Source organism: Ruegeria sp. SATB045, assembly GCF_059613525.1.
In genome coordinates this window covers 55,755-100,505 of record NZ_JBXWSR010000001.1, presented here as the reverse complement: position 1 = coordinate 100,505, position 44,751 = coordinate 55,755, and the positions used below count along the sequence as shown (strand labels likewise).

Genomic DNA, 44,751 nt, shown 5'->3' with positions numbered 1-44,751 from the left:
AAGTCCGTTAGTGAGACCGCACTGCGGCTTGGCTACGCAGACCCCACTGCGTTTTCGAGGGCCTTCCGAAAATGGTCCGGAATGTCGCCTTCGGATTTTAAGAAAACGGTAAAAGAACTGGGCTGAAAAACCGGCGCCAGTGCGGTCGCATGCTGCTCGCCGTCGTTTCTTCGGGCATAGGATGAGAACACTAGCCGAATAAATCCCAAGTTGCACGCACGTTGTGAAAATCTGGTCGAGCGCCAGCAACACCATTCACTCATGTCCGGTTCTGCTAAAAGCTAGAATTGCAAAGTCTTGGGTTGAATGTCCGGTTTGGGCTGGAAGCGGCCATCCGAAAACCTTCCCCGGCAATAAGGCGATGGCGCTAAACAAGCAAAGAATGAGACCCGAAGATATAGAACCTCGAACTAAGAAAGTTGAAGATTAATGCGCCCAGAGTTTTGGGCCAAAAATGCAAATCTTTGGGCGAAATGCAAAGCTAAGGGCGCACCTACAACTGCTTTAGAAATCCAGATTTTCCACGCTCAAGGCATTTTGCTGGATGAATTCGCGGCGCGGTTCGACCACATCGCCCATCAGTTTGGTGAACAGATCATCCGCTTCAACCATGTCATCCACACGCACCTGTAATAGGGTACGCGCATCCGGGTCGAGCGTTGTTTCCCACAGCTGATCGGGGTTCATTTCGCCCAGACCCTTGTAGCGTTGTAGCGATAGGCCCTTTTCACCCTCTTCCAGAATGGCGCGCAGCAGGTCCAGCGGGCCGTGGATCGCCTGCATCCGGTCGCGACGTACCAGCGTGGCGGGGGTGTTGTAGACCTCTTGCAGGCTTTGGGTGAAGCTGCCGGTTTTGCGGGCCTCGCCCGAGCGTAGCATGGGGCCGTCCAGAGTGCGGACCTCTTCCACGCCGCGCAGGATGCGGGCCAGACGAATGCCGTGATCCTGTGTGATCCGGCCCTGCCAGCCGCGCTCGTATTCCAGCGCGATCAGGTCGAGGCGGGCGGCGACCTTGTCGGCAACGCCTTGCAGGTCGGCATCGACCGCACCCGGCACAAAGGCCCCCGCAACAGCGGCCTGTTCCAGAATGTGGCGCGGGTAATGCGTTGGGAAGGCGTCCAGAACGCGTTTCAATTGACGTGCTTCGTCCACCACACGGGTCAGGTCCTGCCCGATGATTTCCTCACCCGAGCCCAGTTTCAACACTGCGCCCTCGACACCTTGATTGATCAGGTAGTCGTCCAACGCCGCTTGGTCTTTCAGATAAACCTCTGACTTCCCACGCGAAACTTTATAGAGCGGTGGCTGCGCGATATAAAGGTATCCACCTTCGATCAGCTCCGGCATCTGGCGATAGAAGAATGTCAGCAGCAGAGTCCGAATGTGCGCGCCGTCCACATCGGCGTCGGTCATGATGACGATCTTGTGGTAGCGCAGCTTTTCGATATTGAACTCATCACGGCCAATGCCGGTGCCAAGCGCCATCACCAGATTGCCGATCTCTTGAGAGGACAGCATCCGGTCAAACCGCGCGCGTTCCACGTTCAGGATTTTCCCACGCAGGGGTAGAACCGCCTGCGTCAAACGATCCCGTCCCGTCTGCGCAGACCCACCGGCCGAGTCCCCCTCGACCAGAAACACTTCGGTCTTGGACGGGTCTTTCTCGGAACAGTCTTTCAGCTTCCCGGCCAGATAGTTCACATCCATCGCCGTCTTACGACGGGTCAGTTCACGGGCTTTGCGCGCCGCCTCACGGGCCAGCGCAGCCTCGATGATCTTGCCGACGATCCCTTTGGCCTCGTTCGGGTTTTCCTCGAACCACTCGGCCAGCTTTTCGTTCATCAGGCCTTCGACCGCCGGGCGCACTTCGGACGACACCAGTTTGTCCTTGGTCTGGGATGAGAATTTCGGGTCGGGCACTTTGACCGATAATACACAAGTCAGACCTTCGCGCGCATCATCGCCGGTAAAGCTGACCTTTTCCTTTTTCGCGATCCCGCTGGACTGCGCATAATTGTTGATGGTCCGGGTCAGCGCGCCCCGGAAACCGGCCACGTGCGTGCCGCCATCGCGCTGCGGGATGTTGTTGGTGAAGGGCAGCACCGTCTCATGATAGCTGTCATTCCACCACATGGCGATTTCCACGCCGATATCGTCGCGCTCACCCTTGATGTAGATCGGTTCGGGCATCGCGGGCGTCTTCGAACGATCGAGGTATTTGACGAATTCCTTAACACCACCCTCATAGAACAGTTCGGTCTCCAGCCGCTCAGCCGGGCGCTCGTCGATCAGAATAATCCGCACGCCCGAGTTCAGGAAGGCCAGCTCGCGCAGGCGCTTTTCCAGCGTATCGAACGAATATTCGAGGTTCGAGAACGTGTCGGTCGAGGCCAGAAACCGCACCTCGGTCCCGGTCCGGTCGCCGCATTCCTGAACCACCTTCAGGTGTTCCGCCGTCTCGCCACCTTCAAAGCGCGCAACGTGCTCCTTGCCATTGCGCCAGACGCGCAGTTCCAGCCAATCTGAAAGGGCGTTCACAACCGAAACACCCACGCCGTGCAGACCGCCCGACACCTTGTACGAGTTGCTGTCGAACTTACCGCCCGCGTGCAGCTGGGTCATGATGACCTCGGCGGCGGACACACCCTCTTCGGGGTGGATATCCACCGGAATACCGCGCCCGTTATCGCTGACCGAGACACTGGAATCGGCGTGGATTTTCACGGTCACATGGTCGGCGTGACCGGCCAGCGCCTCATCAATTCCGTTGTCCACGACCTCATACACCATGTGGTGCAGACCCGAGCCATCATCCGTATCACCGATATACATACCGGGACGTTTGCGGACAGCCTCTAAGCCTTTGAGAACCTTTATAGAATCAGCGCCATATTCCTGTGGTGCCTGTGCGTCTTCGGACATGCGGTTAGTACCTATATTATTTTGGTAACTTATACGTTTTCTGGTGGGGAATGTCACGCCATCCCCCAACATTTTGTGCTGTCACGGGTTGTTTTCAGCTAATCAAAGCCGATCCAGATCTGCAGCTATGTCCTCGGCAATTTCAGCCGCATTAACATCCCTGCGTTCGGCCGACAAACGCAGGCCCAGAATGTCCGACTGATAGCGCGCGGCAAGACGGTCAGGGTCATGGTCTGGCCCGATCTCTCCGGCCTGTTGCGCGCGCCGAAAGAGAGTGGCGAAACTCGCCTTCATATCGGCCATGTGGCACCCGGCCTTATCGGCCAGATCATGTCCTTTGGATTGCAGCTCGGCATAGGTTTTGGCCAGCATACAGGCCCGCGCGGGCATCTCGCGCTCGTCGATCACCACATGGGGTTGCGCCTTCAGCGCCCGCAGCGGACCCATTTCATCCGCCATCGCCATCAGACGCGCCACGCCGTCCTGCGCGTACCGCTCCAGTGTCAGCGCATAAAGAGCGTCCTTGGAGCCAAACGCCGCATAGAAACTGCCGGGCTTCAGATTCAGCGCGCTTTCGAGATCCTTCAACGAAGTTCCCGCCCAGCCTTGCTGCCAGAACAAGTCCCGAGCCTGCGCAATCAGAGCATCGCGGTCATATGAAGGTTTGCGGGGCATTGCAGTCACCAATTCTTGAGCGTCCGCTCAAATATATACTTGAGTGATCGCTCAAGAAAGCCTAAATGTGATTCACATCGCCAGAAACAGGAGCTTTGACATGGCAAACTTCCCCTCTCATGACCTCGAATCCGCCCCCGAAGGGTCCAAACCGCTGCTGGAAAAGTCGCAAGCCGCATTTGGACGCCTGCCCGGCCTTCACAAGGTCATGGCCGAAAGCCCGCAGCACCTTGAAGCCTATCAGCTTCTGCATGGCCTGTTCCTGCAGACCGATTTCGACAATGACGAAAAGACCGTCGTCTGGCAGACCATCAACGTTGCAAACGAATGCCACTACTGCGTGCCCGCCCATACCGGAATCGCCAAGATGATGAAAATCTCGGACGACATCACCGAGGCTCTGCGCAACGAAACACCCTTGCCCTCACCCAAGCTTGAGGCGCTGCGCACCTTCACCCTGCAAGTGATGGAAAGCCGTGGCAATCCGACCGAAGAACAGCTTCAGGCCTTCTTTGACGCGGGCTATTCGCATCGCGCGGTTCTGGACGTGGTGCTGGGTCTGGCCCAGAAAACCATGTCGAACTACGTCAACCACATGGCCCATACCCCCGTCGACGAGGTGATGCGCGGCTTCCTGTGGGAACGTAAAGTCAGCGAACCCGCCTAAGCGATGACCGAGCCCTCGCCGCTGTCAGTGACGATCAGCGTCTGGGCCCGGTCCCCTAATTCGCAAAACAGCTCAGGCCCGGTGCCCGTCATCCAGGCCTGAGCACCCAGCGCGCAAATCTCATCATAAAGCGCGGCCCGCCGTCCGGCATCCAGATGGGCGGCCACCTCATCCAGCAACACAATCGGCGGAGCGCCCACCATCCCCGCCAGTGCCCGCGCATTCGACAGAATCAGGGACACCAACAACGCCTTTTGCTCTCCGGTCGAGCAATCCTTGGCCGGAACGCCCTTGGCTGCAAACACGCCGTACAGGTCAGACCGATGCGGCCCCAGCAAGGTCCGGCCCGCCGCCAGATCGCGAAACCGGCTTTCATTCAACGCCTCGCGCAGATCATCGGCCGTGTCGGGCATCGCGCCCTCAGATTGCATCAGCTCCAGATCAGCGGACGGAAACGCGGTTTCGGCCTGCTCCTGCGCCGCGCGCAAGTGTTCCAAGGCCGCCAGACGCGCCACGTGGATGCGGTGCCCGGTCTCGGCCATCTGTCCCTCAAGCGCGGCATACCAATGGGCATCGCGCACCTGCTCTTTCAGCAGGCGGTTGCGTTCGCGCATCGCCTTTTCATAGGTCAGCGAGGCCTTGGCATGCGCGGGATCAAAACTCAGCGCGATACGGTCCAGAAACCGCCGCCGCCCCTCGGCCCCTTCGATCCACAGCCGGTCCATCGACGGGATCAGCCAGACCACCCGCGCCAGCTTGCCCAGATCAATCTGACTGGCCGCCTTGCCATCAATCCGAACCTGCCGCGCGGCGCCGCCTTCGGACCATGTCTCGATCTCGTAATTCTGCCCCTGCGCGTTCAGCAGGCCTGACAGTTTCCACCCCAGCGCCTCGGGGCGGCGGGTCATCTCAGCCGCACTGGCCCGACGCATGCCGCGACCGGGCGAGAACAGAGACACCGCTTCCAGAATGTTGGTCTTCCCGGCCCCGTTCGGCCCATGGACCGCCACCGGCCGCCCATCCAGAGACAAACGCGCCAGCTTATGAGACCGAAAATGCGAGACCGTAAGCTCGGTCAGGGCCAATCCCATGACCCCTCCCTTCTTCTGTTCAAAAATACCTCCGCCGGAGGCATCGCGCGCCAGCGCGATCAGACGCGCATCGGCATGACCACATAAACCGCGCTTTGGTCATTGCCCTCGCGCATCAGGGTTGGATCACCGGCCGAATTGAACAGGAACACCGCATTTTCACGATCCACCTGAGACGCAATCTCCAGCAGGTATTTCGCGTTGAACCCGATCTCCAGCCGCTCATCGCCATAAGCCACGGCCAGTTCTTCCTCAGCCGCACCGCTATCGGGCGCATTGACTGACAAAATCAGTTTATCCGCATCCAACTGCAACTTCACCGCGCGCGAGCGTTCGGAAGAGACGGTCGCGACCCGGTCCACAGCCTGAGCGAACTCGGCGGCATCCACTTCCAGCTGGCGGGTGTTGCCCTGCGGAATAACGCGGGTGTAGTCGGGGAAGGTGCCGTCGATCACCTTGGAAGTCAGCGTGATATCGGGCGTGGCAAAGCGCACTTTGGTTTCGCTGACCGACACGGCGATATCCATCTCGTCATCGTCCAGCAGCTTGCGCAGCTCACCCACGGTTTTGCGGGGCACGATCACGCCCGGCATATCTGCCGCGCCGTCGGGCAGATCCGCGTCGATGCGCGCCAGACGGTGCCCATCCGTGGCCACGCAGCGCAGCACTTTGCCGCCCTCGAACCCATCGGCCACATGCATATAGACGCCGTTTAGATAATAGCGCGTCTCTTCGGTCGAGATCGCGAATTTCGACTTGTCGAACAGCCGACGCAGCAGTGCAGCCGAGGCTGTAAAGTTCGACTGATACTCCGAGGACGCCATCACCGGAAAATCCTCTTTCGGCAGCGTCGCCAGCGAGAAGTTCGACCGCCCTGCCTCAACCGTCAGACGGCCCGCCGCACTGTCGGCGGTCAGCGTCACCAAAGCCCCATCGGGCAGCTTGCGCACGATTTCATGCAAGGTGGTAGCGGCCACGGTGGTCGCACCGGCCCGTTCGACCTGTGCAGGGGCCTTATCGACCACCTCGATATCCAGATCGGTGGCGCGGAACATGGCTTGATCGCCTTCGGCCTCGATCAGCACGTTGGCAAGGATAGGAATGGTGTTGCGACGTTCCACAACGGATTGGGCCTGAGAAACGGCCTTGAGAAGGGTGCCGCGTTCGATGCTGATCTTCATACCCTCAATTCCTCTGACTTGCGTGCCGAAATGGGCGGGACTGGCACGTTAGCGGTTCCACCCTGAGGCACAAGGATTTTTTATGGATTTCTGAGTCGGATTGTCCAAGGCGTCAAGGGCCGCGTGGCCACGTGGGCACAGTTCATGGCCGATCGTGGAGATTTTCGCACAAGAAAACGCCCCGGGCGTGAGGATCCGGGGCGTTTTGATGTTCATGCCGATGTAACCTACGCTTCGAGTGACCGGCGCAGCATTTCCACGTCTTCGGCGATCTGGCCGTCGGTGGTTTTCAGCTCTTCGATGCGCTTCACACCATGCATAACGGTGGTGTGGTCACGCCCGCCAAAGCGACGACCGATCTCAGGCAGAGACCGGCTGGTCAGCTGTTTACACAGATACATCGCGACCTGACGCGGACGAGCATAAGACCGCAGGCGCTTGGGGCCAATAATATCGCTCAGACGGATATTGTAGTAATCCGAAACCTTACGCTGAATTTCCTCGACGGTGATTTTGCGCTCGGACGCGCGCAGTACGTCGGCCAGGCAATCCTGCGTCAGCTCCATGTCGATCTCACGCCCTACGAGCGAGCCAAAGGCAAACAGACGAGTCAGCGCGCCTTCCAACACCCGCACATTGGTCGAGATACGGTGGGCCAGAAACTCCAGCACGCCATCAGCGATCTGCAGATCGGGATAGGTGGTGCTGTAATGCTGAACCTTGTTCTGCAAAATGCCCAGACGCAGCTCATAGTCGGTGGGGTGCAGGTCAACGACCAGACCACATTGCAGACGCGACTTCACGCGGTCTTCCAGATCCTTGATCTCACCCGGAGCGCGGTCAGCAGAGATAATGATCTGTTTGTTCTGATCCACCAACGCATTGAACGTATGAAAGAACTCCTCCTGCGTGGAATCCTTGCCCGCGATGAACTGAACGTCATCGACCATCAGCACATCGACCGAACGGAACAGATGTTTGAAATCCATCATTCGACGTTCACGCAGCGCCTGTACGAACCGATACATGAACTGTTCCGCCGACAGGTACAGAACATGCAACTCGGGGCGTTTGGTTTTCAGTTCCCATGCAATCGCATGCATCAGGTGCGTCTTACCCAGGCCGACACCCCCATACAGAACCAGCGGGTTGAAAGTTACAGGCCCACCTTCCGAGACACGGCGCGCCGCAGCATGCGCCAACTCGTTGGGTTTACCGACCACGAAGCTGTCAAAGGTGAATCGGGCATCCAAAGGCGCCGCTTGCAGTGATTCCAGCGCCTCGCTTGATCCCACGGACATTCGAGGTTCCGGTGTTTGTGCGATCTCTACCGAATTGGTTTCAGCAACATTCGCTGGCCGTGCGGTCGAATTGGCGGCAACCCGAAAGGCCAGTCGCTGGACGGTTTCTCCCGCAGTGTTCATCTCATACAGGATGAGATCTGCAAAATTCTGGCTCACGTAATTGCCCATGAAATTGGTCGGCACCGAGAAAACAGCGACACCGTCCTGGACCTCTTGGAACTGCAGAGGTTCAATCCATGTGGTGTAATTGTTCTTTCCGATCGCCTTGAGCAGTTTGTTTTGCAGTAGTCCCCATTTCTCTTGTGTCATTCAGCGCCTCACGCATCCCATTCTTTATTGGCCTGTCGGCCTTATTTCTATGTCCGGTCCCCCGGTATGCGCGTTCACTCGGACAAAGGGCTCCCACCCACCGAATCAAATAGATTCGGTGCTTTCGTCCTTGACGGCTTGCATAACCAGAAGATCAGATGCCCCACAGCAGGGCATCCCTTTTTCAGGTTGCGCAACGCAATCTCAATTTTCGACAGGGCTGGAATCCTGGCCGTGCCAAGTCCCACAGCAGATCAGCAAATCGGTTGTCCCCGAGTTACCAACATTCGCCTCCAGATCATCCTGATGCCCGTCAGTCTGACCAAAGAAACAGCCTGTCCCCCCAAGCGAGTGAATCGCTGACTTAGTGGTAACAAGAGGTCGGCAGTCGCTTCAACGAAACTCTGATATTGACTCGGGTCTGAGCGCGAAAGAATCTCTCGGTTTCGTGAGGACGCGGTATTCTGGCAACAGCACAAAGGGCGCCGCACTGCGCGACGCCCCTTAAATAGTTCAGTCTTTCTTACGTGACCTAGGGTCACCAAAGATCAAATCGCGACTCAGCCCAACGCTTTGACGCGGGCCGACAGACGCGACATTTTACGCGATGCGGTGTTTTTGTGGAAAACGCCTTTGGTGACGCCGCGCATCAGTTCGGGCTGGGCAGCGCGCAGAGCTGCGGTTGCCGCATCTTTGTCGCCTGATGCGATCGCTTCTTCAACCTTGCGCAGATAAGTGCGGATGCGCGAACGACGTGCTTTGTTGATTGCGAAACGCTTTTCGTTCTGACGTGCGCGTTTCTTTGCCTGGGGCGAGTTAGCCATGTGTCTCTGACCTTTGTTCGGTACGGTTTTATCGAAAGCGCGCCACGGAAAATCCGCACCGGATCAGAAATCACGAGTGTGAGTCGGGCCAAGCGGGCCGCACGCGCATGTATAGCGGCGTGTACTATCCAAGTTGCAGGGGTTTGCCAAGCAGATTCTTGGCCGCGCACAGCAGGTATGAAACAGGCGGGCATACGCCCGCCTTTCCCCACCTTGATGGCTTACTTGTCGCGGAACTGCGCCGCGCGCTTTTCCAGAAAGGCTGCCATTCCCTCTTTCTGGTCTTCCGTGGCGAACATCGAGTGAAAGACACGGCGTTCAAACAACAACCCTTCGCTTAGCGACACTTCGTAGCTGCGGTTCACCGCCTCTTTCGCGGCAATCGCGCTCAGCTGCGATTTCTCGGCGATCTTTTGGGCTGCGGCCATTGCCTCTTCCAACAGTTTTTTGGCGGGCACGACGCGGCTGACAAGCCCGGCACGCTCTGCCTCTTCTGCGTCCATGAAGCGGCCGGTTAGGTTCATATCCATCGACTTGGACTTGCCCACAAAGCGGGTCAGGCGCTGGCTGCCGCCAAGGCCCGCAATAACGCCAAGATTGATTTCGGGCTGCCCGAACTTTGCGGTATCTGCCGCGATGATGAAATCGCAGATCATCGCCAATTCGCAACCGCCACCCAGCGCATAGCCCGCAACAGCCGCGATTACAGGCTTGCGGATGTCACTGACCCGGTCGTTGATATCCGCGAAAAGGTTCGTGGTGTAGACTTCCACAAAACTCATCTCGGACATTTCCTTGATGTCCGCGCCAGCGGCAAAAGCCTTGTCCGAGCCCGTAATGACGATGCAGCGCACCTTGTCATTCTTGTCGGCGTCTTCCAGCGCTTCGCACAATTCAGCAATCAACTGGCTGTTCAACGCATTCATTGCGTCCGGCCTGTTGAGTTTCACAAGCGCGACGTGGTCTTCGATTTCGACGATGATCGTCTCAAAAGCCATGAGGTGTAAGCTTCCGGTTGTTCCGTTCAGATACGATTCATTATCACGCGCAAAAGCTGGATCAAGTTATCTTTGGCATTGCGCGCAATAGAAGGATGAGCGACCGGACTGAGTGATTCTTTTTATGGCAGCACCGCAACCTTCGGTGCGGCAGGGTTCGCCTTCGCGGCCATAAACGTCAAAGCTGTGCTGAAAATATCCAAGTTCTCCATCAGCTTGACGGAAATCGCGCAAGGATGACCCCCCGGCCCGGATAGCGTCTTGCAGAACCTGCCGAATGATCGGAACAAGGGCCGCAACTCGGTGCACCGAAATCTGCCCGGCTTTGCGACGTGGCGACACACCGGCGCGATAAAGCGCCTCACACACGTAGATATTCCCCAATCCGGCAACGATTCCCTGATCCAGAAGCGCTGATTTGACCGGCGTGTTTTTGCCTTTGAACGCATCAACCAAGTGCTGTTCGTGGAAGTCATTGCCCAAGGGTTCCGGCCCCAGAACCGATAGCAACTTGTGGTCCTCGGCCGTTGCAGTGGGCAGCAGATCCATCGCACCGAACCGGCGCGGGTCATTAAATGTCACCCGTGCGCCATTGGCCATGTGAAATACAACATGATCGTGCTTTTCCGGCATGGGATGATCGTGAACAAATTGTCCAAGCGGGTCTCCGGAAACTGTCATACGCCCGGACATGCCAAGATGGATCAACAGGGTTTCGCCACTTCCAAGATCAGCCAGAATGTACTTTGAACGCCGCCGCAACCTGTCCACGCGCTGGCCTGTCAAGCGTTCGGCCATTCGATCCGGAAAAGGCCAGCGCAGGTCCGGGCGGTTCACGTCCGCCCGTACGATCACCACGCCTTCCATCGCGGGGCTCAGCCCACGGCGGACCGTTTCGACTTCGGGAAGTTCCGGCATGTGCTCTCCTGATTTGCTGCCAGCGCTTGTTCCAGCGCCTGCACCATTTCATCATGTCCGGTAACATATTTCAGAATACGCGCTGTCTTCCCATCTGAAAAACGCAGCACGTAGTTCCCATTGTGCCTCAATCTGATCTGGCAGAGCTTATTCAGGTCATAGGTCCGACGCTGAAACAGCGGACTCATGGTCGTCAGCTCGGCCCCATCGATCGAAGTTGAATTGGCCAGATGATAGATCAATGTGTAGATCACCAACCCAACAAGTCCCAGCTTGATCAGCACCGCAGTTTCAGCATCCTTGACGGGGATGAAGATCTCGTTCGGAGCCAGCTCGGGCCTGATGAACCCGATAAAGAACAAAATGGCCAACACCAAAATCGTAACAACGATAACGCCCGGCGTCGTGCGAAATGTCATGCGGGTCAGAGAGCGTTGTGCAGGTCTTTCGCTGCCGGCGCGCAGCATTGATTCTTCCAATATATCCTTGGGGAAATGACGTGCTGCGGCGTCCATCTTGTCACCGAACCCTTTCGCCCGATGGAATCGCATAAAAGTTTGAAAAACGGCACGAACGCGCCAGATAATAAAGGCAAATGACAGGACCACGCCTGATACGGCCACTAAACTCGAATAATTCGACATTTGAATCTAACTTCTTCTAAAACTATCTGCATCTTACACCGCGACTAAGGAAAATATGTGGCACGCCGGATGGTTCCGTGCACCTGCTACCTTTTCGCGCGATTGTCTTCCCCGCCGCGCGGCCTATAAGGATGAGCAACACAGACAAAGGCGTCTTACATGTCCGACTCCAACGACAAAACCACACATTTTGGATTCGAAACCGTGCCCGAGGCGGAAAAAGCGGGCCGCGTGCAGGGCGTTTTCAACTCGGTCGCGTCAAAATACGACGTGATGAATGATGTCATGTCGATGGGCATCCACAGGGTCTGGAAAGACGCGATGATGGACTGGCTGGCCCCGCGCCCCGGTCAACGGCTGCTGGACGTGGCAGGTGGGACCGGAGACATCTCGTTCCGTTTCCTCAAGCGCGCGGGGCATGGCCACGCCACCGTTCTGGACCTGACAGAGCCTATGCTGGTCGAAGGCCGCCAACGCGCCGAGGCTGATCGGATGGCCGACAGCTTGAACTGGGTGGTGGGCGACGCGATGTCCCTGCCCTTCGAGGATAACACCTTTGACGTCTACACGATCTCGTTCGGCATCCGGAATGTGACCCGCCCGCAAGAGGCGTTGAACGAAGCCTATCGCGTGCTGAAGCCCGGCGGCCGCTTGATGGTGCTGGAATTCAGCCAACTGCCCAATGACGGACTGCAAAAGCTCTATGATCTCTACAGTTTCAACGTCATCCCGCGCATGGGCAAGCTGATCGCAAATGATTACGACAGCTATCAGTATCTGGTGGAGTCAATCCGCAAATTCCCTGATCAGGAGACGTTCCTGAACATGGTTCGCATCGCCGGGTTCGAAAACGCCAAATACCGCAATCTCAGCATGGGTATCGCCGCGCTGCATTCCGGCTGGAAAATCTGAATGCGCGGCCCTCACAACATCATCCGCCTGATCCGCACAGGCGCCACTCTGGAACGCACGGGTGCCATGAACGTGGTTCTGGACGCATTCGAGGCTCCGCGCGCGCTGCGGTTTGTAGCACATGCCCTGGGCAAACCGTTTCAATGGCTGGGCTACAAGGGCGATCCCGACATGCCGCCCGCCACCCGCGCCCTGACGGCGCTCGGGCCGGCCTATATCAAATTCGGTCAGGTGCTTTCGACCCGTCCCGATGTTGTCGGGAACGAACTGGCGGAACAGCTGCGGGTGTTGCAGGACAAACTGCCGCCCTTCCCCAAGGCGGAGGCAATGGCCGAGGTCGAAAAGGAACTGGGCCAGCCCGTGTCTGAAATTTTCGACGAATTCAGCGACCCGATCGCCGCCGCCTCCATCGCGCAGGTCCACAAGGCGAAACTGTCCAGCACCGGCGAAGACGTCGCCGTCAAAGTCCTGCGCCCCGGCATCGAGCGTGCCTTCCGCAAGGATGTGGATGCGTTCTATTTCGCCGCCCGCATCGTACAGCTGTGCGCCCCCGGTGCCCGCCGCCTGCGCCCGATGGAGGTGGTCGAACATTTCGACGGCGTCGTGCGCGGTGAACTGGACCTGCGCCTTGAAAGTGCCGCAGCCTCGGAATACGCCGCCAACACCAAGGATGACGAAGGCTTCTGGTTGCCGCCGGTGGTGTGGTCCCTGTCCGCGCGCCGGGTGATGACGCTCAGCTGGGCCGACGGCATTGCTCTGGGCGACAATGACGCGCTGGATGCAGCCAGCCACAACCGCCGCGATCTGGGCGAGCGTGTCCTGCGCCTGTTCCTACTGCACGCGCTGCGCGATGGCTTTTTTCACGCCGATATGCACCAGGGCAACCTCAAGGTCGCCGCCAATGGGGATATCATCGCCTATGATTACGGCATCATGGGCCACATCGACGAATACACCCGCCGGGTATACGCAGAGATCCTCTTTGGCTTCATTCGACGCGACTATAAGCGCGTGGCCGAGGTACATTTCGAGGCCGGCTATGTCCCCGCCAACCAGGACGTCGACGAATTCGCCCGCGCCCTGCGCGCTGTCGGAGAACCGATCTTCGGCATGGACGCCACCCATATCTCGATGGGCCGCCTGCTGAATTACCTGTTCGAAGTGACCGAACGCTTCGGTATGGAAACCCGGACCGAGCTGATCCTTCTGCAACGCACAATGGTTGTGGTTGAAGGCGTCGCGCGGTCACTGGACCCGCATATCAATATCTGGGAAGTCGCCCGCCCCGTGGTCGAGGATTACATCAAGAAATCCATTGGCCCGCGCGCGGCCCTGCGCGATTTCGGCAAAACCGCAATGGTCTTGGCTCGTTTCGGCCCCCGTCTACCCGCTCTGGTCGAAAACGCGCTGATCGCGCAAACCCAGAAAGACGAGCCTAAAGGTTCACGCCTGTGGTCTGTCGCACTGCCCATAACCCTCGGCGCAGCCGCAGGCGCGGGTCTTGTCCTGATCCTAACGGCGCTCAGCTAGACCTGATCCGCCTCTTCATCTGGCTAAAAATATCTTCGGGGGGAATCGTGCCATAGGCGCGATGGGGGGCAGACAGCCCCCCACCAACATCTCAACTCAGAGACGCTCAAAGGCAATCGCGATACCCTGACCACCGCCGATGCACATGGTGACCAAACCTTTGGATCCACCAACCCGCTCCAGCTCGTACAGAGCTTTCAGCGTGATGATCGCCCCGGTTGCCCCAACAGGGTGACCCAACGCAATCGCGCCACCATTCGGATTCACCTTGGCAGCGTCCAGACCCAGCTCTTTGTTCACGGCCAGCGCCTGCGAGGCAAAGGCTTCGTTGCTTTCGATCACATCGAAATCTTCGACCGACAGACCAGTGCGGGCCAACAGGTTTTGCACCGCTGGCACCGGACCAATGCCCATCACCTCGGGGCGCACTCCGGCGTGGCCGTACCCCAGAATACGCGCCCTGGGCTTCAAACCCGCCTTTTCAGCCGCGTCAGCCGTGGCCAGAACCATCGCCGCCGCACCGTCATTGATGCCCGACGCATTGCCTGCTGTCACCCGACCATCCTTCTTGAACGCGGGGCGCAGACCGGCCAGTGCTTCGATCGAGGTCGCCTTGGGATGCTCGTCGACCATGAAATCGACCATGTCGCGCTTGACCTTGACCTGAACCGGCGTGATCTGGCTTTGGAAATATCCGGCCTTAATCGCAGCAGCGGCGCGGGTCTGGCTGGTCAGGGCGAACTCATCCATCTGCTCGCGCGTGACTTGGTGCTCATCCGCGACGTTCTCAGCCGTGACACCCATATGACCGGTGCCAAAGGGGCAGTTCAGCGCACCCAGCATCATGTCCAGCGATTTGATATCGCCCATCTTTGCACCCCAGCGCGCCTGCTGCAGGATGTAGGGGCTGCGCGACATGCTCTCAGCACCACCGGCCACGGCAAATTCGGCATCGCCCAGCATCAGCGACTGCACCGCCGACACAATCGCCTGCGCTCCCGAACCACACAGACGGTTCACGTTCATCGCGGGGGTTTCAACTGGGATACCCGCCTGTTTCGCCGCCGCACGCGACAGGTACATGTCGCGCGGCTCGGTGTTGATCACATGGCCGAACACGACGTTGCCGATCTGAGCCCCCTCAACACCCGACTTCTCCATCGCGGCTTCGGTCACAACGGTCGCCAGGTCAATCGGCGCGGTCGAGGCCAGCGCCCCGCCAAATGTCCCAACAGCCGTGCGGGCCCCATCCAGAATGACGATATCTTTCATGTCTCTTCTCCCAATTGGATTTGGCGGCACTATGCATCTGTGCCGTCAGGCTGTCCCATGGGACGTCCCGTCACAAGCAGAATTGACAACCCATCGCGAAAAGCGCATCAGATTCCGCCATGACGGAAAACACAGACGATATCCTGACACGCCTGCCCGCCCGCCTGAAAGAGGCCCGCCGCGCCAAGGGCCTGTCTCTGGAAGCCGTGGCCAATCTGAGCGGCGTGTCCCGATCCATGGTCAGCCAGATCGAACGCGGCGAAAGCAGCCCCACCATCTCGACGCTGTGGAACCTGACCCGCGCGCTGCAGGTGGATTTCGCGGGGTTGCTGGATGCCGGGCAAACCTCGGACCATATCGAAGTTCTGCGCAAGGCCGAGGTGCCCAGCATCGACAATATGGGCCAAAACTGCCGTATCCGTATTCTATCTCCGCCCGAAGAGGCTGGCGGGCATGAAGTTTATGACATCGCTTTTGACACTGACGGTGCTTTGAACAGCCAACCTCATGCACGGGGCGCGCAGGAACAGCTGACCGTTCTGGATGGTGCAGTGCGCATAACCTCGGGCACCGCTACCCGTGACCTGCAGCAAGGAGATACCGCCTGCTACGCGGCGGATGTCACGCATTCGATTGCTGCCGACGGTCCCGCCCGCGTCTTTTTGATTGTCAAAAACGCCTAATCTCAGAAAAATCCGACTTCACGGATTTTTTTCTCAAATACTGTAATTCCCCCATTTGGGAATCTTTTCCGTTATGTTAGACGTGCGACTCACAGTAACGGAGACCGCCATGGCAGATGCATTCCTGACTCACATCTCGGATACCCTTGCGCAGATCGAATCCGAGGGTCTGTATAAACGCGAACGCATGATCACCTCGCCTCAGGGCGGTGAAATTACGGTGGGCGACCGGCAGGTCATCAACCTGTGCGCCAACAACTATCTGGGTCTGGCCGATCATCCGGCCCTGATCGACGCGGCCATCGGCGCGATGGAGCCCAAAGGGTTCGGCATGGCCTCGGTCCGGTTCATCTGCGGCACGCAGGATATTCATCGCGAGTTGGAGCAGAAGCTGGCGCAATTCCTCAACAAGGATGACGCGATCCTGTTTGCCGCCTGTTTTGACGCCAATGGCGGGCTGTTCGAGCCGCTGCTGGGCCCCGAGGACGCTATTATCTCGGACAGCTTGAACCATGCCTCGATCATCGATGGCGTGCGGCTGTGCAAAGCGAAACGTTACCGCTATGCCAATAATGACATGAGAGAACTGGAAGAGACGCTGAAACACGCCCGCAACGAGGGCGCGCGCCATGTCATGATCGCGACAGACGGCGTGTTCTCCATGGACGGCTATCTGGCGAACCTGCCCGAAATCACACGGCTGGCCAAGGAATACGACGCCATTGTCATGGTGGATGACTGCCACTCGACCGGCTTCATGGGGCCAAACGGGGCGGGTACGCCGGATCATTTCGGTGTCGAGGTGGATATTCTGACGGGAACCTTGGGCAAGGCACTTGGGGGGGCAATCGGCGGTTATATCGCCGGGCCGCAGCCAGTGATCGACCTGCTGCGGCAGCGGGCGCGGCCCTATCTGTTCTCGAACTCGCTGCCGCCGTCGATTGTCGCAGCCGGGCTTGAGGCCATTCGCCTTGTCGAAGAAGGTGCGGACCTGCGTACTCGGCTGTTTGAAAACGCAAATTACTGGCGGGAAGGTCTGGAAAAACTGGGCTTTGACCTGCTGCCCGGCGAACACCCGATCATCCCGGTGATGCTGGGTGAGGCGACGCTGGCGCAGGAGATGGCCAACAGGCTGTTTGACGAGGGTGTCTATGTCTCGGGCTTTTTCTTCCCGGTTGTCCCTCGCGGGCAGGCGCGGATCAGAACCCAGATGAATGCAGCGTTGACCCGCGACGAGTTGGACCGCGCCTTGGCTGCGTTTGGCAAGGTCGGCAAGGAATTGGGAGTGATTTCGTGATCCTGCCCTCAGTAATCGACGCGATTGGGAATACCCCGCTTGTAGACCTGTCGCGGGTTTGTCAGCACCTAGGTCTAGATGGCCGCATTCTGGCCAAGCTGGATTACCTGTTGCCGGGGTTCTCGAAAAAGGACCGCGCCGCAAGGTCAATCATCGAACTGGCCCGCGCAGATGGCACCCTATCAACGGGGCAGACGGTCGTTGAGCTGACCTCGGGCAACATGGGCACCGGGTTGGCGATTGTCTGCGGTATTCTGGGGCATCCTTTTGTTGCGGTGATGAGCGCGGGAAACTCGGTCGAGCGGGCGCGGATGATGCGCGCCCTTGGGGCAGAAGTTGTGATCGTGCCGCAAGCCGAGGGCAGCAAACCCGGCGAGGTTTCGGGCGCGGATTTGGCGTTGGTGGACGAGGCCGCGCAACGCATCACGGCCGAGCGTAACGCCTTCCGGGCCGATCAATTCGGCCATTCCGGCAATCCCAAATCCCACGCAACCGGCACTGGACCCGAAATCTGGGAGCAATCCGGCGGCACCGTCACGGCCTTTTGCGATTTTGCGGGCTCTGGCGGTACTCTGGCCGGGGCCGCCGCCTATCTGACGCCGCATGGCGTACGCTGCTATGCCGTGGAACCCGAAGGCGCACGGGCCATCGCTGGCGAAGCCATCACCAACCCCGATCACCCAATTCAGGGTGGCGGATACGCAATGGGTGATCTGGTTCATCTGAACGGCACCTCTTTGGCAGGGCATCTGTCCGTGTCAGGCGACGCGGCGCGGGATGGGGCGCGGTTACTGGCCCGAACCGAAGGCATTTTCGCGGGCTACTCGGCAGGTGCGAACCTCGCCGGCGCGATCCAGCTGCTGCGCGGCCCGGAAAAGGGCGGCTGCGTTGCGATTGTGATGTGTGACAGCGGGTTGAAATACCTGTCGACCGATTTGTGGGAGTAATCCGATGCGACCCAACACCATGAAAGCGCTTGAGAAATCCAAACCCGAAGAGGGGCTGTGGATGGTACAGGCCCCGGTACCCGAGATCGGCCCGGATGAAGTTCTGATCCGCATCAACAAGACTGGCATCTGCGGCACCGACATTCATATCTGGAACTGGGATGAATGGGCCTCGGCCACGGTGCCGGTTCCTATGATCACTGGCCATGAATTCGCCGGTGAGATCGTGGAATTGGGGCGCAACGTGACCGGTCTGGCAGTCGGTCAAAGATGCTCGGGCGAGGGGCATCTGATCACCAACGACAGTCGCCAAAGCCGCGCGGGCAAGTTCCATCTGGACCCCGGCACGCGCGGAATTGGCGTGAACGAACAGGGTGCCTTTGCCCAATACCTGAAGCTGCCCGCCTTTAACGTGGTGCCGCTGCCCGACGATATCCCGGATGAGATCGGGGCCATCCTCGATCCGTTGGGCAATGCCGTTCACACCGCGCTCAGCTTTGATTTGCTGGGCGAGGATGTTCTGATCACCGGCGCTGGCCCCATCGGCATAATGGCGGCAGCCGTGGCCCGCCATGCCGGTGCACGCCATGTGGTGATCACCGATATCAATCCCGACCGCCTGAAACTGGCCGAGCATGTGGTTCCGCCCGTGCGGAGCGTCGATGTCTCGAATGAAGACCTGCAAGATGTCATCGCGGATCTTGGTATGACGCAGGGGTTCGATGTGGGCCTGGAAATGTCCGGTTCGCAAGCCGCGCTGGACCAGATGGTCGAGGCACTGGTGATGGGCGGCAAGATCGCTCTGCTGGGGATTCCGCCCGGAAAATCCCCTGTGGACTGGTCGCGCATCGTGTTCAAAGCGATCACCATCAAGGGCGTCTATGGCCGTGAGATGTTCGAGACCTGGTACAAGATGATCGCCATGCTGCAGAACGGTCTGGATGTCAGCCGGGTGATTACGCACCAAATGAAAGTCGACGACTTTGCCGACGGCTTCGCCGCGATGAAATCCGGCCAATCGGGCAAGGTGGTGCTAGACTGGACCTGACGCGCTGGATAGTTGCAAAATGACGCCTTAGACAGGTGCGAAATACCGCATCAAGGGGGCGTCATGAGCGACAAGACTGACAGATATCTGGAACGTGGGATCGAAGCATCCCTTGTGACCGATTTCACCCAGACGCACCGCAAGAGCTATGGTGACTTCCTTCAGCTCAAGACGCTGTTGAACCTGCAGAAAACCTTTCAAGACCCGGCCCAACCCGATGAGATGCTTTTCATCATCATCCATCAGGTCAGCGAGTTGTGGCTGAAGCTGATGCACCACCAACTGGTCGAGGTGCGCCACTTTCTGCAACAGGACGACTTCGGCCCGGCAATGAAAAACCTTGACCGGGTGAAGGCAATCCAGCGGCAGTTGATCGCCGCGTGGGAAACCCTGCTGACCATGACCCCGGCCGATTACATGACCTTCCGGCAGGCCCTTGGCAGCTCATCGGGGTTCCAAAGCTATGGCTACCGACAGATCGAGTTCATTCTGGGCAACAAGGACGCCGCGACCCTGAAAGTGCACGCACATGACCCCGAAGTGATGCAGATGCTGACCGCCGCGCTGACCAAACCTTCGCTCTATGACGAAGTGCTGCAGATGATGGCGCGGCAGGGATTTGATGTTCCCGATGACCTGCTGAACCGCGACTATGCGCAGCCCTATTCAGGAGATCTGCGTGTTGTGAAACTGTGGGTGCAAGTGTTCCGCAACACGGACAAGCACTGGGATCTGTATGCGCTGGCCGAAAAACTGATGGATGTGGAATCGCTGTTCCAGCGCTGGCGCTTTGACCATGTCACCGCGGTCGAGCGTGTAATTGGAAACCAACCCGGCACTGGCGGGTCCAGCGGCGTGTCCTTCCTGCGCAAAGCCTTGGATTTGCGGTTCTTTCATGATCTCTACGATGTGCGCACCGAATTGATGTATGCGGATCAGGAGTAGCCCATGCTGTACCGAGGTTTCACCCAGGCCGAACTGGATCAGGAATACTCTCCCCGGTCGATGATCGGCGGCGACTTGACACCCTATCTGAACAGTTACGCCGCGCTCAGTGCGCAGTACCGGGCGCAGATGGATGTGATCGGCAACGTTTCATACGGGGACAGTACCGCACAGGTTCTGGATTTCTTCCCCGCGAAAGGCGCAGGTGCGCCACTGCATGTGTTCATCCACGGAGGATACTGGCAAGCCCTAAGTCAGCGCGAATCGGCAATGATGGCCCCTGCGTTGGTTGAAGCCGAGTACTCCTTTGCGACTCTCAATTACACACTGGCCCCAGATGCGCGGATCGTTGACATGATCGACGAGTGCCGAAACGCCCTGCTTTGGTTAGCCGCCAACGCGCCTGACTTGGGGTTTGATCCGTCACGAGTCACCCTGTCCGGCCACAGTGCAGGGGCGCAACTGGCGAGTATGGTCATGGCGACCTCAGCCGATGCGCTGGCCCGCGCGGGGCTGCGGGTGCGCGACGTGATCCTGATCAGCGGCGTCTATGATCTGGAACCGATCAGTCTAACGCCTGTGAACGAACCCTTACAACTGACGCCAGTTGAGGTGCACGACCTGTCGCCCATCCGACACCTCCCGGCCCCCGGCCCCCGCTATCGCGTGACCGTGGGTGAGCGCGACACACCCGAATTCATCCGTCAAAGCCGAGACTATGCCGAGTTGCTTCGAAAGGCCGGGCATTCGGTCAGCTTCGATCTGCAAAACGGGGTGCAGCATTTTGACATCATCATGCATCCGGCGACGTTCTTGGCAGCACCGCGTTAGGGATACGGTCGGGGTTTGGGATAAATTCGGTAACTATCTGCCTTGCCCTGACGTGCTGATCACGGCTGTTTTCCCTATTGCGACGCTGTTGGGTCTTTCATACCGATCGTTATATTCAACGACGACCGTGCCCAAGGGGTCTGGATGCCATCCGTTTCACTGATCACATCCGTGCGCACCTCTTCGAACATCTGTTCCAAAGGCCGGCCCGAGGTTCTGATGGCACGCGCAATCGCGGCGGTGTAAGGGCTGTTTGTTCCGGTCCCGTCCAAGGCAACTTCGCCGGGCCCTGTCGCATACGCGATCAGATTGTTGGTGCGCGCAGTCATACGTGCAAGCCCGTCACCTACATCCAGATTCACGTCCGCTTTGCCACCAAATGGATTGTCGCGACAGGCATCCAAAATCATAACGCTAACCGCCTGTGGTGTATGAATGCGGTCCAGAACCCATTCTGCCGGAACAGCTTGACCTGCAATGTCGGCCTCGGACCGAATGTTTACATCAAGGGGAAGAAGATAGTTGAAACCATCACTGCGTACGCCGTGCCCCGCGAAGTAGAACACAGCCAGCGCCTCGGAACCCGCCGCACGTACCTTGCTGGCAAACGTATCAACTTCACCCGTCATCTCATCAAGGCTCCCATCCGTCAGCGTCGTGACCTCAAATCCTGCGCCCCGTAACTCATCGCTCATCAGGCGCGCATCGTTCACAGGATTATCAAGCGCCGGGACACTTGTGTAACCGGCATTGCCGATCACCAAAGCAAACCGTTCGTGCGCAGCAGACGGCCCAACGGACAGCGCGATGAAGAAGAGGAATACCGCAAGAAAACGCATCAATTGAATCTCCGAGTTATATCAAACCAAAGACGTCAACCGATCTCTTCCCGGCCGATAGCAGTTGCACGTTCTCGGTCTTTACGCGTAACAAATCAGACCCAGGCATCCAGTGTCTATATGTTTAGGACAACTATGCCTCGCCCTGTCGAATTCAGGTGAGTGTTGATTGGAACGAGACCAAGGATGCTTTGCTTGAGTGCACTAAATGTACCCAGAAAGCCCCGAATTTCGTCGCTGTAACCCCCCAAAAGAAAAACAGCGGCCCAAAGGACCGCTGTTTTCTGATTTCTTTACCGTAGCGGATCAATCTAGCGTCCGCGTGACCTCTTCGCGCTCGAAGATTTCGATCACGTCGCCCGCGCGGATATCGTCGTAGTTTTCGAACGCCATACCGCATTCCTGACCCGACTGAACCTCGGCCACTTCGTCTTTGAAGCGCTTGAGCGTCTTCAGCGTGCCTTCGTGAATCACCACGTTGTCGCGCAGCAGGCGGACGCCCGCGGAACGACGGGCCACACCCTCGGTGACCAGACAGCCAGCAACCTTGCCGACGCCGGTGACCTTGAAGACTTCGCGGATCTCGGCATAACCGATGAACTTTTCGCGGATCTCGGCGCTCAGCAGGCCCGAGGCTGCCGCTTTCACGTCATCCACGAGGTCATAGATCACCGAGTAATAGCGGATTTCCACACCCTTCTGGTTCGCAGTGTTCCGCGCCGAGGCGTTCGCACGGACGTTGAAGCCGAGGATAGGTGCACCGGATGCTTCGGCAAGGCCGACATCAGTCTCGGTAATCGCACCAACGCCAGAATGCAGCACGCGCACGCGTACCTCATCGTTGCCGATTTTCTCCATCGCCTGAACGATGGCCTCAGCCGAGCCCTGAACGTCTGCTTTCATCAGAATTGGCAGTTCGTTGACGTTCTCGTCTTCCTTGGCCTTCTGCATCAGCTGCTCAAGGGTCGTTGCAGCGCCAGCGGCAGCACGTTTGTCCTTGGCGGCCTGTTCGCGGTATTCGGCGATCTCACGGGCTTGTGCTTCGGTCTCGGTCACGTTCAGAACGTCGCCCGCTTCGGGTGTGCCGTTCAGACCCAGAACCTCGACCGGAACCGAGGGGCCAGCTTCCTTCACGCGGTCGCCCTTGTCGTTGATCAGCGCACGGACCTTACCGTATTGCTCACCCACAACGAAGATATCGCCCTGACGCAGCGTGCCGGTCTGAACCAGAACGGTGGCGACGGGGCCACGGCCCACGTCCAGCTGCGCCTCGATCACGGCACCTTGGGCGGCGCGGTCGGGGTTGGCTTTCAGCTCCAGAATCTCGGATTGCAGCGCGATGGCCTCCAGCAGCTCATCCAGACCCTGACCGGTGATAGCAGAGACTTCAACGTCCTGAACCTCACCTGACATTTTCTCGACGATCACTTCATGCTGCAGCAGATCGGTACGCACCTTGTCCGGATTCGCATCTGGCTTGTCGACCTTGTTGATCGCCACGATCATCGGCACGCCGGCCGCTTTGGCGTGGTTGATCGCCTCGATCGTCTGGGGCATCACGGCGTCATCCGCCGCAACCACCAGAACCACGATATCCGTGACCTGAGCACCGCGCGAGCGCATCGATGTAAACGCTGCGTGGCCCGGAGTGTCCAGGAAGGTCAGCGTGGTGCCGCCTTCGGTTTTCACCTGATAGGCGCCGATATGCTGGGTAATGCCCCCGGCCTCACCGGCAACAACGCGCGCGTCGCGGATTGCGTCCAACAGCGAGGTCTTACCGTGGTCAACGTGACCCATGATGGTGATGACCGGCGGACGCGGCTGCAGATCGTCTTCGCTGTCTTCGACCTCTTTGATGACGTCTTCCACGTCTGAGTCCGAAACACGTGTGACCTTGTGGCCAAATTCTTCGATGATCAGTTCCGCAGTGTCAGCGTCGATGGTCTGGTTCTGCGTGACCATCATGCCCATCTGCATCAGCGATTTGACAACGTCAGCCACACGCTCGGCCATACGGTTGGCCAGTTCCGAGACCATGATCGCCTCGGGCAACTGAACGTCGCGGATCACCTTTTCACGTTCAACCGAACCACCCATGGCTTTCTGACGCGCGCGCTCTTGCTTGCGCTTCATCGCAGCCATCGAGCGTTGGCGGTTGCCCTCGCCACCAGTGGCCTGACCCAGTGTCAGCTTGCCCGAACGGCGGTTGTCGTCGCGGCCTTTGCCACGACCACGCTGATCACGCTCGCGGTCCTGCTTGCGCGGAGCAGCCGCAGGCGCAGGCTTGCTGGCCGGGCTGCGGGCCGCTTTAGGCTCTTCCGGGGCCGGGGCGGCAGCCGCGCGTTTGGCAGCTTCTTCTGCCTCTTTGCGCTTGCGCTCTTCCTCTTCGGCCTTGGCGCGGGCTTTCTCTTCGGCCTCGCGCTGTTCGCGTTCCTTGGCTTCCTGCTCGGCACGGCGACGGGCGCGTTCTTCTTCACGCGCTCTTTCAGCAGCCTCGCGGGCGGCGGCCTCTTCGGCCTCGCGCGCCTTGGCGGCCTGCAGCGCCTTCATCCGGCGTGCCATTTCGGCGTCGGAGATCCCGGCAGGACGGCGCGACGGATCGCCCGAGGGCGTTGCTCCGCCACCCGGCTTTCCGGCACCCGGCTTGGGGACCACCACGCGTTTGCGTTTGGTTTCCACCACGACATTCTTGGTGCGTCCGTGGCTGAAACTCTGTTTCACATTTCCGGGGCGTGCCCCGCCACGAAGACCCAATGTCTTTTTGCCGTCACTATCGCTCATAAAGCTTCTTACCCTTCCGTGCGGCCCTTGCCGCCGTCATCCGTTTCGCGCAAGCCACGCAGGCGCTGCGCTTCCTCTACAACACGTTTGGCGAGTCCGCCAGAGGCCAGCGCCGCATGAATCACGGTTTGGCGCCCAAATGCCGCCCCCAACTCGTGCGCTGTCAGCCATCCGATGTATTTTCCGAAGTGCGGCGTGCTGAGTTTCGACTTGCCGCGCCCCGATCCATCGCTGGCCTGAATCAGTACCTGAGCCTCTTCCCGGTCCAGCCACGTCTTGACCTTTTCATACCCAGCGACCGCGTCACCGGACTTGCGCGCCAGGCTAATCAACTCGATCACCCGCCGCGCGACTTGCTTTTCAACCTCATCCGCCAAGTCCGTTTGCGCAGTCGCCTGCGTCTTGAACCCGCGCGAGAACAGCTTTTTGCCAACGGCCTTGTCCAGCGCGGCGCGATCCGCCGCCACATAGACCCCGCGCCCCGGCAATTTCGCCGCAACATCGGCAAAGACCTGACCGTCCGGACCCATTACAAAGCGGATCAGTCCATATTTGGGCTGAACCTCGCCCGTGGCGATGCACTTGCGTTCGGGTCCGTCCGACCGATCCTTATGGACGCCACCGCGACCCATGTCAGCAACCCCGAGGCCCTGAGATCAGGCCTCGGCCTCCTCTTCGACTTCGGCTTCTTCGTCCGCCTGCTCCAGCTCGGCCGGATCAACCCAGCCCAGCATGATGCGTGCCGTCATGACCAAATCCTGTGCCTCTTCCAGCGTCACGCCGAAAGGCTCAAGTACACCATCATCCTTGATACGCTCGCCGTCGACTGTGGTCCAGCCACCGGCCAGTTCCCAGTCGGCGCAGGTGGCGAAGTCTTCCAGCGTCTTCACGTCATCCTTGGCCAGCGCCTCTACCATCTGGGGTGTGAGGCCTTCGAATTCAATAAGGCTGTCCTCAGCGCCAAGCGCGCGAGCGGCATCCAGGGCCGCCTTGGCCTGTGCTTCCAGGAATTCACGCGCGCGGGTCTGCAATTCCTGCGCGGTGCCTTCATCGACGCCGTCGATCACCAGCAGCTCGTCGATCTCGACATAGGCGACCTCTTCAAGGTTCGTAAAGCCTTCGGAAACCAGCAATTGCGCGAAGAATTCATCCAGATCCAGCGTCTCCATGAACAGCTGGGTGCGGGCTTCGAATTCCTTCTGGCGACGTGCCGATTCTTCGGCCTCGGTCATGATGTCGATGTCCAGATTGGTCAGCTGGCTGGCCAGACGCACGTTCTGTCCGCGGCGGCCGATTGCCAGCGAGAGCTGCTCCTCAGGCACCACAACTTCGATTTTACCGGCTTCTTCGTCCAGAACCACCTTAGAAACTTCGGCAGGCTGAAGCGCGTTCACAAGGAAGGTCGGCTGATCTTCGTTCCACGGGATGATGTCGATCTTTTCACCCTGCAGCTCGTTCACAACCGCCTGCACACGGCTGCCGCGCATACCAACGCAGGCACCCACAGGGTCGATCGAGCCGTCATAAGAGATCACGGCGATCTTGGCGCGCGAACCGGGGTCGCGGGCCACGGCCTTAACCTCGATGATGCCGTCATAAATCTCCGGCACTTCCATCTTGAACAGCTCGGCCATGAATTCCGGTGCGGTGCGCGACAGGAATATCTGGTGACCACGAACCTCGCGGCGAACCTCTTTGATGTAGGCGCGCACGCGGTCGTTGGGGCGATAGCTTTCGCGGCCGATCTTGTCATTGCGGCGCAGAACAGCCTCGGCACCGCCTAAATCGACGATGACATTGCCAAATTCTTCGCGCTTGACCGCACCGTTGATGATGGTGCCTGCGCGATCCTTGAACTCTTCGTACTGACGATCACGTTCCGCTTCGCGGACCTTCTGCAGGATCACCTGCTTGGCCGATTGCGCCGCGATCCGGCCCATTTCGACCGGCGGCACTTCTTCGACGAAAACGTCACCGACCTCAGGGTTTTCCATATACTGCTTGGCCTGCTCGACGGTGAACTCGGCCTGATAGTTCTCAAGCTCTTCATCCTCAACCACGGTGCGGACGCGGGTAAAGGTCGCCTTGCCGGTCTTGCGGTCGATGGACACGCGGATGTCCATCTCGGCGCCGTAGCGGCTCTTGGCGGCACGGGCGAGCGATTCTTCCATCGCTTCGACAACCAGACCGGGGTCGATCATCTTTTCGCGGGCCACGGCCTCGGCGGTCTGCAGCAGCTCCAGCTGGTTGGCTGAGGTGATTGCCATCAGTTCGTCTCCTCTTCGGACCCTTCGGTCTCAATCTCGTCGAAAGCGTTTTCGTTCAGGGCACCGGCGTCTTTGCGCTGGCGCAGCATTTCCTTGATCAGGTCATCGGTCAAAACCAGCTTGGCGTCGCTCAACCAGTCGAATTGCAGACCGATTGTGATCGTCTCAGACCCTTCGGGGATGTTGATCAGAACCTCATCCCCTTCGATCCCGGCCAATTCGCCCTTAAAGCGGCGACGGCCGTCGATCAGCTCGGCGGTTTCGATCTTGGCCTCATAGCCTTCGAACATCTCAAAATCCTTGAGACGGGTCAGAGGCCGGTCGATACCGGGGCTCGACACCTCAAGCGTATAGGCGTCCAGAATCGGGTCCTCGACATCCAGCGAAGCGCTGACGGCGTTGGAAATCTCGGCGCAGTCATCCACTTCGATGCCGCCATCGGGCTTATCGGCCATGATCTGCAGCGTGGTGGTCTTGCCGCTCATCAGGCGGATACGGACAAGCTCATACCCCAGATCCTCGATCACGGGGGTGATGATCTCGGCCAGTCGCCGGTCGATGGCTGCTTTGGCTATTAGGTCGTTTGTCATTCAGGTCTCTACCCTTCAATCGGGCACAAAAAAACGGGCGCGCGGCCCGTCGTATTTTCCGGTGGAGCCTTGGACCAGAAGTCCAACGCGCCGCTGTTGCAACTGCATATACGCAGGAGTTGCCGAGTCTGCAACCCCCGGCGTGAAACGTGATCAGGTCAGGCCAGCCACCACCGTTCTGCAATGCGCCCATCGTCCAGCGCACGCCCCCCGATCTGGCGCGGCATTCCCACCTGTCCGGCCACGGCCAGCGCCATGTCGTCCTGACTGGGGTGGTACCGCAGGCCGCGCTGATCCTTCAGGTCATCGCTGTCGGGCAGCGCCGCCACGTCCACATAACCGTCACGCAACGCCTCGGCCCGAACTTTGGCGTCAGGGATCACAATAACCTCAAGCGCATCGGCCCAACCGGCCTGTCCGTCCTTATAGTGGTCCGACACCCGGCGGCCAAGAAAATGCCGATCATCCTCGGCCCGTTCCACCCGGTAGCATCCTGTGCCATTGGCGGTGCGCAAAGGCGTCACGCCCTGCCCATCGCGCGTGATGACGAACCGCGTATCGGCCAACAGGAAAGGCAGGCCGGGATTCGCCTCGGCCAGCTCCAGCCGCACCGAATTCGGCGTCAGAGCTTCGGCCCGTCCGACCTGTTGCAGCACCGACACCACATCCGCCACATTCAGCGCCGCACCGTCATGAAATGCCACATCAGCCCGCAGATCAAAGCTCCAGACCCGCGCATCCGCATCCGTGTGCCACCCGGTCGCCAATTCGCCGCGCAGGGTGCCATCGGGCGCAATCTCGGTCAGGGTATCAAAGACGGCCCCGCGCGCCACCTGTTCCAAACTGTCATCGCGCGGTACGGACAGTCGCAGCGTCCCGCCCTTTTTGGGCGTATCCGCCAGCGAGGCCCCTGTGGCCGCCAGCAATGCCGCCGCAGCACCCGAGGCGAATAAAGCACGACGGTCCATCCGGGTCATGCGATGCCCTCCGCTACACGGTCCATGATCCGCACCAGCTCGGCGCTGATGCCGGGTTCGGACAAGGCATGACCTGCTTGGCGCACCATCTTGAGCTCGGCATTGGGCCAGCGTTCGGCCAAAGACCAAGCGGCCTGCGGCGGGCAGATCATGTCATAGCGCCCCTGCACGATATGGCCGGGGATATGGGCGATCCGATCCATCTGATCCAGAATCTGCCCGTCTTTCTCAAGGAAAGCCCCATGGGTGAAATAGTGATTCTCAAGCCGCGCAAAGGCGCGCGCGTATTCTCCGGGGCTTTCGCCGGTGGACCCGTGCGAATGAATCGACGCCAGCGCATTTTCCCACGCCGACCAAGCCCGCGCATACAGGATTTCCGTCGCACGATCGCCCGAGAATAGGCGTTTGTGATAGGCACCTATAGTGTCCGACAACTCATCCTCGGTCAACAGAGCGGTGAATTTCGCCCATTGCTCGGGCCAGAACTTGCCCGCGCCGCCGCCATAGAACCAATCCAGCTCGGCCTGCGTCGCCAGAAACACACCGCGCAGCACCAGCCGGTTCACCCGGTCCGGATGCGCCTGCGCATAGACCAACGCCAGCGTCGCGCCCCAGCTGCCGCCAAACACCGTCCAGTCGTCGATATCCAGCAACGTCCGCAGACGCTCGATGTCATCCACCAGATCCCACGTCGTGTTGTCCACCACCGAGGCATGCGGCCGCGACCGCCCGCACCCGCGCTGATCAAACAGAATCACCCGAAACACACGCGGATCGAAATAGCGCCGCATCGCCGGGCTACACCCGCCACCGGGGCCGCCATGCAGGATCACAACTGGCAGCCCTTCGGGATTGCCGCATTGCTCCATATAAATACGGTGCCCGTCGCCCACATCGACCATCCGCTGATCGAACGGGTCGATCGGCGGGTACAGATATTGAACTGCGCGCTTTTGGTCCGGGTACTTATCCATTAGGGCCCTATATAGTCTTTAAACGTAAAAGAGCACACGGAGACAGGAATGCAAGCGCATCCGAACACGGTGGACCCGTCCGAGATCGCAAAATTCGAGGCGATGGCCGCAGAATGGTGGGACCCCCATGGGAAATTCAAACCCTTGCACATGCTCAATCCGTGCCGTCTGGACTATATCACACAGCAGATTGCGGGTGAATTTGACCGCGATCTGACGGCTACGAAACCTTTCGAGGGCCTGCGCCTGCTTGATATCGGTTGCGGCGGCGGGCTGCTGAGCGAACCGATGGCGCGTCTGGGCGCGACGGTCGTGGGCGCAGACGCCGCCGAGCGCAATCTACCCGTCGCCCGCATTCATGCCGAGCAGTCGGGGCTTGAGATCGATTATCGCCACACCACCGCCGAGGACATGGCCGCTGCGGGCGAGCAATTCGACGTGGTGCTGAATATGGAGGTGGTCGAACACGTGGCCGACCCTCTGGGTTATCTCACCGCAACACAACAGTTGCTGAAACCCGGCGGGTTGCAGGTATGTTCGACCATAAACCGCAACCCAAAATCCTATGCGATGGCCATCTTCGGGGCCGAAGTCGTCATGCGCTGGCTGCCGCGCGGCACGCATGAGTGGAACAAGTTCATCACCCCCGATGAGCTGTTCGACCTGCTGCGCCAAGCCGGGCTGGAGCCAGTGGACCGCAAGGGGTTCGTCTTCAACCCTATCCTGTGGAGCTGGTCGATCTCGGACCGCGATCTAAGCGTGAATTTTGTGACGGCGAGTGTGAAGCCGGGGTGAGGCTACTCCCCCTCCAACTGCAACCTCAAATCCCGCAGAACAGGCAACGTGCTGCGCACCCGCTCCAACCCTAACTCTCCGACCACGCGGTTGATTAGCGGCGCAATCGAGGAAATCGCCTGATCGCGGGCGCGGCGACCGGCTGGGCTGATGGCGACCATCTTGCGGCGAGCGTCGTCCCAGTCGGGGCGGATGTGGATGTATCCGGCCCATTCCAACTTGGCCAAAGTGTTGGTCATCGCCCCACGCGTCACATGGAAGGTGCTGGCCAGTTGCGCCGGTGTGCGTTCATCGCCGACAAACACCAGATGGTTCAGCACCGAGAAATGCGAGATTTCCATGCCCTTGGGCAGCACCCGGCTTAGTCGGTTGCGCAATAGCTGGTCGGCGGTCAGGATCTCGCTGAACAGCGTGACCGCAAGGGCATTGGTGTCGTCCGTCATTGGGTCCGGCTCTGGATCAGGGGCCGTCAAAAGCCCGCAGGTGCGTCAATGAGGGCACGCGGCGGCGCGCCTCTGTCACAGAACTATCATCCAAATCGAAAATGTGAATGCCCGGATCGGTGCCTGCGTCGATGACGACCTCTCCCCATGGGGCCACAACCATGCTGTGACCGTGGGTGTGGCGGGTCTTGCCACGGGTTTTCGGATGCGCGCCGGTTTGCGCCGGGGCCAGTACCCAGGCTCCGTTTTCAATCGCCCGTGCGCGCAGCAGCGATTCCCAGTGCGCCTTGCCGGTGACCGGCGAAAATGCCGCCGGAACGGTCAGAATCCGCGCCCCGCTCTGCGCCAAGGCGGCAAACAGATGCGGAAAGCGTATGTCGTAGCAGATGGCCATGCCGACCTTGCCGAAATCGGTCTGCGCAATCACCGCCCGGTCGCCGGGGCGGTAGTTTTTCGATTCGCGGAAGGTCTCGGAGTCTGAGACCTGCACGTCGAACATATGGATCTTGTCATAGCGCGCCACGATCTGCCCTTGCGGGTCGATCATGTAGGATCGGTTGGCAAAGCGCCCATCGGCGTCATGCATCTTGATCCCAAGCGAGCCGATCAGCAGCCAAACGCCCAGCGCGGCGGCCTGATCGCGCAGGCCCGCCAGCGTCTGGTCGTCTTCCTCGTGCTGCAGAACCTCGCGCTGGCGCGTGGTGGAATTAGACACACAATTCGTCACCTCGGGCGTCAGAATGAACTGCGCGCCCTGCCCGGCAGCCTCGGCCATCAGGGCGCGCACCATGTTCAGATTATAAGACGGATCATCCGACGAGGTGATCTGCAGCAGCGCAGTCTTCATGCCGCCAGCAGACGGTCCAGCTTGCCCTGACGGTCCAGCTCGTACAGGTCATCGCAGCCACCCACGTGCTGGGTGCCTATGAAGATTTGCGGCACGGTGCGTTTGCCGCCCGCACGTTTGATCATCTCGGGCTTGCGCTTGGGGTGCATCAGAACGTCGACCTCTTTGAACTCGACGCCTTTCTGTTTCAGCAGGCGTTTGGCGGCGTGGCAGAAGCCGCACAGAGGCGATGTGTAAATCTCAACCGGTTTCATAAGTCGTCCCTTCGGGTTTCGCGTAATCCTGCGCGAATTAGGTATCCTTGGCAACGCGCGCTAGGGTCAACACGAAAATATGATTTGCGCCCGACGCAAGACAGACTCGCGCACAAGCCGCCAGCGTCGCGCCCGAGGTCATCACGTCATCCATCAACAGCACATCCCGCCCGTGCATCCGGTTTAAGCGTTTGGGATGCGGCGCAATAGCGTTTTCCAGCGTCTCGGCCCGCTGCGCGGCGGTTCTTCCATCCAGAACCGGGGTTTTGATGCATCGGATCAGCAGGTCAGGGCAGACCTCAAGCCTCGTGTGCCGCCCCAGATGCTGCGCCAGCAGGGCCGACTGGTTATAGCGCCGTTTCAACAATCGGGACCAATGCAGAGGTACCGGGGCCAGCAACATATCGTCGCGGAACAAATCTCGACCCGCCTGCGCCATCCACCGCGCCGCCGGACGTGCCAATTCCGGCCTGTCGCCATGTTTCAACGCAAGGATCAGCCCCCGTGCCTTACCATCATACAACAGCGCCGAGCGTCCGTCCTGCCATGGTCGGGGCGTTTTCATACAGTCGTCGCATTCAATACGGTGGCCATCTGCCTCACCAGGCAGAGGCATTCCGCAGCTTTCGCAGACCACCCCTCCGATAAAGGGCGTGTCGCGCCAACAGGGGCCGCAGAGGCCGAAATCGGACTCGGTCAGCTCTCCACACCCCATGCAGCGGGGTGGATAGATCATCTGAAGGGCGGTTTGAATCCGCGGCCAGATGCGATACTTGCGCCCTATGAAACTGCCTGCTTCCAACGCACCCTCTCTGTTCGACCGCAAGGCCCTGACCCTGCATCGCGCCCGCGCGCGGGACGAGGCGCTGTTCTTGCACCGCGCCGCCGTGGACGAGGTTCAGGATCGACTCAGCATGGTTAACAAAACCTTTACGGCTCCGGCTGTGGTGACGCCCTTCGCCCATGTCTGGCGAGATGTGATGCCAAAAGCGCAGATCGTGGCGGATGATGAGGTGCTGAACCTGACCCCTGGCGCGCATGATCTGGTGATCCACGCGTTGGCGCTGCACTGGGCCAACGACCCTGTCGGCCAACTCATTCAATGCCACCGGGCCCTGCAGCCTGACGGGCTGTTGCTGGTGGTCTGTCTGGGCGGAGAAACCCTGCACGAACTGCGCGCAGCATTGGGTCAGGCCGAGATCGAAATCTCTGGCGGGCTCAGCCCACGTATCGCACCGATGGGCGAACTGCGTGATCTGGGCGGCTTGCTGCAACGGGCCGGGCTGGCCTTGCCGGTGGCAGATACGGCGCGACTGACGGCGGAATACCGCGACCTGCGCCACCTGATGCAGGACCTGCGCGCCATGGGCGAGACCAACAGCCTAACCGACCGCATCAAACGCCCCACTCGGCGGCAGGTCTTTGACCGCGCCCAGCAGATATACGCCGATCACTTTGCAACGCCCGAAGGGCGGCTGAACACCACCTATGAACTGATTTGCCTGACCGGCTGGTCCCCTGATGACAGTCAGCAAAAGCCCCTGCGCCCTGGATCGGCCCAAACCCGCCTTGCTGAAGCGCTGGGCACAAAAGAGGGCAAACTGACCGATTGACGACTGGACAAATCCGTTTATCTCAGCCCAGTACAAAGAAATTCAGGAAGCCCCTCATGTTTGACGCCACTCGCCCCGCCCATGCCCCTGCCGACCACCCGAAGGTGAAAATGGGCCGCGTCGGCATTCTGCTGGCCAATCTGGGCACGCCGGACGACTATACCTATTGGCCCATGCGCCGTTACCTGAACGAGTTCTTGTCGGATCAGCGCGTCATCGACTATCCGAAATGGAAATGGCAGCCGATCCTGCAGGGGATCATTCTGACCAAACGGCCCTTCAGCTCGGGCGAGGCGTACAAGTCGATCTGGAACCACGACAAGGGCGAAAGCCCGCTGATGACGATCACAAAGGACCAAACCGCCAAGATGCGCGATGCGATGCAGGCGCGCTATGGCGATCAGGTGATGGTTGATTTCTGTATGCGCTACGGCAACCCCTCAACCAAATCCAAAGTGCGCGAGATGGTGGCCGCGGGTTGTGATCGCATCCTGTTCTTCCCGCTCTACCCGCAATATGCAGGCGCAACGACGGCTACTGCCAATGACCAATTCTTCCGCGCCCTGATGGAGGAGGCTTGGCAACCCTCCAGCCGCACGGTTCCGGCTTATTTCGACGAACCTGCCTATATCGACGCTTTGGCCGGGTCGGTGGAACAGGCCTACGCCGCGATGGAGACCAAGCCCGATATTCTGGTCTGCTCCTATCACGGAATGCCGGACCGCTATCTGCAGCAGGGCGATCCCTATCACTGCCAATGTGCAAAAACCTCTCGCCTTCTGAAAGAACGGCTGGGTTGGGCGGATGATCAGCTTGTCTCAACCTTCCAGTCGCGATTCGGCCCCGAGGAATGGCTGAAGCCTTACACGGTCGATCACGTGGCAGAACTGGCGCGTCAGGGGAAAAAGAATATCGCGGTGATCGCGCCTGCGTTTTCAGCCGATTGCATCGAGACGCTGGAAGAAATCAACGAAGAGATCAAGGAAAGCTTTGAAGAAGCCGGCGGCGAGAGCTTTACCTATATTCCCTGCCTCAACGACGACGATTCGCACATTGCTGCTTTGGGCAAAGTAATCGAGGACAATTTGAAAGGCTGGCTGGACTGACCAGCTCTGTCAGGACCGGCGAACAGACACAAAAAAGGCGATGGATTTCTCCACCGCCTTTTTCTTGGATAATTCGTATCGAATTAGCTTGCTGCAACAGCTGCTGCAACAACAACCAGCAGGATCAGCGGCAGGATGATGCCCTGCGACGAACCCTGAGTTTCTTCGACAACAACAGGTGCTTCAACAACCGGCTCTTCCAGGTTGCCAGCATAAGCGGTCGAAGCAGCAGCAGTCAGTGCAGCGGCGAGAACGAGTTTCTTCATATTAACCTCCAGAATAAGCACGGTTTCAGATAGCGAAACCGCACACCCAAGACTTACCTCGTGTTTTTTTCTAACCAGCTATCCAACTGGAATGCAAATGGAAGTTGCTTCGCAAGCGACTTCATGCGCGGTTTTGTCGTCAAATTAGCAACACTTGAGTGCCAACCTTCGCCATCGAAAACAGCTCGGCGATATCTTCGTTGAAAAGACCGATGCATCCGTTCGAAGACCGACGCCCTATTTTGCGCGTATCGTGGGTTCCGTGGATTCGGTAGTACTTCCAGCTTAGATACAAAGCGTGCGTTCCCAACGGGTTATCTGGACCCGGCGGGATATAGTCCGGCCATTCGGGGTTTCGCTTCTTCATCGAAGGTGTCGGCGCCCAGCTGGGCCCTTCGACCTTGCGAATGACGCTTGTGCGACCGCGACGCGTGAGTTCTTCGGTCAGCGGAACCGATGATGGGTAGAGTTTATACACGCTTTGGTCGTCTGACCAATAATGCAGTGCCCGTGAAACGGTATCGACCAGGATTGCGCCATTGCGCGTGTTGTCAAAATAGGGCTGCCAGTCCAAAGCACGGAATCCCGAAATGTTTCGCCGCACCTGCGGTTCGGGTTCGGGTGCCGGACGCAGAGGATCGCCCGGAATGTACTGAGCAATCGCCGGAGTAGACAGAAAGGCTGACGCACCGACCAGAAATCCGCGGCGCGAGGAAGGAATGAGTTTCTTGACCATTTGTGACGGTCCTTTGCTAAACCAGAAAAGGAATTTGACGCATTTTATTGCCTGAATACGTCAATCGCAAATCAAACCGGCAAAATCACGCGGGAATCAGCCATTGCAGGTTTGCCCAAGCCCGTTGGTCGCGCTATTGCGTAAGATGACACAAAAATCAGGTCGACCATGACGCGTATTATTTCACTTCTGTTCTTATGTTTTGCTGCTGTGGCGGCTTGCACCCCAAGCTCAACCACGACGATTGGTGCGGATGGCCGTCCGCTGCCCACCGTTTACAAGATTCGCGGCAATCCCGAAAAGCTGCAGTTCCGCATGCTTGATTCGGTTAACGCACTGCGGCAAGCTTCGGGTCTGCAGCCTGTGCAACTGAATTCACAGCTCAATGCTGCGGCTGCCACACATTCCAAGGATATGGCACGCCAGAACCGGCCATGGCATTTTGGGTCCGATGGATCATCCCCAATAGATCGGGCCGCGCGCGTTGGGTATTTCGGCACATTCCTGGGCGAAGCTATTTCGGAAACCTTCGAAACCGAAACCGAGACATTGGCTGCCTGGATGCAGGAACCCGGTCCAAGATCAGTGATACTGGATCCTAAAGCCACGCAGATGGGATTTGCTTGGCATCAAGAATCGGGTGGAAAAATCTGGTGGACGTTGGAAATGGGAACCGGCGGCTGACCACCGCCGTAGCCTCGAAATACAAAGCCCCCGATTATCGGGGGCTTTTTCGTTAGTACGCTTCAAGCGCAGGATCAGGCCGCTTGCATCGATTGCGCCTCGGTCAGGATCGCATAGAGCTTGACCGGGTCAGGGTTGGCACGCAGCTTGGCGCAAACCGCTGTGTCACGCAGGGTACGAGACACCAGCGCGAGCGCTTTCAGATGGTCTACACCCGCTTCTTCCGGTGCGAAAAGCGCGAAGGCGATATCGACTGGCTGACGATCAACCGAGCCAAAATCGATGGGCTTTTCCAGCATGACAAACGCGCCAGCGACCTGTTCGATTTCAGTCAGACGCGCATGGGGAAGCGCAACGCCATGGCCCACACCCGTGGGCCCAAGGCTTTCACGTTCGAGCAGACCATCAACGACAGTTTGCTCGTCCAGGCCCAAGGTTGCCGCAGCAACATCGCCAATTTCCTGAAACAGCCGCTTCTTGCTGGAAGCGGCTGACAATACACGTACTGCTTCGGGCTTCAGAATGCTCGAAAGCTCCATGATTTTGCTCCAATGGCAAGCCACTGCCAATGCAGGGGCACGCCTTTCTAATCTTGCCTGTTATGGATCGATCCAGCCGATGTTACCGTCTTCCCGACGATACACGACATTCAATCCATCCTTGTTCTCATTCCGGAACACCAGCACCGGGGCACCAGCCAATTCCATCTGCATAACGGCTTCACCAACACTCAGCGATGGGATCTTGGTTTCCATCTCAGCCACGATCATCGGCTGCAGAGTTTCTGGCTCATCTGCCGACTCAGATTCGTCAGAGGCGAGGATATAAGAGGAAGCTCCGAAGAGTTCAACCGGCTCGACCCGATCCTTGTGGTGATCCTTTAGGCGGCGTTTATAACGGCGCAATTGTGTTTCCATCTTGTCACAGCACCCCTCGAATGCCGCGTAAATCTCGGTAGCATGGGCTTTGGCCTGCGCCGTCAGGCCGGTGGAAAGATGTACGGTGGTCTCGCACACATATTCATGCGCAGAACGGGAAAAGACGACATTGGCGTCGGTCGGTCGCTGGGCGTATTTGCCCACAACCTCGCCAAGTTCGGTCTGCACATGGGTCTGAAGTGCTTCACCGATGTCGATCTGTTTTCCGCTGATTTGGTAACGCATGTGATCTCCTTCACAATTCACACCCATTCTGACGCTGCGTAACACAGCGCGCTTCTTTTTATCGGGTGGGGGGTATCGGCATGTTCCGCGGTAGCCGGAACTTGATCCCTTCCAAGAAGGGGCATCGTGATCCAGACTGGAACCGAAAAAATGCCATGACCCAATTGAGGCAAGAGACGGCGGAAGAGTCAATCAAAACAGGCGTGTATATACGAGATTTCCGCCATGCATTCGGCGCAATACCGCGCAAACCTATGAAATACGGAAGTTTTCGCCCAAATAGACGCGCCGCACGTTTTCGTTTTCAACGACTTCGTCCGGTGTTCCGGACATAAGTACCTGACCGTCATGCAAAATATAGGCGCGGTCCACGATCTCGAGCGTTTCACGCACGTTGTGATCCGTGATCAAAACCCCGATCCCGCGTTTTTTCAGATCAGCGACCAGATGACGGATGTCACCCACGCTGATCGGGTCGACCCCGGCAAAAGGTTCGTCGAGCAACAGGTACTTTGGATCGGCAGCCAGACAACGCGCAATCTCGACCCGGCGGCGCTCACCACCCGACAAGGCCAGCGCGGGCGCACGGCGCAGATGCTCGATCGAGAAATCGGACAGCAGCTCTTCCAGACGTTCTTTGCGGCGATGGGCGTGCCCCACCGTGATATCCAGAACAGCCGAGATATTGTCTTCAACGCTCATCCCGCGAAAAATCGACATCTCTTGCGGCAAATATCCGATCCCAAGCCGCGCCCGGCGATACATTGGAAGGGTCGTCACCACCTGCCCATCGATGGTTACGCGACCAGCTTCGGGAAAAACCAACCCTGCAACAGAATAGAAAGTGGTGGTCTTGCCGGACCCGTTCGGCCCCAGCAACGCGACCACTTCGGATCGGTCCAACGTCATTGACACATCTCGGATGACGGTCTTTTTCCGATAAGACTTCCGCAGCTTTTCGATCCTGAGCCCCGAACTGCCCTGAGCCAGTTTCAGGTTCGGTCCAGCCATCAGTTGGCACCCTGCTGCAGAATGGTTTTAACGTTGCCCGTCATGGTCGCCGTCCCTGTCGTCAGGTTGGCGTTCATCTGATCGCCGCTGATCGTACTTGGCCCCTGCGTCAGCAGAACGTTGCCGCGCATGACGATCACACCCGAATCGATGGCATATTCGGCCCAATCCCCTTCAGCTGCATCTGGCGGGCTGACCAGAACCACATCCTCGGTCGCTTCCATACGCTCGATGCCAGACCGATCCGCATTGTAGATGACAAGTACGCGCTCGGCCGTCAGGCGCATTTCACCCTGAATGACAATTACATTGCCAATGAACTCGGCCGAGCCATCTTCCTGATTCACGTTCAACGACTCAGACGTGACTTCGACTGGCAGGCTGGGGTCAGCTTTTTTTGCGCCAAACGCCACTTGTGTTTCCTGAGCGGACACTGAAAAAGCGCTGCTCAACAAGGCAATTCCGACAAGGGCAATTCGAAAATCGAACACAGGCTATCTTTCTGCTCTTTTCGGCTCGTATATCAGTTTCACGCCGTCTGTAAAAATAATATGGACCGGGCCGTCCTTTTTTTCGGTCCCAAAGGTCATGCGACCTGCTGAAAAATTTCCGATAACCCCGGTCCCATTGACCTGACCCGGAGTGTCGCCGCGTATCTCGTCCAGCGCGGTGTTCAGCAAATTCGTGGTCACTTCGATTCCGTCAGTGGTCGTGATCACCACATCCCCGATGAAGGTCGCAGTGTTCTTGTCAGGACGGATCATGCCCGAGTTCGAATCCAGAGTGATAATACCCCCGTTAGACAGCCCCAGTCGCCCACGGAACTCGGATGCTGTAGGGACCGAGTTCTCGGTACCTTGTGTGGCCTGGATTGCTTCAATCTGAACTTCTTCGCCCTTGCGCGTGGTTCCGCGATAATTGGGCCGAGTCACGATCTGATCCGCCAGACGTTCTTCTATGTCGCGTTGAGTGAAGGGAACTTTGACGTCGGTTTCGATACTGCGGGACAGAAGGAACACGGTGGAAAGCATCACGATGGCCACCAACGGCAGCAGCACCTTGAGGAATTGCACCATGCGTGAATGGTTGTCCACGGTCGTGCCCTCTTAACCCAATCCAACGCGCAGGCAGTCGTGGATATGCAATATCCCTTCTGCCTGTCCATCGGACTCTGGGTCAACTACGAAAAGGCATGTAATCTTGGGTGTTTGCATAGTCATCAACGCAACTGCACCTTCGGCCAGTTCATCTGGCCCAATAGTGCGCGGGTCGGTGGTCATAACCTGATCGACTGTGTACCCCAGAAGCCCATCCATATTTCGTCGCAAGTCACCATCTGTCACGATGCCCAATAGCCGCCCGTCGTGATCGGTTACGCCAACCACCCCGAAGCCTTTTTGACTCATGACCAATAGCGCTTCGCTCATCGACGTTCCTGAGGAAACAACCGGCGTGTCCGTGTGCATCAGGTCGCGCACCTTGCTCAACTGCGCCCCGAGTTTACCACCGGGGTGGAAGTCTCGAAAGTTTTCAGGCTTAAAATCGCGGTACTTCATCAGCGCAATCGCAAGCGCATCCCCCATTGCCAGCGTCAGCGTGGTCGAGATCGACGGCACCATCCCAAACCCACATGCCTCGCCCATCGACGGGATCAGCAAGTGCACATCCGCCTGTTTCATCAGCGTGCTTTCAGGCTTGCTGGACAAGCCGATCAGCGGAATCCCAAACCGGCGGGTAAACGCCAGCAAGTTTGCCAGTTCCGGCGCTTCGCCCGAATTCGAGATCGCAAGAACAACGTCCCCTTTGGACACCATTCCCAGATCGCCATGACTCGCCTCGGCCGGGTGAACAAAATAAGCGGGTGTTCCGGTGCTCGCCAATGTCGCTGCTATCTTATGGCCGATATGCCCGGATTTGCCGATGCCACTGATGATGATACGGCCTGTCGCCTGCAGGATTAGCTGCACGGCCTCGGCGAAATCTTCGTTCAGGCTATCGGCCAGCACGTCAAGCGCGCGGGCTTCGTCGGTGACGACCTGTCGGGCGGTTCTCAGGAAAGCTTCGGTATCGGTCATGAGTGCGCAAAAATATCCGTTTCGGGCCAACCGGCGAGGTCAAGTTTCGCACGCATCGGCAAGAAGTCAAAACAGGCCTGAGCCATTTCCGTTCGGCCTTCGCGGGCCAGCCGCTCGTCCAGCGCCTCGCGCAGGCGGTGCAGGTACAAAACGTCCGAGGCAGCATATTCCAACTGTGCGTCGGTCAGGGTTTCGGCGCCCCAATCGCTCATTTGTTGCTGTTTCGAGATGTCGACGCCGATCAGCTCCTGACACAGGTTCTTCAATCCGTGACGGTCGGTATAAGTGCGCACCAGACGGCTGGCGATCTTGGTGCAATAAACCGGCGCGGCCAGGGCACCAAAGGCATGGTACATCGCGGCGATGTCAAAACGGCCAAAGTGGAACAGTTTCAACACATTGGGATTTTCAAGCATCGCACACAGGTTCGGGGCTTTGGTCTGACCCTTTTCCACTTGCACGATGTGGCTGTTTCCATCGCCACCCGACATCTGGATCACGCACAGGCGATCCCGATGCGGGTTCAGACCCATGGTTTCGCAGTCGATGGCCACGACAGGGCCAAGGTCCAACCCGTCCGGCAGGTCGTTTTTATAGAGATGGTTGGCCAACGAGCTTGTCCTTTGCGCGATTTCGCCTCCGAGATAGGCGGTTTGATCCGTAAACTCAACGCCATCCGTGGAACGCGGCCTATATGCGCGGGTTTCTTGACCTCGCGTTCCAGTGCTGGAAAATGGCGGCCACCCCCGTGTCGTTGATATCGCGCTTAGGAAACCCCGAGGTATCGCAAATGCTGAGCGTGCTGCGCAACCGAACCTACCGCCACTTGCTGGCCGCACAGGTCGCGGCCTTGACCGGAACCGGGTTGGCAACAATTGCCTTGGGTTTGCTGGCCTATGACCTCGCACAAGACGCTGCAGCATTGGTGCTTGGAACTGTTTTGACAATCAAAATGGTAGCCTATGTCACCGTAGCACCACTGGCTGCGGCATTTGCCGAGCGCGTCGATCGGCGCAAAATGCTTGTTGTGCTGGATATCGTGCGCGCAGCCGTCGCGGTGTTCCTGCCCTTCGTAACCGAAGTCTGGCAGGTCTATGTGCTGATCTTCATCCTGCAATCGGCGTCTGCCGGTTTCACTCCAGCCTTTCAGGCCACCATCCCCGACGTGTTGACCGACGAACAGGATTATACCAAGGCCCTTTCGCTGTCCCGGCTGGCCTATGATATGGAAAGTGTCCTGAGCCCATCCTTGGCTGCAGCTTTGCTGACTATCGTCAGCTTCGACAACCTGTTCTGGGGCACCGCCTTGGGCTTTGTCGCTTCTGCTCTGCTGGTCGTTTCGGTCGCCTTGCCTTCGCCCATGCCGACACGGCCCCGCGGGATCTACGACCGCACAACCCGTGGCATTCGTATCTACCTGAACACTCCGCGTCTGCGGGCGCTGCTGGCCCTGACGTGGACCGCTGCCGCCCTCAGCGCGATGGTCATCGTGAACACAGTCGTCATCGTGCGCACCGATATGGGGTTACCGGAAAGCGCAGTCGCACTGGCTTTGGCCGGATTCGGAGGGGGATCAATGCTGGCAGCCATCACTCTGCCATCTTTGCTGAACAGGTTTCGGGACCGCTCGGTTATGCTGTTCGGGGCCACCACAGGCACAATTTTCATGGCCATGGCTGCTTATCTGTTTGCCAATTTCCCGATAACACTCCCTACACTCGCCTTGATCTGGGCCTGCGTTGGGTTTGGGTATTCGTCCACCCTGACACCGTCCGGGCGCTTACTGTCCCGATCCGCGAAACCAGAAGACCGCCCGGCCGTTTTTGCCGCGCAGTTTACACTGTCACATCTGTGCTGGCTGATGCTTTATCCATTGGCCGGTTGGCTGATGACAACGAAATGCACGGCAGTGACGCTGACTTGGATGACCATTGCTGCGTTTGCTGGTCTTGTCATTGTCAGTGTGCTGTGGCCTGAAAAATCACCCGAGGGGACCGCAGGTAAAGATGCGCCCAAGCCTTGAGGCTGTACCCCACTCTGCCTTACACCTTGGCGTTATGGATCAACTGGACCGTCGTATCATCGCCGCCCTGCAACACAACGCGCGGGAATCAACTACCAAGATCGCAGCCAAACTTGGGTTGGCACGCACAACCGTGCATGAGCGGATCAGGCGGATGGAGGAAAGCGGAGTCATCGCAGGGTATTCCGTTGTACTCAACAAGGACGAAGACACCCCGCGTGTTCAGGTCGTGGTGTTGCTGGAAGTCCAACAAAAAGAGACGACCCGCATCATCAAACGGCTTGAGGCTTACCCCGAGGTCAAGCGGTGTCTGTCAATCAATGGCGAGTTTGACCTGCTTCTGTCCGCCGAAGCCCCCAGAATCGAGGATCTGGACATTCTGGTTGACGAATTGGCTAAAATCCCCGGTGTTCTGCGCACCAATACCAGCGTTGTTTTTGGCCGCAGGATCGACCGGAAATGACTGGGCGCTAACCCTCTGTAAACCCTGCCGCAGCTAACCTGACCCGGACTGATCAGAATCCCGGACCGGCAGAATGCCCCATCGAACAATACAAGGACTTTTGGCGCTTGCGCTTTGCGTGGGCCAACAGGCGCTCGCCATGCCCAACCCCCCCACCGCAGACATATGCGATCGGGCCGCCCAGCGCGCGGCTACGTCCGAAGGCGTCCCGTTTGAGGTGTTGCACGCCATAACACGCGTTGAAACAGGCCGCGCCATTGACGGACGGCTTTCGCCTTGGCCATGGGCCATCAATGTCGAAGGAAAGGGCTTTTGGTTCAAATCCGAGTTTGAGGCAAAGTCTTATGTTTTCAATATCTTCAAGGCAGGAGAACGCAGCTTTGACATTGGATGTTTCCAGATCAACTACCGCTGGCATGGCAAGGCGTTCCGGTCCATCGACGCAATGTTTGACCCCGATGAAAACGCCACTTACGCCGCACGGTTCCTGAAAGATCTTTATGCTGAGCTCGGCTCGTGGACCGCGGCTGCGGGGGCATACCACTCGCGCACACCCCATTTGGCACAGACCTATTCTGATAGGTTCCAGCGTGTCTTGGCGCAGTTGGACTACAACGAAACACGCGCCATCGCGTCACGCGATCCGTTTACCGGATCGGCGTCTCCGCTGATCCCGCTGCGGGCCGATCAAGCGCCCGCTGGCGCGCTTGGGTCGCTGATGCCGGCGACCGGATCTGCCTCTGCCTTCATTTCCTTCAACTAGGAGCCTCGCGTGCCCAAGATCGACGCCCGTTCCCTGTTTTCCCCGACCGTTATGCTGGCAGTGGCTCTGATGACGGTCATCGTGATGATGATCCTGCCGATGCCAGCCTGGGTACTGGACGTTGGGTTGGCGGCCTCGTTCGCGTTGGCCATTTTGATTTTTACGCTGACCCTGTTTGTCGAGCGGCCGCTGGATTTCTCATCCTTCCCGACGATCCTGCTGGCCTCACTTATGTTGCGGTTATCGCTGAACGTGTCCTCGACCAAGCTGATCATCGGTCAGGGCCATACCGGTCCCAACGCCGCGGGCGACGTGATTGAGGGGTTTGCTAACTTCGTCATGGGCGGCAGCATCTTTTTGGGTCTCGTGGTATTCGGCGTGCTGCTGATCGTGAATTTCATGGTCATCACCAAGGGCGCCGCCCGCATGGCCGAAGTCGGCGCGCGCTTTGCGCTGGACGGGATGCCGGGCAAGCAACTGGCCATCGACAGCGACATGTCCGCCGGTGCCATCGACCATCAACAGGCCAAGGAAAGGCGCGAACGGGAACAGCAAGAGACTACCTTTTTCGGCTCACTTGATGGTGCATCGAAATTCGTCAAAGGAGACGCGGTTGCGGGTCTGCTGATCACGTTGTTAAACCTTGTGATGGGACTGATCATGGGGGTCATCGTCCATGGGATGCCGGTTTCTTCGGCGTTTGAAACCTATGCGATTCTCACCGTAGGCGATGGTCTGGTTACGCAGATTCCGGCCGTGATCATATCGATCGCATCCGCGCTGCTGCTGGCGCGTGGCGGAACGCAGGGCGCAACCGACAGCGCGTTGTTCTCGCAGCTTGGCCGCCACCCGGCGGCGCTTGGTACCGTTGCAGTTCTGATGGTTCTGTTTGCGCTGGTGCCGGGGTTACCGTTCCTGCCCTTCATCATCGGTGCCGGGGTCTTGGGGTACACCGCATATAGCGTCTACCAAAAGCAAAAAGCGGCTGACGATGCGGCGATGGCTGCGACACCGGATACAGACACACCCGTTTCACAGGCCATTGGGGACATTCTCGACCTGGACGATGTGCATCTGGAATTC

General features: G+C 58.7%; 48 protein-coding genes (1 of these 48 cut by a window edge). 18 read left to right on the top strand and 30 right to left on the bottom strand.

The window, feature by feature from the left end; all coding sequences use genetic code 11:
• The coding region (locus tag AC2FNR_RS00545; protein ID WP_496847630.1) for a helix-turn-helix domain-containing protein at positions 1-126 on the top strand (126 nt) is incomplete at its 5' end.
• A gap of 378 nt (positions 127-504) precedes the next feature.
• On the opposite strand, the gene gyrB is transcribed toward AC2FNR_RS00545, so the two are convergent.
• On the bottom strand, positions 505-2,922 hold the full coding sequence (gene gyrB, locus AC2FNR_RS00540) for a DNA topoisomerase (ATP-hydrolyzing) subunit B (protein WP_170353738.1): 2,418 nt from the start codon (positions 2,920-2,922) through the stop codon (positions 505-507).
• A gap of 102 nt (positions 2,923-3,024) precedes the next feature.
• On the bottom strand, positions 3,025-3,597 hold the full coding sequence (locus tag AC2FNR_RS00535) for a TetR/AcrR family transcriptional regulator (protein WP_480868672.1): 573 nt from the start codon (positions 3,595-3,597) through the stop codon (positions 3,025-3,027).
• A 100-nt stretch (positions 3,598-3,697) separates the two neighbouring features.
• Here AC2FNR_RS00535 and AC2FNR_RS00530 point away from each other — a divergent pair, with 100 nt between their 5' ends.
• On the top strand, positions 3,698-4,264 hold the full coding sequence (locus AC2FNR_RS00530; protein ID WP_170353740.1) for a carboxymuconolactone decarboxylase family protein: 567 nt from the start codon (positions 3,698-3,700) through the stop codon (positions 4,262-4,264).
• Here AC2FNR_RS00530 and recF read toward each other — a convergent pair.
• The 7 genes from recF to AC2FNR_RS00495 form a co-directional block, all read right to left on the bottom strand.
• A complete protein-coding gene (gene recF, locus AC2FNR_RS00525; RefSeq protein ID WP_496847626.1) occupies positions 4,261-5,355 on the bottom strand; it encodes a DNA replication/repair protein RecF in 1,095 nt (364 codons plus the stop codon). The two genes, AC2FNR_RS00530 and recF, sit on opposite strands and share 4 nt — an antisense overlap.
• Positions 5,356-5,414: 59 nt before the next feature.
• Positions 5,415-6,536 carry a DNA polymerase III subunit beta gene (gene dnaN / locus AC2FNR_RS00520; protein ID WP_496847625.1) on the bottom strand — a complete coding sequence of 374 codons (1,122 nt, stop codon included), beginning with the start codon at positions 6,534-6,536 and terminating at the stop codon, positions 5,415-5,417.
• A 227-nt stretch (positions 6,537-6,763) separates the two neighbouring features.
• Positions 6,764-8,149: a chromosomal replication initiator protein DnaA gene (gene dnaA, locus AC2FNR_RS00515; RefSeq protein ID WP_496847624.1), complete on the bottom strand. Its 1,386-nt coding sequence runs from the start codon at positions 8,147-8,149 to the stop codon at positions 6,764-6,766.
• A 560-nt stretch (positions 8,150-8,709) separates the two neighbouring features.
• On the bottom strand, positions 8,710-8,973 hold the full coding sequence (rpsT, locus tag AC2FNR_RS00510; RefSeq protein ID WP_170351928.1) for a 30S ribosomal protein S20: 264 nt from the start codon (positions 8,971-8,973) through the stop codon (positions 8,710-8,712).
• Positions 8,974-9,194: 221 nt separating this feature from the next.
• Positions 9,195-9,971 carry an acryloyl-CoA hydratase gene (acuK, locus tag AC2FNR_RS00505; protein ID WP_496847623.1) on the bottom strand — a complete coding sequence of 259 codons (777 nt, stop codon included), beginning with the start codon at positions 9,969-9,971 and terminating at the stop codon, positions 9,195-9,197.
• A 66-nt stretch (positions 9,972-10,037) separates the two neighbouring features.
• Positions 10,038-10,889 carry a bifunctional DNA-formamidopyrimidine glycosylase/DNA-(apurinic or apyrimidinic site) lyase gene (gene mutM, locus AC2FNR_RS00500; RefSeq protein WP_480868675.1) on the bottom strand — a complete coding sequence of 284 codons (852 nt, stop codon included), beginning with the start codon at positions 10,887-10,889 and terminating at the stop codon, positions 10,038-10,040.
• Positions 10,847-11,404 (bottom strand): hypothetical protein, encoded by a 558-nt coding sequence (locus AC2FNR_RS00495; RefSeq protein WP_496847622.1) that lies wholly within the window; start codon positions 11,402-11,404, stop codon positions 10,847-10,849. The genes mutM and AC2FNR_RS00495 overlap by 43 nt, the downstream gene beginning before the upstream one ends.
• Before the next feature lie 288 nt (positions 11,405-11,692).
• Between AC2FNR_RS00495 and ubiE the strand changes: the two genes are divergently transcribed.
• Positions 11,693-12,445: a bifunctional demethylmenaquinone methyltransferase/2-methoxy-6-polyprenyl-1,4-benzoquinol methylase UbiE gene (gene ubiE, locus AC2FNR_RS00490; protein WP_496847621.1), complete on the top strand. Its 753-nt coding sequence runs from the start codon at positions 11,693-11,695 to the stop codon at positions 12,443-12,445.
• A complete protein-coding gene (ubiB, locus tag AC2FNR_RS00485; RefSeq protein ID WP_496847620.1) occupies positions 12,446-13,975 on the top strand; it encodes a 2-polyprenylphenol 6-hydroxylase in 1,530 nt (509 codons plus the stop codon). It begins immediately after the preceding gene.
• A 96-nt stretch (positions 13,976-14,071) separates the two neighbouring features.
• On the opposite strand, the gene AC2FNR_RS00480 is transcribed toward ubiB, so the two are convergent.
• Complete coding sequence (locus AC2FNR_RS00480; protein ID WP_496847619.1) at positions 14,072-15,247, bottom strand: acetyl-CoA C-acyltransferase family protein; 1,176 nt, start codon at positions 15,245-15,247, stop codon at positions 14,072-14,074.
• A 119-nt stretch (positions 15,248-15,366) separates the two neighbouring features.
• On the opposite strand from AC2FNR_RS00480, the gene AC2FNR_RS00475 reads away from it, so the two are divergent.
• The 6 genes from AC2FNR_RS00475 (at position 15,367) to AC2FNR_RS00450 (ending at position 20,998) form a co-directional block, all read left to right on the top strand.
• Positions 15,367-15,930 carry a helix-turn-helix domain-containing protein gene (locus AC2FNR_RS00475; RefSeq protein WP_496847618.1) on the top strand — a complete coding sequence of 188 codons (564 nt, stop codon included), beginning with the start codon at positions 15,367-15,369 and terminating at the stop codon, positions 15,928-15,930.
• Between the two features lie 109 nt (positions 15,931-16,039).
• The gene (locus AC2FNR_RS00470; protein ID WP_496847617.1) at positions 16,040-17,227 is read left to right on the top strand and encodes a glycine C-acetyltransferase; all 1,188 of its coding nucleotides are present in this window, start codon (positions 16,040-16,042) and stop codon (positions 17,225-17,227) included.
• Positions 17,224-18,174 (top strand): PLP-dependent cysteine synthase family protein, encoded by a 951-nt coding sequence (locus tag AC2FNR_RS00465; protein ID WP_496847616.1) that lies wholly within the window; start codon positions 17,224-17,226, stop codon positions 18,172-18,174. The genes AC2FNR_RS00470 and AC2FNR_RS00465 overlap by 4 nt, the downstream gene beginning before the upstream one ends.
• A gap of 19 nt (positions 18,175-18,193) precedes the next feature.
• Positions 18,194-19,222: an L-threonine 3-dehydrogenase gene (gene tdh / locus AC2FNR_RS00460; protein ID WP_496847629.1), complete on the top strand. Its 1,029-nt coding sequence runs from the start codon at positions 18,194-18,196 to the stop codon at positions 19,220-19,222.
• A gap of 63 nt (positions 19,223-19,285) precedes the next feature.
• Positions 19,286-20,167: a tryptophan 2,3-dioxygenase gene (locus AC2FNR_RS00455; RefSeq protein WP_496847615.1), complete on the top strand. Its 882-nt coding sequence runs from the start codon at positions 19,286-19,288 to the stop codon at positions 20,165-20,167.
• Positions 20,168-20,170: 3 nt separating this feature from the next.
• Positions 20,171-20,998, top strand: coding sequence for an alpha/beta hydrolase (locus tag AC2FNR_RS00450; RefSeq protein WP_496847614.1), 828 nt, complete (start codon positions 20,171-20,173; stop codon positions 20,996-20,998).
• A gap of 74 nt (positions 20,999-21,072) precedes the next feature.
• Here AC2FNR_RS00450 and AC2FNR_RS00445 read toward each other — a convergent pair whose 3' ends face one another.
• The 7 genes from AC2FNR_RS00445 to pip form a co-directional block, all read right to left on the bottom strand.
• Positions 21,073-21,837: a caspase family protein gene (locus tag AC2FNR_RS00445; RefSeq protein WP_496847613.1), complete on the bottom strand. Its 765-nt coding sequence runs from the start codon at positions 21,835-21,837 to the stop codon at positions 21,073-21,075.
• Positions 21,838-22,143: 306 nt separating this feature from the next.
• The gene (infB, locus tag AC2FNR_RS00440) at positions 22,144-24,618 is read right to left on the bottom strand and encodes a translation initiation factor IF-2 (protein WP_170353757.1); all 2,475 of its coding nucleotides are present in this window, start codon (positions 24,616-24,618) and stop codon (positions 22,144-22,146) included.
• Between the two features lie 8 nt (positions 24,619-24,626).
• Positions 24,627-25,250, bottom strand: coding sequence for an RNA-binding protein (locus AC2FNR_RS00435; RefSeq protein WP_496847612.1), 624 nt, complete (start codon positions 25,248-25,250; stop codon positions 24,627-24,629).
• A gap of 24 nt (positions 25,251-25,274) precedes the next feature.
• Positions 25,275-26,885: a transcription termination factor NusA gene (gene nusA, locus AC2FNR_RS00430; RefSeq protein WP_170755387.1), complete on the bottom strand. Its 1,611-nt coding sequence runs from the start codon at positions 26,883-26,885 to the stop codon at positions 25,275-25,277.
• On the bottom strand, positions 26,885-27,475 hold the full coding sequence (gene rimP / locus AC2FNR_RS00425) for a ribosome maturation factor RimP (protein WP_170353760.1): 591 nt from the start codon (positions 27,473-27,475) through the stop codon (positions 26,885-26,887). Before rimP ends, nusA begins: the two co-directional genes overlap by 1 nt.
• Before the next feature lie 158 nt (positions 27,476-27,633).
• Positions 27,634-28,452 (bottom strand): ABC transporter substrate-binding protein, encoded by an 819-nt coding sequence (locus AC2FNR_RS00420; RefSeq protein ID WP_496847611.1) that lies wholly within the window; start codon positions 28,450-28,452, stop codon positions 27,634-27,636.
• A complete protein-coding gene (pip, locus tag AC2FNR_RS00415) occupies positions 28,449-29,426 on the bottom strand; it encodes a prolyl aminopeptidase (RefSeq protein ID WP_170755384.1) in 978 nt (325 codons plus the stop codon). The genes AC2FNR_RS00420 and pip overlap by 4 nt, the downstream gene beginning before the upstream one ends.
• 48 nt (positions 29,427-29,474) lie before the next feature.
• Here pip and ubiG point away from each other — a divergent pair, with 48 nt between their 5' ends.
• On the top strand, positions 29,475-30,221 hold the full coding sequence (gene ubiG, locus AC2FNR_RS00410; protein ID WP_496847609.1) for a bifunctional 2-polyprenyl-6-hydroxyphenol methylase/3-demethylubiquinol 3-O-methyltransferase UbiG: 747 nt from the start codon (positions 29,475-29,477) through the stop codon (positions 30,219-30,221).
• Between the two features lie 2 nt (positions 30,222-30,223).
• Here ubiG and AC2FNR_RS00405 read toward each other — a convergent pair whose 3' ends face one another.
• Genes AC2FNR_RS00405 through AC2FNR_RS00390 form a run of 4 tightly spaced genes read right to left on the bottom strand, consistent with a single transcriptional unit; the run spans position 30,224 to position 32,501 of the window.
• A complete protein-coding gene (locus AC2FNR_RS00405; protein WP_170353764.1) occupies positions 30,224-30,664 on the bottom strand; it encodes a MarR family winged helix-turn-helix transcriptional regulator in 441 nt (146 codons plus the stop codon).
• Positions 30,665-30,680: 16 nt separating this feature from the next.
• Positions 30,681-31,511: a carbon-nitrogen hydrolase family protein gene (locus tag AC2FNR_RS00400; protein ID WP_496847606.1), complete on the bottom strand. Its 831-nt coding sequence runs from the start codon at positions 31,509-31,511 to the stop codon at positions 30,681-30,683.
• Complete coding sequence (gene grxC / locus AC2FNR_RS00395) at positions 31,508-31,765, bottom strand: glutaredoxin 3 (protein WP_170353766.1); 258 nt, start codon at positions 31,763-31,765, stop codon at positions 31,508-31,510. Before grxC ends, AC2FNR_RS00400 begins: the two co-directional genes overlap by 4 nt.
• A 37-nt stretch (positions 31,766-31,802) precedes the next feature.
• On the bottom strand, positions 31,803-32,501 hold the full coding sequence (locus AC2FNR_RS00390; protein ID WP_496847604.1) for a ComF family protein: 699 nt from the start codon (positions 32,499-32,501) through the stop codon (positions 31,803-31,805).
• 46 nt (positions 32,502-32,547) lie between these two features.
• On the opposite strand from AC2FNR_RS00390, the gene AC2FNR_RS00385 reads away from it, so the two are divergent.
• Both AC2FNR_RS00385 and hemH read left to right on the top strand, forming a co-directional pair.
• On the top strand, positions 32,548-33,378 hold the full coding sequence (locus AC2FNR_RS00385; protein ID WP_496847602.1) for a methyltransferase domain-containing protein: 831 nt from the start codon (positions 32,548-32,550) through the stop codon (positions 33,376-33,378).
• A 56-nt stretch (positions 33,379-33,434) separates the two neighbouring features.
• Positions 33,435-34,484 (top strand): ferrochelatase, encoded by a 1,050-nt coding sequence (gene hemH, locus AC2FNR_RS00380; RefSeq protein WP_170755379.1) that lies wholly within the window; start codon positions 33,435-33,437, stop codon positions 34,482-34,484.
• 83 nt (positions 34,485-34,567) lie between these two features.
• On the opposite strand, the gene AC2FNR_RS00375 is transcribed toward hemH, so the two are convergent.
• Together AC2FNR_RS00375 and AC2FNR_RS00370 are read right to left on the bottom strand one after the other, a co-directional pair.
• Entirely contained in the window at positions 34,568-34,750 is a 183-nt protein-coding gene (locus AC2FNR_RS00375; protein ID WP_010442520.1) for a hypothetical protein, read from the bottom strand.
• Positions 34,751-34,889: 139 nt separating this feature from the next.
• Complete coding sequence (locus tag AC2FNR_RS00370) at positions 34,890-35,486, bottom strand: L,D-transpeptidase (protein ID WP_170353770.1); 597 nt, start codon at positions 35,484-35,486, stop codon at positions 34,890-34,892.
• Between the two features lie 168 nt (positions 35,487-35,654).
• Between AC2FNR_RS00370 and dalA the strand changes: the two genes are divergently transcribed.
• On the top strand, positions 35,655-36,170 hold the full coding sequence (dalA, locus tag AC2FNR_RS00365; protein WP_496847600.1) for a divisome-associated lipoprotein DalA: 516 nt from the start codon (positions 35,655-35,657) through the stop codon (positions 36,168-36,170).
• A gap of 74 nt (positions 36,171-36,244) precedes the next feature.
• On the opposite strand, the gene AC2FNR_RS00360 is transcribed toward dalA, so the two are convergent.
• The 7 genes from AC2FNR_RS00360 to AC2FNR_RS00330 form a co-directional block, all read right to left on the bottom strand.
• Entirely contained in the window at positions 36,245-36,709 is a 465-nt protein-coding gene (locus AC2FNR_RS00360) for a PTS sugar transporter subunit IIA (protein WP_170353772.1), read from the bottom strand.
• A 60-nt stretch (positions 36,710-36,769) separates the two neighbouring features.
• Positions 36,770-37,333 (bottom strand): ribosome hibernation-promoting factor, HPF/YfiA family, encoded by a 564-nt coding sequence (gene hpf / locus AC2FNR_RS00355; protein ID WP_209195551.1) that lies wholly within the window; start codon positions 37,331-37,333, stop codon positions 36,770-36,772.
• 252 nt (positions 37,334-37,585) lie between these two features.
• Entirely contained in the window at positions 37,586-38,344 is a 759-nt protein-coding gene (gene lptB, locus AC2FNR_RS00350; protein ID WP_170755376.1) for an LPS export ABC transporter ATP-binding protein, read from the bottom strand.
• On the bottom strand, positions 38,344-38,757 hold the full coding sequence (locus AC2FNR_RS00345; RefSeq protein WP_496847597.1) for an LptA/OstA family protein: 414 nt from the start codon (positions 38,755-38,757) through the stop codon (positions 38,344-38,346). Before AC2FNR_RS00345 ends, lptB begins: the two co-directional genes overlap by 1 nt.
• 81 nt (positions 38,758-38,838) lie before the next feature.
• Positions 38,839-39,438, bottom strand: coding sequence for an LPS export ABC transporter periplasmic protein LptC (lptC, locus tag AC2FNR_RS00340; protein ID WP_496847595.1), 600 nt, complete (start codon positions 39,436-39,438; stop codon positions 38,839-38,841).
• A 12-nt stretch (positions 39,439-39,450) separates the two neighbouring features.
• Complete coding sequence (locus AC2FNR_RS00335; protein WP_170755373.1) at positions 39,451-40,419, bottom strand: KpsF/GutQ family sugar-phosphate isomerase; 969 nt, start codon at positions 40,417-40,419, stop codon at positions 39,451-39,453.
• Positions 40,416-41,030, bottom strand: coding sequence for a ribonuclease D (locus AC2FNR_RS00330; RefSeq protein ID WP_480868706.1), 615 nt, complete (start codon positions 41,028-41,030; stop codon positions 40,416-40,418). Before AC2FNR_RS00330 ends, AC2FNR_RS00335 begins: the two co-directional genes overlap by 4 nt.
• 179 nt (positions 41,031-41,209) lie before the next feature.
• Between AC2FNR_RS00330 and AC2FNR_RS00325 the strand changes: the two genes are divergently transcribed.
• The 4 genes from AC2FNR_RS00325 to flhA all read left to right on the top strand — a co-directional run.
• The gene (locus tag AC2FNR_RS00325) at positions 41,210-42,442 is read left to right on the top strand and encodes an MFS transporter (RefSeq protein ID WP_496847628.1); all 1,233 of its coding nucleotides are present in this window, start codon (positions 41,210-41,212) and stop codon (positions 42,440-42,442) included.
• Positions 42,426-42,905 carry an Lrp/AsnC family transcriptional regulator gene (locus AC2FNR_RS00320; protein WP_234899435.1) on the top strand — a complete coding sequence of 160 codons (480 nt, stop codon included), beginning with the start codon at positions 42,426-42,428 and terminating at the stop codon, positions 42,903-42,905. Before AC2FNR_RS00325 ends, AC2FNR_RS00320 begins: the two co-directional genes overlap by 17 nt.
• Positions 42,906-43,044: 139 nt before the next feature.
• Positions 43,045-43,668, top strand: coding sequence for a lytic transglycosylase domain-containing protein (locus AC2FNR_RS00315; protein ID WP_496847592.1), 624 nt, complete (start codon positions 43,045-43,047; stop codon positions 43,666-43,668).
• Between the two features lie 9 nt (positions 43,669-43,677).
• On the top strand, positions 43,678-44,751 hold the 5' portion of the coding sequence (gene flhA, locus AC2FNR_RS00310) for a flagellar biosynthesis protein FlhA (RefSeq protein ID WP_496847590.1). It continues 1,014 nt past the right edge of the window; 1,074 of the gene's 2,088 nt are visible here — the first part of the coding sequence; it begins with the start codon at positions 43,678-43,680; its stop codon lies off the right edge, out of view.

What these genes read in the sequence shown, in the direction of transcription:
- gyrB (WP_170353738.1), bottom strand. Translation starts at nt 2,922, where the DNA reads ATGTCCGAAGACGCACAGGCACCACAGGAATATGGCGCTGATTCTATA.
- AC2FNR_RS00535 (WP_480868672.1), bottom strand. Translation starts at nt 3,597, where the DNA reads ATGCCCCGCAAACCTTCATATGACCGCGATGCTCTGATTGCGCAGGCT.
- AC2FNR_RS00530 (WP_170353740.1), top strand. Translation starts at nt 3,698, where the DNA reads ATGGCAAACTTCCCCTCTCATGACCTCGAATCCGCCCCCGAAGGGTCC.
- recF (WP_496847626.1), bottom strand. Translation starts at nt 5,355, where the DNA reads ATGGGATTGGCCCTGACCGAGCTTACGGTCTCGCATTTTCGGTCTCAT.
- dnaN (WP_496847625.1), bottom strand. Translation starts at nt 6,536, where the DNA reads ATGAAGATCAGCATCGAACGCGGCACCCTTCTCAAGGCCGTTTCTCAG.
- dnaA (WP_496847624.1), bottom strand. Translation starts at nt 8,149, where the DNA reads ATGACACAAGAGAAATGGGGACTACTGCAAAACAAACTGCTCAAGGCG.
- rpsT (WP_170351928.1), bottom strand. Translation starts at nt 8,973, where the DNA reads ATGGCTAACTCGCCCCAGGCAAAGAAACGCGCACGTCAGAACGAAAAG.
- acuK (WP_496847623.1), bottom strand. Translation starts at nt 9,971, where the DNA reads ATGGCTTTTGAGACGATCATCGTCGAAATCGAAGACCACGTCGCGCTT.
- mutM (WP_480868675.1), bottom strand. Translation starts at nt 10,889, where the DNA reads ATGCCGGAACTTCCCGAAGTCGAAACGGTCCGCCGTGGGCTGAGCCCC.
- AC2FNR_RS00495 (WP_496847622.1), bottom strand. Translation starts at nt 11,404, where the DNA reads ATGGACGCCGCAGCACGTCATTTCCCCAAGGATATATTGGAAGAATCA.
- ubiE (WP_496847621.1), top strand. Translation starts at nt 11,693, where the DNA reads ATGTCCGACTCCAACGACAAAACCACACATTTTGGATTCGAAACCGTG.
- ubiB (WP_496847620.1), top strand. Translation starts at nt 12,446, where the DNA reads ATGCGCGGCCCTCACAACATCATCCGCCTGATCCGCACAGGCGCCACT.
- AC2FNR_RS00480 (WP_496847619.1), bottom strand. Translation starts at nt 15,247, where the DNA reads ATGAAAGATATCGTCATTCTGGATGGGGCCCGCACGGCTGTTGGGACA.
- AC2FNR_RS00475 (WP_496847618.1), top strand. Translation starts at nt 15,367, where the DNA reads ATGACGGAAAACACAGACGATATCCTGACACGCCTGCCCGCCCGCCTG.
- AC2FNR_RS00470 (WP_496847617.1), top strand. Translation starts at nt 16,040, where the DNA reads ATGGCAGATGCATTCCTGACTCACATCTCGGATACCCTTGCGCAGATC.
- tdh (WP_496847629.1), top strand. Translation starts at nt 18,194, where the DNA reads ATGAAAGCGCTTGAGAAATCCAAACCCGAAGAGGGGCTGTGGATGGTA.
- AC2FNR_RS00455 (WP_496847615.1), top strand. Translation starts at nt 19,286, where the DNA reads ATGAGCGACAAGACTGACAGATATCTGGAACGTGGGATCGAAGCATCC.
- AC2FNR_RS00450 (WP_496847614.1), top strand. Translation starts at nt 20,171, where the DNA reads ATGCTGTACCGAGGTTTCACCCAGGCCGAACTGGATCAGGAATACTCT.
- AC2FNR_RS00445 (WP_496847613.1), bottom strand. Translation starts at nt 21,837, where the DNA reads ATGCGTTTTCTTGCGGTATTCCTCTTCTTCATCGCGCTGTCCGTTGGG.
- infB (WP_170353757.1), bottom strand. Translation starts at nt 24,618, where the DNA reads ATGAGCGATAGTGACGGCAAAAAGACATTGGGTCTTCGTGGCGGGGCA.
- AC2FNR_RS00435 (WP_496847612.1), bottom strand. Translation starts at nt 25,250, where the DNA reads ATGGGTCGCGGTGGCGTCCATAAGGATCGGTCGGACGGACCCGAACGC.
- nusA (WP_170755387.1), bottom strand. Translation starts at nt 26,885, where the DNA reads ATGGCAATCACCTCAGCCAACCAGCTGGAGCTGCTGCAGACCGCCGAG.
- rimP (WP_170353760.1), bottom strand. Translation starts at nt 27,475, where the DNA reads ATGACAAACGACCTAATAGCCAAAGCAGCCATCGACCGGCGACTGGCC.
- AC2FNR_RS00420 (WP_496847611.1), bottom strand. Translation starts at nt 28,452, where the DNA reads ATGACCCGGATGGACCGTCGTGCTTTATTCGCCTCGGGTGCTGCGGCG.
- pip (WP_170755384.1), bottom strand. Translation starts at nt 29,426, where the DNA reads ATGGATAAGTACCCGGACCAAAAGCGCGCAGTTCAATATCTGTACCCG.
- ubiG (WP_496847609.1), top strand. Translation starts at nt 29,475, where the DNA reads ATGCAAGCGCATCCGAACACGGTGGACCCGTCCGAGATCGCAAAATTC.
- AC2FNR_RS00405 (WP_170353764.1), bottom strand. Translation starts at nt 30,664, where the DNA reads ATGACGGACGACACCAATGCCCTTGCGGTCACGCTGTTCAGCGAGATC.
- AC2FNR_RS00400 (WP_496847606.1), bottom strand. Translation starts at nt 31,511, where the DNA reads ATGAAGACTGCGCTGCTGCAGATCACCTCGTCGGATGATCCGTCTTAT.
- grxC (WP_170353766.1), bottom strand. Translation starts at nt 31,765, where the DNA reads ATGAAACCGGTTGAGATTTACACATCGCCTCTGTGCGGCTTCTGCCAC.
- AC2FNR_RS00390 (WP_496847604.1), bottom strand. Translation starts at nt 32,501, where the DNA reads ATGATCTATCCACCCCGCTGCATGGGGTGTGGAGAGCTGACCGAGTCC.
- AC2FNR_RS00385 (WP_496847602.1), top strand. Translation starts at nt 32,548, where the DNA reads ATGAAACTGCCTGCTTCCAACGCACCCTCTCTGTTCGACCGCAAGGCC.
- hemH (WP_170755379.1), top strand. Translation starts at nt 33,435, where the DNA reads ATGTTTGACGCCACTCGCCCCGCCCATGCCCCTGCCGACCACCCGAAG.
- AC2FNR_RS00375 (WP_010442520.1), bottom strand. Translation starts at nt 34,750, where the DNA reads ATGAAGAAACTCGTTCTCGCCGCTGCACTGACTGCTGCTGCTTCGACC.
- AC2FNR_RS00370 (WP_170353770.1), bottom strand. Translation starts at nt 35,486, where the DNA reads ATGGTCAAGAAACTCATTCCTTCCTCGCGCCGCGGATTTCTGGTCGGT.
- dalA (WP_496847600.1), top strand. Translation starts at nt 35,655, where the DNA reads ATGACGCGTATTATTTCACTTCTGTTCTTATGTTTTGCTGCTGTGGCG.
- AC2FNR_RS00360 (WP_170353772.1), bottom strand. Translation starts at nt 36,709, where the DNA reads ATGGAGCTTTCGAGCATTCTGAAGCCCGAAGCAGTACGTGTATTGTCA.
- hpf (WP_209195551.1), bottom strand. Translation starts at nt 37,333, where the DNA reads ATGCGTTACCAAATCAGCGGAAAACAGATCGACATCGGTGAAGCACTT.
- lptB (WP_170755376.1), bottom strand. Translation starts at nt 38,344, where the DNA reads ATGGCTGGACCGAACCTGAAACTGGCTCAGGGCAGTTCGGGGCTCAGG.
- AC2FNR_RS00335 (WP_170755373.1), bottom strand. Translation starts at nt 40,419, where the DNA reads ATGACCGATACCGAAGCTTTCCTGAGAACCGCCCGACAGGTCGTCACC.
- AC2FNR_RS00325 (WP_496847628.1), top strand. Translation starts at nt 41,210, where the DNA reads ATGCTGAGCGTGCTGCGCAACCGAACCTACCGCCACTTGCTGGCCGCA.
- AC2FNR_RS00320 (WP_234899435.1), top strand. Translation starts at nt 42,426, where the DNA reads ATGCGCCCAAGCCTTGAGGCTGTACCCCACTCTGCCTTACACCTTGGC.
- AC2FNR_RS00315 (WP_496847592.1), top strand. Translation starts at nt 43,045, where the DNA reads ATGCCCAACCCCCCCACCGCAGACATATGCGATCGGGCCGCCCAGCGC.